Source organism: Bradyrhizobium quebecense, assembly GCF_013373795.3.
GTDB lineage: Bacteria > Pseudomonadota > Alphaproteobacteria > Rhizobiales > Xanthobacteraceae > Bradyrhizobium > Bradyrhizobium quebecense.
This window is the reverse complement of sequence record NZ_CP088022.1, coordinates 8,239,580-8,294,417: the sequence shown is the minus strand read 5'-3', so window position 1 is coordinate 8,294,417 and position 54,838 is coordinate 8,239,580. Positions and strand designations below refer to the sequence as shown.

The following is a 54,838-nucleotide window of genomic DNA, read 5'->3' as shown; positions in this document are numbered from 1 at the left end:
GCAACTTGCCAGGGGCCAGCTGGTCCAGGTGCTCGACGACTGGTGCGTGCCGTTTCCCGGCTATCACCTCTATTACCCGAGCCGCCGGCAGTCCTCGCCGGCGTTCGCGCTGCTGGTCGACGCGCTACGCTATCGAGGATAACAGAGCGAACGCGCCGCCGGGATCCACCACACGGATATTTGCTTTGCGGTTTGGCCGTAGCCTCTGGGAACGAGACCAGCACCGCTTACGTTATTGTGGACGAAATTGTGCGGGCTTGGCGGATCTCGCCACCGCTCGAACCTCACCGCACCATCCGGACCAGCCCATGTTCAGAAACAAATTCGCCATCATCGTCGCCGCCGGCCTGACGCTCGCCCCGGCCCAGCTTCTCGCGCAGAGCACGGGGGGCACGCCGTTGCCACCGAGGCCGGGCGACCGCGCTGCTTCGTCGGACGGCGTTGGCGGCACTGCGCTTCCGGCCCAGAGCGGCCAGCGCTATGCGCCGTCCTCCGGCGGCAACTTCAGTGCGGCGCCGGCCGCTCCCGGCGGTTCGGTGAGCACGACCGGCAATGCCAATAGCGCGCAGGGACACTGAGGCGCGGCGCTAGATGGCGCCGGCGGGCTCCACGGCCGGTTCGTCCGGCTCGGCGTCGGCGGTCACGAATTTGAGCCCGTAGGTCTTGCCGCGACGCCAGACCACTTCGCAAGGGTAGCGCTTGGCGTGATCGGCGAGCAGCGTCAGCGCAAGGCGATCCCTCACGTCGAACTCGACCTCGGTCGTGATCTTGGCGCCGCCCGGCGAGATGTCGACCACGGCGCAGGCGTTCTCGGTCGCGCCGTCATCGACCGTGATCCACGCCGCACGGTTGTTGAGCTGGCGCCGCGGCTCGCGACTGACCTTGATCCGTGCTCCATTGCTCGCCATCGTCTCGTCCTTGAAGACAATCGTCCTTGAAGACATTGGGGACCGCGCAGGTCGATCGACGCGCCCGGCACATAACCGCACGGGCCACAATGCCGCCGCCCCGTAAAGCCCGGCTTAGCGCGATCGCTTGAACTTTACCGGAATCTTGCCCCGGCTTTTAGCAAACGAGGATTCCGCAACTCCATCAGCGGGATACCGGCCGCATGGGCAGTCGTCGGCTTGACACGGGGACCGCATAGTTGGTGAAGTGGCGGCCGTGGCGCTGGCCACATCCCTGCAACAAGAGCGCTTCAAGCCGCCTCTGTCTTCCGGAAACGCCCCATGCTGATCCCCCTCGCCGACGTGCCGCGCTGGTATGCCGAACGCAAGCCCGCAGACGCGATCGCCGTCAGTCATGGCGCGGATGCGCTGACCTGGCTTGAGCTCGAGCGCCGCGCCAATGCACGGGCGCGCGCCTTTGCCGCCAAGGGCGTCAAGCCCGGCGACTTCGTCGCGATCGGGCTGCCTAACAGCAACGCATTCTTCGAGACCTCGTTTGCGGTGTGGAAATGCGGCGCGACGCCGACCTCGCTGTCATGGCGGCTGCCGCGCGGCGAGGCCGCCGCGGTGCTCGAGATCCTGAAACCGTCGCTGGTGGTCGGCGGCGAGGCCGACTGGAATGCGCCGAATTCGCTGCCGGTGGATTTCGTGCCGGAAGGATTTTCCGGGGAGCCGCTCGATGCACCGGTCGCGCGCTACTGGAAGGCGATGACGAGCGGCGGCTCGACCGGGCGGCCGAAGGTGATCCTCGATCACAACCCCGCCGTGATCGAAACCACGACACCGCTGCTGCTCGGCATGCCACATGAGGCCTCGGTGCTCAACCCGGGTCCGCTCTATCACAACGCGCCGTTCATCCTGTCGCACTCCGCGCTGTTCGGCGGCGGACGGCTGACCGGCATGGTGAAGTTCGACGCCGAGGAGACGCTGCGGCTGATCGCGCGCGAGCGCGTGCAATGGGTCAACTTCGTGCCGACCATGATGCACCGGATCTGGGCGCTGCCCGAAGAGGTGCGCAACCGCTACGACGTCTCCAGCCTGCAAATCGTGTTTCACATGGCTGCTCCGATGCCGCCCTGGCTGAAGGAGAAGTGGATCGAATGGCTCGGGCCGGAGCGGGTCTGGGAGCTCTACGGCGGCACCGAGCGGCAGGGCGCCTGCGTGATCTCGGGCGTCGAGTGGATGGCGCACAAGGGCTCGGTCGGCAAGATCGGCGAGACCGCGCGCTTGCGCATTATCGGCGAGGACGGCAACGACGTCGCGCCCGGCGAGACCGGCGAGATCTACTTCCTGCCCAATGACGGTGCCGGCTCGACCTATCACTATCTCGGCGCATCGCCGAAGCGGCGGCCGGACGGTTGGGAATCGCTCGGCGATATCGGCCGGCTCGACGAGGAAGGCTATCTCTTTCTCGGCGACCGGCTCGCCGATATGGTGCTGCGCGGCGGCGCCAACATCTATCCGGCCGAGGTCGAGGCCGCGGTGAGCGAGCATCCCGAGGTGCGCTCCTGCGTCGTGGTCGGATTGCCCGATCCGGAATTCGGCCAGCGCGTGCATGCGATCCTCGAACTCGCCGAGACTGCGGATGCGCAGAAGATCGCCGACGGCATGGGCGACTTCCTGAAGGACCGGCTCAGCCGCTACAAGCATCCGGAAAGTTTCGAGCGCGTCGGTACGGCGCCCCGCGATGATTCCGGAAAGGTTCGCCGCACCATGCTGCGCGACGAGCGCGCCGCCTGGATCAAACAGGACCGCGCTTTCCGCATCATGCCGGCGCGTGCGGCAGCAAAAACCGATTAGGTTCAGTTCATCTTGCGAGGGGCAGCTCTGCACGCCAGATGAGCTGTGCAGGCCGCCGCGCAAGGTATATCATTCCATCTTCCCTGCCGGCAGAACCTCGGACTACCATGAGGTTCCAGCGCCCTGCACGCCAGGAGATCCTTGATGCCCTCCACCACCGAATGGAAAGTGCCGGCGGCCTTTCAACCCCGCCCCGAAGATTACCGCTACGACCTCGATCGTGCGCTGGCGAGCGTGATCGGGCTGCATTCGATCATTCCGCCTGACGCCTTCAGCGCCGAGACGCTCGGCACCGAGCGCGCCGGCAACGGCGTCTTGATCGACGACGGGCTGGTGCTGACGATCGGCTATCTGATCACCGAAGCCGCCACGGTGTGGCTGCATCTCGGCGACGGCCGCGCGGTCGAGGGCCACGCACTCGGCTTCGATTTCGAATCCGGCTTCGGCCTAGTGCAGGCGCTGGGACGGCTCGACATCAAGCCGCTGCCGATCGGCTCGTCGGCGGCGACGCAGGTCGGCGACAATGTCGTGCTCGGCGGCGCCGGCGGCCGCACGCGCTCGGTCGCGAGCCAGATCGCGGCGAAGCAGGAGTTCGCGGGCTACTGGGAATATCTGCTCGACGAGGCGATCTTTACCTATCCGTCGCATCCGAACTGGGGCGGCACCGGACTGATCAACAATGCCGGCGAGCTGATCGGCATCGGCTCGCTGCAGCTCGAACGCGAACGCTCGGGCCGCGCCGAGCATGTCAACATGATCGTTCCGATCGACCTGCTTAAGCCGGTGCTGAGCGACCTGCGCAAGTTCGGCCGTGTCGACCGGCCGGCGCGGCCGTGGCTCGGCATGTACACGACCGAGATCGACAACCGCCTCGTGGTGGTCGGCGTCGCCAACAAAGGACCGGCGGCGCGCGCCGAGCTGAAGACCGGCGACGTGATCCTCGCGGTCGACGGCGACAAGGTGACGAGCCAGACCGGCTTCTACCGCAAGCTCTGGTCGCTCGGCGCAGCCGGCGTCGACGTGCCGCTGACCATCTACCATGAGGGCGTCACCTTCGACGTGACCCTGACCTCGATCGACCGCATGAAGCTGTTGAAGGCGCCGCGGCTGCATTAAGAGAAAGAAAAGATGAGCGAGGCCGTGGTTGACGACATCGTGGCCGTGCTGCCGCCGCTGTTGCAGACGCTGGAATCGCTGTCCTTTGTCGCGCGCAACCTCAATCCGCCGGACTTCGATCGCGTGATGCAGATCGCGGGCGAGCCTGAGGAGGCCCTGCAGGCGGTGCGGCCGCGGCTTGCCGATTGGCCGGAGAAATTCGCGCACATCAAGACCGCACTGGAGGCTGCGATCGAACCGGCACTGGCCGGTTATGCCGGCCTGCGCGCGGTGCAGAATGGCGAGGGCGATCTGGTCAGCGTATTCCGCGCGCTGCGCTATCTGCCGCGCGCACAGGAGGCGCTCTATCCGCTGACCGAGCTGCCGCCGGTCAGCGGCTTCTTCATCGCGCCCGACTTGCGCGAGGACGCCGACCTGCAGGCCAAGCTCGCGGCCACGCCGAACTCCGACACCGGCATCTTCCACGAGCGCAACGAACCGGGCAGCCGCGGCGGCTTCTCGATGTATGTGCCTGAGTATTACACGCCTGATCGCAGCTGGCCGCTGGTGATGGCGCTGCACGGCGGCAGCGGCAACGGCCGCGGCTTCCTGTGGAGCTGGCTGCGCGATGCGCGCAGCCGCGGCGCCATCCTGGTGGCGCCGACCGCAACCGGGCAGACCTGGGCGCTGATGGGCGACGACACCGACACGCCGAATCTCGACCGCATCATCGATCAGGTGCGCGCGCGCTGGCGCATCGACGAGAGGCGCATGCTGCTGACCGGGATGAGCGACGGCGGCACGTTCAGCTATGTGAGCGGGCTCGACGGCGCCTCGCGCTTCACGCATCTGGCTCCGGTTGCCGCGACCTTCCATCCGCTGATGGCCGAAATGGCCGATGCCGAGCGGCTGCGCGGCTTGCCGATCTTCATCACTCATGGCCGGCTCGACTGGATGTTCCCGGTGCAGACCGCGCGGCAGACCCAGGGCTTGCTGTCGGCCGCCGGCGCCAAGGTGATCTATCGCGAGATCGACGATCTCAGCCACACCTATCCGCGCGAGATCAATGCGGAGATTTTTCGGTGGCTGAACGGCGAGTGAGCCGACGGCGCGTGATGCGCCGCCGGCTTGTAGCTGCGTTGCGTAGCCCTATTCCCGTCACCCTGAGGAGCGCGAAGCGCGTCTCGAAGGGTCGACGGCCCAGCTGAGGCCACGCGACTGCATCGGGGCCGTGCACCCTTCGAGGCTCGCTCCGCTCGCACCTCCAGCGACAAAGGCGAAGCCTTTGCGCGGGAATGACGGGGATGGATAGTGCGCGTGGCACTATCCTCATCGTTGACGCGGACAGAGCGCCGAGCTACTTGTTTACCCGCGGCTTGAGCAGATCTGAGAAGCCGACCCGGTGCAGCATCTCGTTGCGGACGCGGTCGATCACGCCGAAGGCGACCTCGGCACCGTCCCGGGTCGGATCGATGTGAACGCGGAATGGCCGCTTGCCGAACGGCATGTCGACGACCTCAACGATCGCATCCGCCACCAGCGACGCGTCGGCATCCTCGGGCACGATCGCCGAAAACGCCTTCATGATCTCGTCGCCGAAGCCGGCATAGGGACCGGCTTCATATTCGGCGACGCGCGCCTGATCGGCAGGACGGCCGGAATGCGCGAAATGGTTGGTGCCGCCGGTGAACGCACCCGGCACGATGATCGAGGTCTCGATGCCCCAGCGTGACAACTCGCGGGCATAGATCACGGCCATCGCATCCATGCCGGCCTTCGCCGCGAAATATGGCGCGAGATAGGGCGGCGTGCCGCCGGCCGAGCTGCTGCTCGATACCCAGACCACGAGTCCCCTGCCCTGCTTGCGCAGCTGCGGCAGCGCTGCGCGATTGACGCGCTGGGTCGAGAGCACGTTGACGTCGTAGAGCTCGGCGAGCTGCTCGGGCGTGAAGGCCTCGGCTGGACCGAACACCATGTGGCCGGCATTGTGCATGATGACGTCGAGCCGGCCCTCCTCGGCGACAATCTGCGCAATCGCCTTATCGACCGACGTCTGCGAGCCGACATCGAGCTCGAGCGCGCGCAGATCGACCTTGTTGTCCCGGGCGAACTCCTCGATATCGGCGACCGCGGCGGCATTGCGCCCGGTGGTATGGCGCATCGAGGCGTAGACAGTATGGCCGGCCTTGGCGAGCGCGTTGGCGGTGAGGCGGCCGAAGCCGCTCGAAGCGCCGGTGATGACGATGACCTGTTTCATGACACGTATCCTCGTGATGTCGGATTGAACGAGAGTTGGGTTGAAGTGTGGGGACGTCAGACCAGGCCGCCATTGGCGCGCAGGGTCTGGCCGTTGATCCAGGAGCCGTCGGGACCGGCGAGGAACGATACGGCAGAGGCGATGTCGTCGGGCGTGCCGAGCCGCTCCAGCGGGACCATCCTGGCGAAGCGGTCGATCAGCTCCTCCGACTTGCCGTTGAGGAACAGATCGGTCGCGGTCGGGCCAGGCGCGACCGCATTCACCGTGATGCCGCGGCCGCGCAGTTCCTTGGACAAGATCGCGGTCAGTGACTCGATCGCAGCCTTGGTCGCGACGTAGATGCCGTAGGTCTCGAGCCTCATGCCGACGACGCTGGTCGAGAAGTTGACGATGCGTCCGCCATTGCGCAGCCGGCGTGCCGCCTCCCGCATGGTGTTGAAGCTGCCTTTCAGGTTGACCGCGACCTGCTGGTCGAAGGCCGCATCGTCGCTGTCGGCAATCTTGCCGAGCTTCATGATGCCGGCATTGTTGACCAGCACATCGACGCCGCCGAACGCCGCTTCCGCCGCGTCGAACAGGCCGCGCACGGCGTTGGCGTCGCTGACATCGGCCTTCGCCGTCAGCGCCCGGCCGCCGGCGGCCTCGATCCGGTCGGCGACTGCTTGGGCGGGCCTGGCGTCGCCGGAGTAGTTGATGACAACGGTGAAGCCGTCCCTGGCGAGGCGCTCGGCAACCGCCGCGCCGATCCCGCGCGAGGCACCCGTCACCAGAGCTACCTTGTTGGCTTGGTTGGTCATTTTCAGTCTCCCATCAGGTTGGCGGCGAAGGCCGCGTTCGATGGGAGGACACTACGACTTGGAATTCCTCGGATAATCATGCATCTTTCGGCATCACTATTCGCAATTTTCGGATAATAAATGGACCGCTTCGACGCGATGCGCGTGTTCACCCGGGTGGTCGAGCGCCGCAGCTTCTCACTCGCCGCCGACGATCTCGCCCTGCCGCGCTCGACGGTGACGGACGCGGTCAAGGGGCTGGAAGCGCGGCTCGGCGTGCGGCTGCTCGAGCGCACCACGCGCACGGTGCGCCCGACGCTCGACGGCGAGGCGCACTACCGCCGCTGCCTGTCACTGATCGCAGACCTCGAAGACGCCGAGGGCGCGTTCGGCGGCGCGCGGCCGAAGGGCCTGCTGCGGCTCGAAGTGCAAGGCACTTTGGCGCGGCACTTCCTGCTGCCGAACCTGCCGGGCTTCCACACTGAGTATCCCGACATCGAAATCAACATGAGCGAGAGCGACCGCTGGGTCGATCTGATCCGCGAAGGCGTCGACTGCGTGCTGCGCTTCGGCCGATTGCCCGACAGCGACATGATCGCGCGGCAGGTCACGATGCTGGAGCGATTGACCTGCGCCACGCCGGACTACCTTGCGCACTTCGGCATGCCGACCGATCCGCTCGCGCTCGACGGCCATCGCATGATCGGGATTCGCTCGCTGACGACGGGCCGCTTGCGCCCGATGGAGTTCGTGATCGACGGCGCGCTCAAACAATTTCCGCTACCCGCGCCGATGTCGGTGACCGGCCCCGAGAGTTATCTGGCGAGCGCAAGGCTCGGCCTCGGCCTCGTGCAGGTGCCGCGCTTCCATGCCGAAACCGATCTCGCGAACGGCACGCTGGTCCCGGTGCTGCAGCAATGCCCGCCGCCGTCGGTGCCGGTATCGCTGCTCTATCCGCGCAACCGCCAGCTGTCGCCGCGCGTGCGCGTGTTCATCGATTATGTGATGCGGGTGTTCGCGCGCAGTTGATCGATCGCCGGAACCACAGCGAACCCCACGACGTTATCCCGCCGACACCGGAGGGATTATGCGATGCGGACGTTTTTCGGCATGATTTTGGGCGCGCTGCTGCTGGTTTGCGGCGTCTACGTCTACGATTCGATGCGGACGTCGAGCGTCGCCAATGGCGAAGTGGCGCAGGATACCCGCACCATCGTGAATTGGGATGTTGCAGCCCATGACTGGAACCTGCTGAAAACGCGCACCCGCGAGCAGTGGGACAAGATCGCGTCGAAATAACCGCTCACGTCACAGCCCGCTCGTAGACGCCGCCAAGGCCGCACCGAAGCCGGCACCTAACGCGGCCCATTCCCTCGCCGTGACGGCCATCGTCACGAGTGCGACCAACGTTCCGACGAGACCTGCCAGCCCGCCGGACAGGCAACCACTAACAATGAATGCGATGAACAGATTGCCGGGCGCGAGCCGGAGAAACCGGGCGGCGATGCCGTCGTCGCGCATCGACGCCGCGAGGACGTATCCACCGGCGCGCATGGCATAGCATGTCAGCCCAAGGATGAAGATCACGCCGAGAACGTCCAGGTCACGCATCGGTCCGCTCCATCATGCTGACGAGCGTGCCGCATCCGCCCCCGATCAGCATGGACCAGCTGGGATCCACGAATCGGCTGACCAGGAGCGCGACGACCGCCGAGGTCAGCCACGGCCACGGAGATGTCGCGTTCTTCCACTGGCTGGGAAGCAGGGTCGCAATGAACATCGTCGGCAGCAGTGCGGCGGCGAGCCTCAGCGGTCCATTCGTTGCGAGCGGGGCGGCATAGGCGAGCGCGGTGCCGCCGACCCAGCCGATCGCCATCGGGATGCTCGCCCCCAGCAGATAGCCGGCGTCGGGTCCGTTGCGGTCTGCATCCGAACTCGTCATCAGCCACGACGCATCCGCGAGCAGAAACAGGCTGAGCAGGATCTTCCGGGGGGCTAGTCCGCCAAACAGCTGGCGCAGATGGGCGCCCATCAGTAAGTATCGTGAATTGGTGGCGATGCAGGCAACGACCATGGCGGCAACCGGCAGTGGGCTCGCCCACATGCTCAGCGTGATCGCCTGGGCCGTGGCAGAGTAGACGAGCAGGCTGAACAGAATCGCTTGCGGCGCCCCCAGCCCAAGCCCCTTGTAGGTCAGTCCCATCACGAGGCCAGCGGCGCCATTGCTGAGCAGGAATGGCAAGGCCGCGACCAAGCCCCGCCTGAATCCGGCGGCCGTCATCGTTGGGGCGCGTCGAGGCGGTTGGGTACTTGTAATGGTCATGACCGTTAGATTAAACTCGGTGAGAGGCCGTGATGTCAAGGGATCCCGCGCGGGCAGCGACGCAGTTCTTCGGTGGACGGGTCTGCCTCGACTTCGCGAACACGCTCGACTGGCGGACGTCGAACGATCCGCAGGAGCTGATCCCGGATTACGCTGCGCTATTGTCCTGGAGCGAGCGACGCGGGACCTTGCCGCTCGTAGCGATCAGGAAGCTGAAAGCGCATTCGGCGAGCAGCGTTGCCGTGGCCGCGATGCAGAAGGCGCATGATTTGCGTCGCGACATCTGGGCGATTTCCGACGCGCTCCGCGGTGGCCGCAGCGTGGACCTCCGTCTCGTCAATCAGATGCTATCGGCGGCTCCGCGGCAGCCCGACCTTGTGCGGCAGCATCGAGGCTATCGCCATGCGCTGGCGGGGACCGACGTGACGGAGCCATTGTGGCCGGTGCTGTGGTCGCTGACGGCCCTGCTGGCGTCCGATGACGCCAGCCGCATCGGATGCTGCGAGGCTGACGGCTGCGGGTGGTTCTTCGTCGACGAGAGCCCGAACCGGACTCGCAGATGGTGCTCGAGCGAAGTGTGCGGCAATCGCGAGCGCGCGCGGCGCGCCTATGCCAAGCGGAAAGGCTCTACGTAAACGCGCTCCGTGTTGGTCCCGACGGAAGCCACGTCAAACCGGTGCGATCGCGGCTGGAGCCGTTTCCGTTCCGATGAAATCGGAACGGGCTCTGGATGTTTTGACGCGTTTTCTTTACGCGAACTGGTAGCCACTTCGCTCGAAAACACTTTAGTTCTGCTCGGTCTTGCGCCCCATATTGGCCTTGCGGGCGTCCGCGATCACCTGCTCGAATTGATCGATGCTGAGCACGCCCGGCACGCGATACTTGCCGACGATGAATGACGGCGTGCCGTTGAAGCCGAATGCCTGCGCCTGCTCGTTGTTGCGCGCCAAAACTGCGTCGATCGCCTTGGCGTTGGCGTCGAGATCCTTCTTCAGGCGGTCCATGTCGAGGCCGGCGCCCGACAGCAGCTCGGCAATGCGCGGCTCGGTGATGCGCGAATTGACCGAGATCATCGCCTCATGCGCGGCTTCGAACTTGTCTTGGTACTTCGCCGCCAGCGCCATCCGCGCCGCGACCTTCGACACCGGCCCGAGGATCGGCCAATCCTTCAGCACCAGGCGAACCTTGCCGTCGTCCTGCACCACCTGGCGGAGCTCCGGCGCGAGCTTGCGGCAATACGGGCAGTTGTAGTCGAACCATTCGACGATCGTGATGTCGCCCTTGGGATTGCCGATCACCGGAATATCCGGATCGCGCAGCACCTGTTCCTCGGTCAGGACATTGTCGTCCTCGGCGCGCGCGCCTCCCGCGGCCAGCAGCGCAATGCCGGCACCGATGAGACCGAGCGCGCCGCGCCGGGTGGCGCCGGCGTTGTCGAGGGGTGATTTCGTCAGATGGTTCATAGCTCGCTTCCGGAAGGGCTCCTCGCCCTTCTACGTTCAGGACACATTGATGTTACGCAGCAGCATATAGATCGCCACGACGATAATCACAGTCGCAAACACGATATTGAGGGCGCCGCGCCGTTCCGACAGGTGCCGGGCGCTCCGTGTACCCAGCAGGCCGCCCGCGATGCCGCCGGCGACGAATAGCCCCGCCAAGCCCCACGACACCAGCCCGGACCACGCATAGCTCAAGGCCGTGGTCACGCCGAAGGCGGTAACCGCCACCAGCGACGAACTGACCGCGTTCATGATCGGCATCCCGGTCGCCAGCATCAAGGCCGGCACGATCAGGAAGCCGCCGCCGATGCCGAAGAAGCCGGACATGGTTCCCGTCACAAGCCCGAGACCTACGATCGCGGGCGTGTTGGCCATCGAGATCTTGACGTCGGTCAGCCCGACCCGCGCGCGGGTCTTCAGCATCAGACCCGCGATCACCAGCATCACGATCGAGAACAGCGCCAGCAGCTTCTGCCCGTCCAGCATCTTGCCGAGGATCGAGCCGCCGAAAGCGCCGAACATGCCTGACAGCGCGAACACCAGTGCGCAGGACCAGACCACGGTGCCGCCGCGGGCGTGGTTGGAGAGGTTGATCGCGGCGTTGGCGGCGACCGCGATCGCCGAGGTGCCGATCGCGACATGCGGCTGGGGGACCCCGACCACATAGACCATCAGCGGCACGGCAAGGATCGACCCGCCGCCGCCGACCAGGCCCAGCGAAAAGCCGACCAGCATGCCCGATGCCAGCCCAAGCACGCTCTGAGTTGCGGAGAAGACCAAGGGGAACAGACTCGCGTTTGAGGCCACAACCCTAGAAGGATTTGCTGCACAACGCCATACCAATAGCACAAAACTGCCCTGCAACCGGGTTCCTCTATTTGAGCATGATCTTTTCGGAAAACCGGTCTCCACTTTTCCGGATCATGCTCAGCGCAGCAGATATGTCACGGCCAGCGGCACCAGCAGCGAGGTGACCAGCGCGTTCAGGCTCATCGCGATCCCGGCAAAGACTCCGGCGACCTCGTCGACCTGGAAGGCGCGCGCGGTACCGATGCCATGGGCGGCGATGCCGGCGGCAAAGCCGCGGCCACGGAAGTCGGTGACGCCGGCGAAGTTCATCAAGGGCGTGACGATGATCGCCCCCATGATGCCGGTGAGGATCACGGAGACCGCCGTCAGCGAGGGATCGGCATGCAGGGATTCGCTGATGCCCATGGCAACGCCGGCCGTCACCGATTTCGGCGCCAGCGACAGGATGATGTCACGCGGCAGACCGAAGGCCCGCGCCAATAGCACCACCGAGACGATCGCGGTGAGCGAGCCGACCGCCAGCGCGACCAGCATCGGCAGGACCGCGGCCGCAACCCGCCTGCGGTTCTCGTAGAGCGGCACTGCGAGGGCGACCGTCGCCGGCCCGAGCAGGAAGTGCACGAACTGCGCGCCGGCAAAATAGGTGGTGTAGGAGGTCCCGGTCAGCAGCAGGAACGCACCGATGATCCACAGCGAATGCAGCACGGGATTGGCGAGCGGGTGCCGCCGGGTCTTCAGCGACACCGCATCGGTCGCCGCATAGGTCAGCAGCGTCACCGTCAGCCAGAGCAGCGGCGACTGCGAGAGATAGACCCAGAGCGAGAACGGATTTTCGCTCACGGGTTCTCCTCCTCGCGCGAAAGCAGGCTGCTCGCTGCGACGAAGGTCGCGACCGTCGCCAGCAGCGTGACGATGACCGAAACCGCGAGGATCGCCAGGATCGCGATGCCGTGCTCGGCGAGCAGATCGAGCTTCTGCACCACGCCGACGCCGGCCGGAATGAACAGCAGCGAAAGATTGGCGAGCATGCCGCGGCTCGCGCTCTCGACCCCGTCATTGCCGAGCGGCCCGCGCGCGAGCACCGGAAAGCGGTCGCGCGCCAACAGCAGCAACAGCAGCAGCACCAGCCCGACCACCGGTCCCGGCACCGGCACGGCCAGCGCCCGCACGGCAACCTCGCCGACCAACTGACAGAGCAGGATCAGACTGAGGCTGGCGATCATGACAAGGCGCTCACGCGAAGCATGCGCGTATCAGGTCGTCGCGGTGAAAGGTTGTCAATGCGCTCGCCTCGGTCAGATGCGCAAATGCTGGGCACGCCGATCTCTCAGGTCCGTCGCGACTCTCAGACCCGTCATCCTGAGGAGCGCGTAGCGCGTCTCGAAGGATCGACGGCCACCGGCCGGGCCGTGCATGCTTCGAGACGCCGCTGCGCGCTCCTCAGCATGACGGGGATAGATTAGCGCGGCTACCCTTCCCGCCGTGCCAGCGCCATCAGCGTCCCGCTCATGGTCGCGACCAGCGTCTCGATGCCGTCCTGCACGGCATAGGCGCGGCCGTCGCAGACCGTCAGCGTGCGGCCTGGCTTGACCACGACGCCGCGGAACACGAACCGCTCGCCGCGGGCCGGCGCCAGGAGATTGGTCTTGAACTCCACCGTGAGGATGTCGGAGCCTTCGGGCATCAGCGTGAAGGCGGCGATCCCGCAGGCGTTGTCGAGCCCCGCGGTGATGATCCCGGCATGCACGAATCCGTTCTGCTGGCAGAACTCCGGCGCGTAGGGCATCGCGAGATCGACCTCGCCCGGCTCCATGCGTGCGATCGAGATACCAAGCGTCTGCATTGCGCGCTGGCGCGCGAATGTGGCGGTGGCAACTGCGCGGAAGTCGGGATTCTTCGGCTCGAAACGGGGCATGGCGGTCACGCAGTCACCGGCTCTGACGGCACGAGGTGCGGCATCGCGGCGTAGCGGATCGCCGGCGCGAACGGCGCCGATTTGCGCGCGGCGCGATCGATGTGCACGGCCGCGATCTCGCAGGTCGCAGCGATGTCGCCGGTCTCCGCGTTGCGCATCTCATGCAGGATGCGGACCGACTTGTCGCGGAACTCGACCAGCCGGCTCTTGACCTCGACGAGGTCGCCGGCAAGCAGTTCGCGCTGGTAGGAGATGTTCTGCTGCACGGCGGCCATGCCGCGGCCGGACTCGCGCAGATAGCTCGGCGTCAGCCCGAGCCGCGCGAACATGTTCCAGCTCGCCTCGTCGAACTTGCCGACATACCACATGACGTTCATGTGGCCGATGTGGTCGCAATGCCAGGGATAGACCGTGCCGCGATAGGTCGCCTCGCCCTCCATCGTCCCCTCCTTCGATTTTTGATACGGTAGCGTATCAAGCACGAAGCGGGCTAGCAATACGGCACCGTATCGGGACCGCTCCGCGGAGATCACATGACTGAAAGCAAGGGCGACGTCTGGGTCGCGGCCGGCTTTGCCGAGCTCGCGCATACCGGCGTCGACGGCGTGCGGGTCGAGGTGCTGGCGAAGAATCTGGGCGTCACCAAGGGCGGCTTCTACCGCCGCTTCAGGGATCGCGCCGCGCTGCTCGAGGCCATGCTGACGCGCTGGCGCGACGGCCGCATCGCCGCGATCGAGAAGCAGACCGCGCTCGACGGCGCCAGCGCGCGCGAACGGCTGAAGGCGATCATCACGCTCTATTCGGAGCGCATGAACACCGAGGCGATGGCGGTCGAGCTCGCGATCCGGCAATGGGCGCGCACCGACGAAGCCGCGGCCTCCGCCGCCGCGAGCGTCGATGCCGCGCGGCTGAAGAATGTCGGCCAGCTCTATCGCGCCACCGGGCTACCGGCCGAGGAAGCAGATGCGCAGGCGTTCCTGTTCTACTGCTTCATCTTCGGTCAGAGCCTCTTGTTTCTCGAACGCGGCCCGCGCAAGCGCACGCAACTGCTGGCACAATCGGCGGACAAGCTGCTCACGGAAAGCCAATAGCGCTTCAGCCGAAAGAAAAGCGGCCGGCTTACGCCGGCCGCCCGTCAAACGCGCTTCAGCTGGCTCAGGCGCCCTTCAGGTGCTTGTTGCATTCGCTCCAGTAACCGCCGCCCTTCTGGATCCACTTCAGGCCGCCATTGCCGCCCGTGGCCTTGTTGGCCTTGTACTGGTCATCGCAGGTCTTGAAGCGCTGCTTGCCCGGAGTCTCCTGGGCGTATTTGGGATCGACCGCGTTCGGAAACACGGCGGGCCCTGCCGGTGCGGCGGGTGCCGCGGCGGGAGCGGCTTCCCGCTTGGCTTCCTTCGGCGCGGCCGGAGCAGGCGCGGCGGCAGCGGGCGGCGGAGCGGCGGGCGCCGCGGCCGGGGTCGCGTCGGCGCCGCATTGCGCCTTGCGGAAATCATTCCACTTCTGGCCGTTGAGGGTACCGGCCGTCTTGGCCGCCTGGTACTTGGCGCTGCATTCCTGCGCGGTCAGGGCCTGCGCCGGCGCGCTCGCCGCAAAGGCTGCAAAGCCCGACACCGCAATCACACACAACAATCTGGTCTGAATGGTCATCCCTGGTCTCCCGTCATCCCTGGTTTCCCGTGAGGTTTCCCCTGGGGGCATTGGCGTAAGACCATTATCCTAGCGCAACCCCGACTTGCGACAACGTGCGGACGCCCTTGGCTGTTAAAATATTGTGGCGGCCGGACCACCGCATATTCATCGACGGTTCATCATCGCCGCGCAACGTTTCGGCTCCTTCCCTCACGAGGTGCCCCATGAAGAAGATTTCCACGCTGGCGACTGCAACTGCCCTTGCCTCCCTGCTGCTGATGGGCGGAGCCTTCGCGCAAACCGCCGCGCCCGCCGCCAAGGAGGCCGCTCCGAAGGCCGACGCCAAGATGGCCAAGGAAGCCAAGCCGCGCACCGCCGAGTCGCTGGAGTGCTCGAAGCAAGCCGATGCCAAGGGCTTGCACGGCAAGGAGCGCAAGAAATTCCGCTCCGAGTGCAAGAAGGCGGGCGGCGCTGCCGCCGCGCCGGCCGCGAAGTAACGCGTAGACGTATTCTGACGTCCTTCACCCTCCCCGCCGGGGAGGGTGAAAATCTGTGCGCCGGGCGAGCCGAGGCGCAATGCTGCAATCGCGAGATGCAATTGTCCCGTGGTTGCGAATTTGCCATAAGGCGGCGTGACCCTGATCCGCGCTTCGATGGCGACCGCCATTCCCGACCGCAGCAAAGTTCTGAACGGGCTCGAGACACTCGTCATCGGCGCCGCCGGCGGCTTGCTGTTTTTATGGGCGGGATTGCCGGGCGGGCTGATCTCGGGTGCGATGTGTGCGGTTGGGATCGCAGCATTGGCCGGACGGCCGCTCGCGGTGCCGCCGGTGCTGACGCAATCGGTGCTGCTGCTGCTCGGCATCTCGCTGGGCTCGCTGATGTCGCAGCAATTGCTGCAGCACATGAGCTCTTACCCGCTCACCATTGCCCTGCTGGCGCTGGCGACGTTCTGCTCGACCTTCGGCTCGAGCGTCTATCTGCAACGCATTCATGGCTGGGACCAGACCTCGGCCTTCCTCGCCGGCAGCCCCGGCGCGCTCTCGCAGATCACGATCCTCGCCGCGGAAAAAGGCGCCGACGTCGCGGCGATCGCCGTGGTGCAGACCATGCGCGTCATCATCCTGACCGCGGCGCTGCCGCTGGTGCTGGCGTTGACCGGGGTGACGCACGCGGCGCCGCCGCCATTGCCGACGACGGTCGCCTCGCCGTTCGGCCTTGTCGCCCTGGTCGCCGGGTCGATCGGCGTCTCGCTGCTGCTGCGCTGGATCAAATTCCCCGCCAGCTGGATGTTCGGCGCGATGCTCGCCTCCAGCCTGCTGCATGGCTCGGGCCTGGTCGATGGCGGCCTGCCGCCCTGGCTGCGCAACGTCGCGCTGGTCGGCATCGGCGCGCTGATCGGGACCCGGTTTGCACGCATGAAGACCTCGACCCTGCTGAGCCACGTCAATGCCGGGCTCGGCTCATTCGCAATCGCGATCGCAATCTCGGCCGTGTTCGTCGCGGTGATCGGCCTCACCACCCATGTGCGGCTCGCCGACGTCGTGGTCGCCTTCGCGCCCGGCGCAATGGACGCGATGCTGGCGCTGGCGCTGACGCTGCACATCGACCCGATCTTCGTCGGCGCGCATCATCTGTCGCGCTTCCTGTTCGTCACCATCTCGACGCCGGGCATCATCCACCTGTTCGGACGGCCGCAGGACGACGTCGACGATTAGGCCGAGGCTCACCTGTTAATTCCGTCATCCTGAGGTGCGAGCGGAGCGAGCCTCGAAGGATGAACGGCCCGGCTGGTGGCCGTGCATGCTTCGAGACGGCCGCAAGCGCGGCCTCCTCAGCATGACGGATTGAGAGGCGGACACGGGCCTTAACCGTGGAAGCGTGGTGGGTTTCCGGGCCGCGCTTTGCGCGGACCCGTTGGCTCTACCTACCCTGCAGCTCCAATCCCGATCATGCCTCGGCCGTCGACTGGCCCGGCTGATCGCGGAACGATCGCGCCAACGCTGTCAGTTCCCCGGGATCGAACCATAGCTCCTCGTCCCGGTCCATTTGCAGTTTCGCGACGGCTGCAGCGTGCCACAACGGCTCGGTGATCCGGGCATAGACCGAATCGGGCTGTGCTTCGCTCCATTCCTCGAGCCGCTCTCTGGCGACTGCGCGCCAAAGCGCAGTCAGCCGGCTGCTCGCACCATGGATCTCGGAGATCGTATATCTCGGGCGCTGCTCGCTCATCAGCGTGGCGACGAGATTGCGTCGGCTCTTGAGGCGCAACAACGTCTCATTGGCCAACAGCAACAACTCGACGGGGACGCGGTGCACGATGATCAGCATGGGCTCGTCTGTCGCGCATGATCGGGAACGGTGGCGGCGGGATAGCCTCCACCTTGAAACACCTGACACGCGCGTCAGGGCCTTCGCACAGGGGATCCTCTACCTTGGCTTCCGGAAATCGATGCTGCGCAGGATGATCCGGGGCGGCGCCCCCTCGAACTCCTTCGCCTGGTACTTGCCATCGGCGCAGGCCTCGATGCGCTCGCGCAGCCGCATGAACTGAGTCTCGCGGTGGCCCGCGCGCCCGAGCGCCCCGCCTTCCAATTCATCCATGGCGGAGGTCGAGATCGCGCAATGGATCTCCTTCTCGTCGTCATGCATCGAAAACAGCACGACCATCCGGTCGTATTCGTAGCTGATGAAGCGACCTTGGGTAAGCGTCATGTGACCAGCTCCTTCAAAGCCGCGAAGTGGTTCTGGTTCATCGCGGCTCGGTGAGGCGCACAAAATCCTCGAGAATTGCCGTGACCAGATCGCGATGCCTTGTATCCTCCGGCGGCAGGCTCGCGGCGTACAGATTCAGAACGTAGCGCGCCTTGGCGGCCACCTCCGGCCACGACGTCGCAGGTACCGCCAGCAGTCCGGTTTCGAGCGAGGCCTGCCGTTCGCGCAGATCCCTCGCATGGGTCTCGATTTCCGCCAGCGCACGGCGAATATCGGTGGCTTTCTGGGCTGCCATGCCGCGGCGGCGATCGAGCTCGAGCGGTTCGTCAGTCATTAGATGCGCTCGCGTTGGATGCGCTCGCGTCGATACGCTGGGCGTCCGCCAGATCGACCGAGCCGATCGACACCATCTCCGTCGTCAATCCGCGCGAGCCTTGTGCCGGGACGATGATCATCGTGGCGACACGGCGGAACACCGCGAACGAGAGCCCTTCGATCGCCTCTTCGTCGGTGATGACCTCATAGGCGCCTGCGGGCAATTCACGATCGATGCCTCTGATCCGGAATGGATGCTGGAAGGTGACGACTTCACGTCGGGAGCGCATGGTCATGGGCCAACCTTTTTGCGAAACGCCCTGCGCCGGTGCGCGGCCCCATTGGCAGCATGCGCCGCTTCGGCGGCAATAGCCAATGCTTTCTTGTTGGTTTTCCTGGTGTTCCTGGCTTTCTCGCCGAACGAGGGGCAAAGACCGCTCCTCATACCATCCTGCGTGTTGTTGCCGCAGCGCGCCGCAAACCGCTTTGGCGCTCGCTATTCGGGTGCGATCGGCCTACGGTCGATCACCATCACTTCCGGCAAAGCAAATCCACGTCGACGTTCGGGACTGCTCCGGAGGCAGGCTCTGACCGAGTCGATGATCTCGATAAACCAGAGGGAGACCGACATGTCCAAAGGCGAGCGACACGGCAACCGCGAGGTCAAGAAGCCCAAGAAGGAGAAGATCAAGGTGATCGCCGCGGCTCCCAGCCTGAAGGGCGGACAGCCGAGCTTCACGCCGGGGAAGAAGAAATAGATCGATTGAGACAAGGCCTGTAAATCAGGCCACTCAGTCAGACCTTGGCCGCCCTCGCCACGCCCCAGCCGGCGACCGCAGCCATCAAGAGCGAGATCAGCACGTTGTAGCCGGCAAGCGAGATGCCGAGGAAGCGCCACTGCACTTCGTCGCAGCGGACCACCTTGACCTTGTCGAGCTGATCCAGCAGCGAGCCGGCCTTGCCGAAATCCACCATCGGGCCGGTGCAGTCGGTCGGTCCCTGCCAAAACCCCCATTCGACCCCGGCGTGATAGGCGCCGAGCCCGGCATTGGCCAGCGCGGCGAGGCCGAGGATCACAAGGCCCGCGAGCAGCACCGGGCGCGCCGCGCCACGGGCGGCCGCGAGCGCCACCACGGCGCCGAGCGGGACCGCGAGGTAATAGGCATAGCGCTGCTCGAGGCAGAGCGGACAGGGCATGATCTCCAGCACCAGTTGGAAGAACCAGGCGCCGGCCAGCGTCGCCGCCGCGATCACGGCAATCGCCAGGGCCGAGGTCAGCGCCGGATTGCCGGTGGCGGAAGCATCCGACGGATGGGCGGTGGCGAGCGTCACGGCAATCCTCCTGCGAGCACCGTCCGGCAGGGTCATGACCCGTGCTCCATGCTCAATCCGGGTCGTATCGCGTGAAAATACCGCTGTCGAGGCGCGGGACAATCACATCCGCGCGGGTTGACCGTGACGGGCCGCCCGCTATAGTCCGCCGCGCTTCGCGACCCCGGCCCTGTCTCGGCCTGGATCACCGCGAATGCCCCTGTGGCGGAACTGGTAGACGCGCTCGACTCAAAATCGAGTTCCGCAAGGAGTGCTGGTTCGATTCCGGCCAGGGGCACCAACCAGGCTGTTCAGGCCCGTTCGAAAGCGTCCGCAACCGTCCGCGCAGCGCTCGCAAACCCTTGAAAAATAGGCACTTCCGCGTACATTCTTGTTCGTCACCGTTTGTTCTCCTCCGATCCCAGCCGCCCGATTTGCTGGTATTTTTGCTGGTATCCTGCTGGTATCGTGAGAACAAAGGTTCACGGCGACTTTCGCTTTTCCGAATAAAGGAATTGAGCAGATGGCCGGCAAGAACGGCGGCGCGTGCGCCAATCCCAAGCAGATCAGGACCGACGTCGACTGCCGCGCCGCCCGACCGAAATTCGTCAAGGGCGCGTGGAGTCCCGCCAAGATTTCCGACGTGACCGGCGGCTGGCTCTATCTCTTTGTCACGCCGGACGTGAGCAGGCCTGGCAACGCTGGCTCGAAGCTCTGGCGGATGGACTACCGCTTCCATGGCCGCCAGAAAACCTACTCCATCGGCCCCTACGGCAACGGCAAGGATGGGACTTTCTCGCTCGCCGACGCCCGTCGCGAGCGCGACAAAGCCAAAGATCTGCTCAAGGAAGGCAAAGACCCAAGCATCGAGAAGCAACTCGACAAGCACAGGCAGGCCGCCGCCCGGCCTCTCGGGCAATGGGCCGACGAGTGGCTCGCAAAGAAGAAGGTCGAAAAGGTCAAGCGCGGCAGGATCGTCGCGGTGCGCGACCCCAAGACCATCGAGGTGCTTGAATTGCGCGTCGGCTACCTCAAGAATCGCTTCGGCAAGCTGTGCAGGCAGGACATCAAGCGTCCGGACGTGCTCGCTTTCATGCGTTCATACGAAGCCGAAGGAAAGCTGGAAACCCGCGACCGCGTGCGCAGCATCGGTGAGCAAGTGTGCGACTATGCCGACGTCGAAGGTGACGGCTACAATCCATTCCGCAACCTGAATGGGCAGATGATTGCCAACATTTCGACGCCACGTCCCGGCGTCACCGAACCACGCGACGTGACGCGCGTTTTCAAGCTCATCAGCGCGCCGTGGACGAGAGCGAGGTTTGGTGACGTTGTCGGCCTTGCCTTGCGCTTCGATGCGCTGACCATTCCCCGCCCCGGCATGGTCAATGAAATGGAGTGGAGCGAGGTCGATTGGGATGCCAAACGCTGGACCGTTCCAGCCACCAAAATGAAGACGGGCTGGGATCATGTTGTGCCTCTGTCACGGCAAGCACTCGCGATCCTGCGCAGCGTTCAAAAGCTGACTGGCCATCGCAGGTACGCGTTTTCCTGCTCGAAGGACGCGCCGCTATCAAACAACACTCTCAACAAGCGCTTACGGCTGCTGGGCATTGACACCAAGACCGATCATTGTGCCCACGGATTCCGGACCACCTTCTCGACGCTGTCTCACCACGAAGAGATCAAGGACGCCAAGGCGTGGGATGGCGATGTCGTCGAGCTGCAGCTTGCGCATCTCGATAACTCTACGGTGGAAGGTCTGTACAAGAAGCACGGACCGCTCGCATTGATAGGCTCACGCACGAAGCTGATGCAGCATTGGGCCGATCGGATCGACCACTGGCACGATCCAAAGAAGGTGATGCCGATCAAGGGCGGCGCTGCTTGAGTCACCTAAGAGGCGCCCCTTCCGGATCGCCTGCGCCGACATCGCAAGTATCGGTGGTTGCGGGGACCTGCAACCATCTCAAATTGCGAAAGAGTCCTCAGCTTCTCTCGAACCTGGCAGTGGGGGCTCTGGCGTTGAAGAGCGGCCTCTTTCGTGTAGCGGCCTAAACATGCTTTCGGGCCAAGATCATCGATCGCAGGAAGTCCTGCCGGCGCAGAACCGTTGCCCTCCGAAGGCACGTGTCAAGCCAGTTCTTGCAAAAGCGGGAGCGGAAAGAGGATTGGAATACAAGGACTTGCGAGACTGACGTTCGTCGCTTCACTCTCGCAAGAATTTCGCGTAAGCACTGCGCAAGCAGTAGGCACCCGTAGCTCAGCTGGATAGAGCGTCGCCCTCCGAAGGCGAAGGCCACACGTTCGAATCGTGTCGGGTGCGCCATGCTGCGAAATTTACAACATTCTCAGACGGCGGTCGCTTCCCTGGTTCGGGAGCGCAATGTCGCGCAATATTTGACGTTACCGCAGAGTGGGTCTGCGAGCATTCCTCGGTGAGGCCAAATGAGCTCAGGTCCGGCACCCAAGTTTTCCAAGGACAATCAGCATTTCGTTCCGCGGTTCTGGATAAAGCGATTTGCCGGATCCAACGGACGCATTTTAGGTCGAAAGCGCGGCGAGGCCCGAGCATTCCAGGTCGCAGCCGGCGATGTCATGACTGGCGACTGGACGTATACCCTGTTCGACGGTTGGTGGCGTCCGGCCGACAAGTTGGAGGATGCTCTGTCAGTGTTCGAGGGCGAAGCAGCGACCGTGATGGTTGCGGTTGACGACGTCTCGTCAACGTTGTCGCCTCTGCTGAAAGAGAAATTAAGCGAAGTGATTGCGGTATCGGGATGTCGTCTCCCATGGGTGATGAGGCGCGGCCATCAACGCATGAAAGAATTGGCGGCAGCCTTTGCAAGTATCGTGAAGTACAAAGACGATCGTGAATTTATTCAGGATATCAGAACCCGATTTGGGGTTGATCTGTTGGAAGCAGATTGCTCGAGTCTCCGATCTCGGCCCGACGGAGCTCTCGAGGTGACTGCGCGCGCTCTGAACGAAATTAGCCCTCAGAATCCGGTCTTCGCTGAGCAGGAAGTGCTGCAAGGCGCTGGACCGATCGCTACAATATTGCGGACGATGGATTTCACGTTGCTCGACGCGCCGGCGGAAAGCCTCGTTTTGAGTGACACACCGATGCCAGACTTCGAAATTGCGACAGGCTTTCTCCTACCACTCTCGCATCGGTTGATGTTGAGCGCTCAGCCAGCCGCCGGGCCATCAGCGATTTTTGGTCGGCGTGCTGCGACCTCCGCTGAAGTGGAGGAGAGTAATCGATTTCAGTTTGATAGTCTCCTTGATATCGTAGTTGGACCTGACAAGGACATCCTGGAACGCCTTTGAACGGACCGGGGCACGAAAGCGAAGCGGATGAGCGGCGGAGAGTTCGGGCAATCTCATGACAGATATTACGTCGTTGATACCCGGCGTTGGATCGCAGCTTGCCGATTTTTCGATCGGTTTTGCAAAGCTGAGCACCATTGCGGGCCGAGAACATGTGCACCCAGCGCGCTCAGGCGCATTGGTGTCTGTAGGATCGATTCACGGAATATTGACGGCCGCCCACGTGTTGGAGGAGCTCCCGGACAGCGGGGAAGTTGGCCTAATTCGGTTCATAAGGGAACCGAAGATTCAGGCACAGACAATCGATATGTCCCTGACGGAGAGGCTAACTATACGTGGGTCAGGGGAAGCAGCTGACGGGCCCGATATTGGGTTTTTGCGACTCGCCTCAACGCAAGTGGCAACACTCAACGCGACGACGAACATCTTCTTTAACCTAAGCAGGCGGCAGGACTCTGTCTTGGAGAATAGGCATCCATCTACGGAATATTTTGAAGGCATTTCTGGAATTATTGCTGAATGGACAATCAATCGTGGCGGGGCGGAAGCTGGATTTCGGCACCTCCTAGGATTTCGTGGCTTGTTTGGTGTCGGCTGTGTGGCTGGAGTTCATGATCACGACGGCTACGACCTCGTTAGTTTCGAGACGGATCGTAACGAAAACCAGAATGCGCCGACTGATTACGGAGGCTGGAGCGGAGGTGCGCTATGGCGTGTCTACATCACCCAAGGCACGGACGGTCAGCCGACCGTAATAGAACGAAGAATATTTGGAGTGGCCTTTCATCAATCCGCGCTTGTTGAAGGCAAACGCACCATAACATGTCATGGCCCGAAGAGCGTCTATAAAAATCTATTAGCCGAGATAGCGCGCAAGTGGCCATCCACCTAAATTGTGGTCGACTCACAATTATTGATGGTTTGGAACCTGAAAATGCAAATCGGATTCAGTCCAGGTTGCGATCTAACCGGCGGTTGTTCACGCCCGACGTCGAGCGGCTTGAGCTTGTGCGTCATGTTTTTCAACGCGAGAGCCGTCCTCCGAACCCACGTTGCGAAGCTACTGTTTGCGCGGTGACTATAGGTGACATTGCGAAACTAGCCGCAACAGGTATTGCGCACGATATTGAATGCTTTGCGGTCACTTCCAGCTGGCGGATACGATAGCGAAGCAGTGCGACGGAGAGAGTGTCAGTCAATGCACGTTGAAAGACAAAGCATTTTCGAACTTACTAGATCAAAACCCACGGTTTAAGCTACGGCCCGAGAATGAGTCAAAGCGTCGGCAGCCCACCGGATCCTAGAGGCTCGATCGGTCAAATCGCGGAGGCGCAACTACCGATACCGACATTCGGTTCAAGTTGCGATCTGATCGAGGGCGCCCACTGCGCCTCGAACGCAGTGACCGTCTTCTTAGTTATTGATTTTAGTGATGGCGACAGGCGTTTCTGTCACGCTTTGTTCAGGTCGTTTCACGTTGGGCGGGATGGCGCCTGCCTCCCCAGTCGAAAAAGACTTCGGTGTGCTGTGAGGTTAGATCCCGTTGTCCAGAGCCCAGTTCGAGATCGCACGACGCGTCCACCTGCACGAACCGCGGCCGCTGCTTCACGAGGTAGAGTCGAGGATGGGCGCGGTAGCTTGGGGCCAATGGCCACGCCCCGTTTCCCATGCCGCTCATCAAACCGGGCGCCGATTTTCGGCACCCGGCCTTCCAACTGGCTTCACCGCGAGGCACACGGAGACAAACTAACCGCACGCGGCTTTGGCACGGTGAGCAACTCCCCTTCGCCGCTCGACACAGCAATCTCCGGCGGCTCCTGTCCTTGTTGGTGTTTGCAGGCTCATCGCCAATCGCCACGACCTCGCCATCTTCGAAAGCACGCCAGAAGTCGGGGCCCTTTGCTCTGCCAGCATTACCCGGCATCAACGCTCCTATTGCCCCGTCCGACTCCCGCCGTGACCACCGCTAATGCGATGTTGAGGCCTCTGCCCTCTTCCTCGACGGGTCTCCCCTGTAACTGCGAACCACCCTTCCGACGTCCCGTGCCACTACCCCGGCGGATCGCGTGGGGGCGCGCGTCGATTGCTTCCCAACACGTGCGGCTTTCCCCAAATGACCGGAGGGTCGGCATCCGCATTAGAACTTTCGAGGCCTGCTCGGACTTCACTTTGTTACGGCCAATCGGATCGTTCAGCAGTCAAGGCCGCCTTCGTCGCAGGGTTCCAACCCAGCTAGTTACCCAGCCGAGCCGCCTGCCAGCTTCCGGACCAATCGACAATTTTCCGGGTGAGATCCTCCCTCACTGATAACGGTCAATGGCGCCCGTAACCGGAACACAGCGGCGGGGACAGACCTGATGGCGAAACCGAACTAGGCGTAGAGCCGCCGCACGACTTTGTGCGGCACCGGTGACCACACACGCCTCCTGCAAAAGAGCTGACGAGCGCTAGGAGCAATTGGCCGTAAGCGCTGTTCAGCGGCCACCTTCCGGATGACGGGGTGATCTGCGAGTCTGCGGTTCGGTTTGGACCGTTAGGCTTAGAATGGACACAGAGCATAGTGCTATCACGGAGCCGGTGCGGCGGCTTGAAGTCTTCACCGGAGCCGGCCGTCGGCGGAAGTGGAGCGATGGGGACAAGGCGCGGATCGTTGCGGAGATCGTGGCGAGCGGCGACTCGGTCTGTTCGGTAGCCCGACGGCATGGATTGTCACCGCAGCAGTTGTTTGGCTGGCGACGTCAGTTGCGAGAAGCAGCAGGCGGTCATTCCGCAATAGAAGAAGTACAGTTTGTGCCGGCGGTGGTGGATGCCGCGGTGCCGGCGCCCGCTGTTGACCGGGAGCGCAAAGCGGTGCGCTGCAAGGCCAAAGCGGATACCCGGGCTCGCCGTTGCGATGCCGGGATTATCGAGATCGAAGTCGACGGCATCATGATCCGGGCCGGTCGTGGTGCGGATACGACGATGGTTGCGTCGATTGTCCAGGCGCTGAAGGCGAGCCGGTGATCGGTCCGTCGGGTGCGGTCCGGGTGATGGTGGCGACCAAGCCGGTGGACTTCCGTAAGGGGATGGAAGGGCTCGCGACCCTGGTGCGCGAGAGCATGCGGGCAGATCCATTCTCGGGAGCTGTCTATGTGTTCCGGGCCAAGCGGGCGGATCGGATCAAGCTGGTGTTCTGGGACGGAACGGGTCTGTGCCTGTTCGCCAAGAGGCTCGAGGATGGGATCTTCCGCTGGCCGAAGATCGAGGACGGCGTGATGCGCCTGTCGGCGGCGCAATTGTCGGCGCTGCTGGAAGGGCTCGACTGGCGGCTTGTGCATGAGGCGCGGGAGACGTCGACGCCAACGCAGGCCGGATAGCTGTTGGCAGCGCTGCGGCGAAATGAATCAGGAGCGTCGGACGCGTCGCCAGATGGCGGCGAATATGCTCTGAATTGGGTGTGAGCGACGCCCTGCCTGACGATCCCGAGACGCTGAAAGCGATGCTGCTTGCCGAACGATGCGAGAGCGAACGGCTGCGTCAGATCATCAAGGAATTGCAGCGGCATCGGTTTGGCCGGCGGGCAGAGACGCTGCCTGAAGATCAGATGCTGCTGGGCTTGGAAGACGTCGAGCAGGTTGCCGCATACAACGAGACGGCACAGGACGTGAGCGCACCTGAAGGCCGTGAGGCGCGGGCTCGCACGCGCCGCGGCAACCGTGGCGCCTTGCCGATGCACCTGCCGCGGATCGAGGTCGTCGTCGACATCGAGGGCAAGACCTGTCCCTGTTGCCAGGGCGAGTTGCACCGGATCGGCGAGGATAGAAGCGAGCGGCTGGACCTGGTCCCGGCGCAGTTCCGGATCCTCGTGACCCGGCGTCCCAAATACGCCTGCCGGGCTTGCGAGGACGGGGTCATGCAGGCGCCGGCCCCGATTAGGCTGATCGAGGGCGGATTGCCGACCGAGGCCACCGTCGCCCACGTCCTGGTCTCCAAATATGCCGATCACCTGCCGCTCTACCGGCAGGCGCAGATTTACGCCCGCCAGGGCATTGAGCTCGATCGTTCGACGCTGGCGGACTGGGTAGGACAAGCTGCCTTCCACCTGCGTCCGCTGCATGACCGTCTGCTCGGCAAGCTCAGGCAACGGCCAAAGCTGTTCGCCGACGAGACGACGATGCCGGTGCTCGATCCCGGCCGCGGACGCACCAAGACCGGTCAGCTCTGGGCCTATGCAGCGGACGACCGGCCGTGGGGCGGTGCCGATCCGCCGGGCGTTGCCTATGTCTATGCCCCCGATCGCAAAGCCGATCGGCCGATCGCCCATCTCGCAGGCTTCGAAGGGATCCTGCAGGTCGATGGCTATGCCGGCTATGGCAAGCTCGCCGAGCGTGGCGATGTCCAACTTGCATTCTGCTGGTCGCACATGCGACGTAACTTCTACGAACTTGCCACACCCGGTCCCGCGCCCATTGCCAGCGAGGCGCTCAAGCATATCGCCGAGTTCTACGCCATCGAAAGGGACATCCGTGGTCGCGGCGCCGAGGAGCGCCGTCTCGTTCGGCAGCAGAAAATCCGGCCGCTGGCGGAAGCCTTCGAGCGATGGCTCCGCGCAAAGCTCGCGTTGATCAGCCAAAAGGGCAAGTTGGCCGACGCCATTCGCTATGCGCTCTCACGCTGGGAGGGCCTGACGCGCTTCATCAATGACGGCCGCATCGAGCTCGACAACAACGTCGTCGAGCGCTCGATCCGTCCGATCACGCTGAACCGGAAAAATGCGCTGTTCGCAGGCTCCGACGGCGGCGCCGAGCACTGGGCCACCATCGCCTCCCTGGTCGAAACCTGTAAGCTGAACGACGTCGATCCGCTCGCTTACCTGACCGACGCCCTCACCAGGATCGTCAACGGCCATCCAAACAGCGACATCGATCAGCTGCTTCCGTGGGCCTATTGTCGTCAAGACCTCAAAGCTGTGGCCTGAGTGTCAATCGGCGTTCGACTGGGACCCCCTATCGGCATCCAAAAGGGACCCCTTTGATCGGCGTGCTCTGCTGGTAGCGCTCGGGTCGTCGGAGCTGGTCGGGGTTGCGGAGACGGCGCGAGCGCGGGTTGTTTGAACATCGTCGCGGCTTTTGAATCGCCAGCTGTCGTTGCCGGTCTCGACGATGTCGCAGTGATGGGTCAATCGGTCGAGTAGCGCGGTGGTCATTTTGGCATCACCGAACACACTGGGCCATTCGCCGAACGCAAGATTGGTGGTGACAATGATGGAGGTGCGCTCGTAGAGCCGGCTGATGAGATGGAACAGGAGCTGACCGCCGGATTGCGCGAACGGCAGATAGCCCAGCTCGTCGAGAACGATGAAGTCCATGCGGGTCAGATGCTCGGCGAGCCGTCCCTGCCGACCGTTGCGGGTCTCGGTCTCGAGCCGGTTGACGAGGTCGACTACGTTGTAGAAGCGTCCTCTGGCGCCATCGCGGATGCAACTTCTGGCGATGGCAATGGCCAGGTGGGTTTTGCCTGTACCGGTGCCGCCAACCAGCACGACGTTGCGTTGTTGGGCGATGAAGCCGCCGCCAGCGAGATCATTGACGAGAGTCTGATTGATCGGCGTGCCGTCGAACTGGAAGTCGGCGATGTCCTTGGCGAGCGGCAGCTTTGCAATGGTGAGCTGGTATTTGATCGACCTGGCTTGCTTCTCGTTGATCTCGGCGTTGAGCAGGTCGCCGACAATGCGTTGAGGCTCGTGCTGGCGCTTGACGGCAGTTGCCATGATCTCGTCGAAGGCAGCCTTCATGCCGTAGAGCTTAAGTTCGCCCATGAGGTCGAAGATTTGGGTTCGTTCCATCAGATGGTCCTCCGGAGGTTGTCGTAGCGGGCACAATCGGCGATCGGTGCATGACGGAGCGTCAGTGCGGCCGGCGTCATGATGTTGGCCGGTGGGGCGGGTTCACGTTGACGGGCCAGGATATTGAGAACGACATCGGCGGAATGGACGCTGTGACTGAGCGCTTCGGCACAAGCCGCTTCCACCGCGGACAGACCGTCAGTCAGCACCGCGGTGAGGATGTCGACCATCTGCCGATTGCCATCGTCGGTGCTGGCCAGCTTGCGCCGGATCCGCTCGATCGCGGCCGGCAGCACCCAGTCTTTGAAGGGAGCACCGTTGCGCAAGGCGCCGGGTTTGCGGGCGAGCACCGGCACATAATGCCAGGGGTCGTAGACGGTATCGCCGCGGCCAAAGGATCGCGGGTGCTCGGCAACGATACGTCCATCCTGACGGATCACGATGCGATCGGCATAGGCTTGAACCTCGACCGGTCGTCCGACTGCACTGGCTGCGACCGAGTACTTGTTGTTGTCGAAGCGCACCAGGCAGGTCTTCGAGACCGATGCTGTCACCGCATGGAAGCCGTCGAAGCGGCCGGCATAGGGAACGAGTTTGGGGCGTTCGGCTTCGAACACGTCCCAGATCGTCTGATCGACCAGCTCCGGATGGCGATGAGCCTTGGCGTAGGCGATGCACTTGTCGAGCAGCCAGGCGTTTAACTCGTCGAGGTTTTTGAACCGCAGCCGCGGCGTGAAGAAGCGCTCCCGGACCAGCCCGACCTGGTTCTCGACCTGCCCCTTCTCCCAGCCCGACGCTGGCGTACAGGCGACCGGATCGACCAGATAGTGGCTGCACATCTGCAGGAAGCGGCGATTGTAGAGACGGCCTTTACCGACAAAGATCGTCTCCACCGCGGTCTTCATGTTGTCGTAGATGCCGCGGGTGCAGGTGCCTTTGAACAGGGCGAATGCCCGGTCGTGGGCGTCGAACACCATCTCCTGCGTCTCCCGCGGATAGGCCCGCACGAACAGCATGCGACTGTGACAGAGCCGAACATGAGCAGCCTTCACCATCACCGTGGTGCCGCTCAGCAGGACCACCTCGTGGCTCCAGTCGAACTGGTAGGCTTCGCCTGGTGCAAAGCTCAGCGGCACATAAGCCGACGCTGTCGAGGTGCCGCGTTCCTTGGTCCACCGTCGGGCGTATCGACGAACCGCATCATAGCCGCCGGCATAACCCAGGCCGCGGAGTTCCTCGAATAGCCGGATCAGCGTCAGCCGTTCCCGCGCCGCCTTGCTCTCATTCCCTGCCAGCAACCGATCAAGCTCGGCACTCCAGGCACCCATCTTCGGGAGCGGCTGCGTCTCGCGCTCGTACCGGAACTCCGTCGCTTGAGAACGAATGACCTTGCGAACCACCTTCCGCGATACGCCAAGTTCTCGGCAGATCGCCTTGATCGGACGACCATCAACAAAGTAGGCGCGACGGATCTTACCAATCGTCTCCACCACCAGCATCCCAACCTCGGCTTCCATGACTCGATGGAAGCCACTGTGGACCCTTATCCCGGGGTCCCGATTGGATGCCGATCACCCCGAAACGGGGGTCCTTATTCCATGCCGAAACACATCGATACCGCTTCAAGAAACTGAACCACTTCGTCGGCGCTGAGAACGACCGGCAGCTTGCGCGGTTCTCGCGCATAGGGAATGCGCTCTGGGATGAGCGCCTCGCCGAGCGTGACGCCGTAGAAAAACCGTAGCGCACAGACGATCTGGTTCAGCGCCGGCCATGAGATGCCGGTCGAGACCAAATGCACCTGGAAGGCGCGGACGTCTTCCAGCTCTAACCGGTCAGGCGATCGGCCAAAATAGCGGCTGAACTTCGAAACCGCGCTGATGTAGGATCTTTGCGTCGCCGGCGACAGATTGCGGACGGTCATGTCTTCGATCATGCGGCGGCGAAGAGGGCTCAAATCGGCCATCTCGATACTCCTGTCTGAGGGGGTGGGCTCCAACACCCACATCCTCTCAGCCAGGAGGCGATCTATGCCACCTTGCCCCCTACGCCGCGGCAGCGGCTTAGTTCAATCCCTTCCGATTCCGCCAGGTCAGAAAATGCTCTAGAACGTACGAAGGTGCGGACCTTGGTGGAAAACGCCAATACGCTTGGATTTATCGACAAGGCAATTGAGTAGCCACGCCAAGTTGCTTGACCTTGCGGTGCCGGTCATGCGGCAAGCCGCTGTTCGACGTCTTTCGCGATGTCCTCATCGCCTGCAGCCTTTTGGGGGAAGCGGGCCAGCGCCGCCTTGCGCGAGTCGCGGTCGAGGGCATAGGCGGTCTGTTTGAACTCGATCCCGTCGAGCAGTCCTTGAATATACCCCGAGATCGTGTCCGCAAATGCCATGTAGTCCGATGGTGTAGCGACGCGAGCGGCCCGCAGCCCGATACTGGATGACGTAGCTTCGCTTGCCTGACGCGAAGATGCGGACTCCGAAGCCCGGCAATTCTTCGTCCCAAATGACGTAGTCCTTCTTTCGGACCTCTGCGGCGTCGACGACCCTCTTCGTGACCTTAGCCATGCGCTTGCTCCGTCCGTGGCCGGATCTCTCGCGTAAGCACTGCGTAAGCGGGCGGGCAGAAATCGCGTCGAACTCGGATAGGTACGTCGCTTGCGCCGTTGAAAATATCTAGTTATTACAGACGGATGGCGTACCATGGCGCGCCCTAGGCAATATTCGGATGGGCAGGTTAAATTGCTCCGAAGGCAAAGGTTACACGTTCGAATCGTGTCGGGGTGCGCCAGTATTTTCAAGGACTTGCTCAAATCAGCGCGTTTTCGCCCAGCGCGCGGCTAAGCAATGGGTAAGCGTCAGCGCGGACGATCTTATGAAACGGAACGCTGAGGCTTTAAACGTATGCCCTCTCTGCATCGGCAACCAAGTCTTCTCACAGTTCGTCGTGACGCATGGCGCGCCTGGCAAGTGCGGCTTCAATCGGAGTCATGGAAAGAAGAAGACCGTCGTATCGGTGGAAGCATTTGCAGAATACGTCGATGACTGGTTTCGAGAAAATTACGGCCGCGGAGAAGAGTATCCAGTCTTCGAGGGCGATTCCGACAGCCCAACGTATGAGACGCGTGGCGAACCCTATAAGTACATCCTCGCCGACGAACTCGAGTGCGACGATGCCGTAGTAGAGGCGATTTCAGAGAACCTGCCCGACGCTGATTGGCATGACATTAGTCAAGGCGATCAAGCTTTCTACGACGATACAGCGAATTACGAATCGTTCGCGGCTGCCCAAGCGCGCTCCACGGCGGACGATTACTGGTATGAAAGCCAGTTTACATACCAGTGGGACGACTTCTGCAGAGCAGTTCAATACGAACGCCGCTTCTTTAGGATTAAGGAGCAGCTTGATGAGCTTTTCGGAAAGCCCGAGGAATATAGCGCCGGGCAAACGACGCCAGTTTACATCTTACGGAAAGGCGCCGTCCTTTATCGCGGACGGATATTGGACGACCGCTTTACCGAAGATCAATTGAGCGCCGCACCAGCAATTTCGTTGGGGGCGCCTCCGCCAGACAGAGCGACTCCGGGGAGAATGAACGTCGAGTTCATTCCTGCCTTTTACGGCGCCTTCAGTCGAGATACAGCAATTGCTGAAATCCGACCGAGCATCGGCGATCGCATCGCGATTGGCCGCTTTGCGCTTCACCGCAACATAAAGGTCTTTGATTTTACCGCATTTAGCCGCCCCGACCGAGCTGCTGACCCTACGATCATCGAGCACACTCGGTACGATTTTGTTTCGCAAATGGAGGAGGAGATCAGCAAACCCATCCTCCCGTACGAGAAGCAACGTGAGTATGTCGCTACACAGATTGTGGCAGAGTACTTGCGAGAGTGCTTCAAGTGTGACGCGGTTATCTACAGATCCTCTATGCACACCGGGCCTGAGATCGAGAACCGCAATATCGTGATATTTGGTGCCCAAGCTGATTTCCTGGGAGGGGGCAGCCGCCAATTGTTAGACTTGCTCGACCATGAGATCCGAAGAGTGAACAATGTCACCTTTGGCACTGAGAATGATGCAAGTGGATTCCTATCGAGGTTCTGATCACCCACCTAACCGAAAATAGAGAATTGTTCTCTGGTTTAGATCTCCGTGCACTTTCGTGCGATCGTTGTTCGCCAGTGCGGGGCGCCTCGCCCGAGCCCGTCTTTCTCCCGCACGGCCCATTGAGTCTTCTGCTTCATGACGCACCCTTAACGAACAGGGCGGAAGTCTCGCTAGGATGAAATTTCTCGTCACCTTTGGCTAGGCTCCGAGCCGATCGCTTCTAGCTGTTTCATTTCAAGGCCAAGCCTCCGAGGCTTTGGCCCGGGCCCCTCCAAACGCGAACAAACAGAGAATCTGACATATCGATGTGACGTTGCCAGTTGAAAGCCTCCTGCGAAGTGCACGAAGGGGATTTCAAGTTGTACTCGCGCGGCTATTCTAGCGATTTCCGCTAGGGGGCGTGGGGCCGGGTGGACTTAAAGACGTTGCCTTCAATTTTCGATCTGGAGCCACTTGAACACGGCGGGGCAATCGCGCGTGCTGGCTTTCTTTACCAAGATCATATCGCCGCGAAGTACTTCATCGAGATGCTCGGTGAACCTACGCTTGAGCAGGTTTGGTGCGAGACGCTTGATGACATCACGCTGATCCGCCGGCAAAACAACGGAACGCTTCTCGTCGAATTTGTGCAGGTGAAAGCAGCAGAACTATCGCAGATGTGGACGATCTCGCTGATCTGCGAAGAGAAACACCAATCGCTCGTCGGTCGCTCTCTGGCGCAACATAGGTGCGAAGAGCCTTGCAGGTTTCGGATCGTCAGCCGCACAGCGGTGCACGCCGAGCTAAGGATTCTGACATATGACCCGCTTGCAGATGAGCGGTGCATCGGCAATTCGTCGACTTGTGCCTTACATCGCCAAGTGGGCCATCGACTTGATGGCGTGCACTCGTTGGCAGGATGGTCGCCATCCAATTGGCTTGCCCACACTTCCTGGGACGTAGTCGGTTCTGAGGAGGCGGTGCAGCACGCGAACCTCCTATACCTTGAACGGTGGCTCGAGACCATTGGAGAACCCCTCTTCAGCGACCAGAGATCTGAACTTTACAGTCGGATTTTGAGTCGGATCGTGAGGCTATCTGCTCTGCCTCCCCATCAGCGTGAACAGCGGAAGCAGAGTCGTACTGAACTCCGAAGTTGGGTATTAAATGAAGTCCAGCGTGTGCGCGGCCAAATGCCAACGAAGGCTGGCGCCAATCTCAGGCAGAAATTGGAGTTAGCTGGGATACCGGCGTCTACGATCGAAAATGCATTGCGGCTACGCATTGGATTCCGCCAACGGATGCTAGACCCAAAGTATCAGCAATCGAGGGAATACGATTCAGCAGAGCTAGAGCTAACCGCGGTACTAAATCAGCTCGTGGCGCGACTAGATGCTGGATTCATCACGCAAAGCGGGCTGAAATTCCACGCAACTTGCCTGGATGCCGTGCTGGAGCTTCGAAACAAGTATGGCGAGATTGAGCTCAACGTCTTACAGGGCTGCATGTACACGATGACGGATCGATGCCGCCATCGATATTTGCCGACGGCCGTCCTATGAAAACCCTGAGGAACCTTGCTGGACGCCCCGCCGCCGCGCCGTTAGCGGCCGACGACGTATTAGAGTTTCACGCCGGGCGAATGTTGCTGCTCTTGGGCGTTTGTGGCGGCACCGCAGGCGCCATTAGCGGCCTGACCAAAATGGCAAAGCTCGACTTCTTTGTGCGGTATCCTGAATTTTTCAGTGCGGTCGCGTCGCGAGGGAAGTCGCCACGGCAAGAGGAGGCCGTGGAGGCTGCGATGGTACGCCATCACTATGGGCCCTGGGACAAGCGTTACTACCATCTGCTTGCGTATTTAGAAGCGCGACAGCTGATAACCGTTAGCCTTACGGGGGGCGCATATCGGATAGCTCTTACGGCTGCCGGCAAGATGGCTGCAAAGCAGCTCGCCGGCAGCGATGCCTTTGCCGATCTCCTGAAGCACATGCGACAAGTGAACGATAGATTTGGACGAAGTACCGGCAACCAACTGAAAACTCTAATCTATGAGACTTTTGGTGAAGAGGTGGCTGAGCAGGCATTAGGAACGGTCATCTCGGGGGGCCAGAGATGAGCAAGCGTCTTATCATCGAACAGATCGCGCGGACCAAGGTGGACGGGACGATCGAGAAGCTCGAATTCACCGATGGCGTCAACGCGATCGTCGGACCACAGAACACCGGGAAGAGTACCTGGCTCCGGATGTTTGATTTCTTGATGGCCGATGATGGAACCCCAATGGGGACATTCGATGAGGGATTGGTTGAGAAGTACAACGCGATTTCATCGCTTTTGCGGTTCGGTAGTTCGGTGGTCGAACTTGAGCGCCGGTGGAACGGACAAGGCACCCGCTCACAAATATTTTTAAATGGGGACCATATCCGGACCGAAGATGCTCAAACGCTTTTGCTAGAAGCTCTCGATATCCCGGTACTGCGATATCCTCAAGGCAACATATACGCCTCGGATCGAACATGGCCCACGCTCGGCTGGAGAAGCCTATTTCGGCACATTTACAGGCGGCAAGATTTTTGGAGCGATCTTGTCCCGCGGCAGCCTGAAAGCGAGCAACACGCCTGTTTGTTGCAGTTCCTTGGCCTCGCACAGCATCTGTTCTCCCCCGATCTGTCGTTACTTACCGACAAGAAAAAGAAGCTAACTCAGCTTGAGGTGCGGCGTGAGCAATTCAAGGAGTTGCTCCGCAAGCTCATGCCTGAAGTGATGGACCAGGCGGACGCAGACCTGGCCCGCGACGTCACACCTGGCTCAATAGCTGAAGCATCAGCGAGGATTGGGGTCGAGATCGACGGCCTAATTTCCGAACGTGCCGCCTTAGTCAAGCTTGTCCGAGAGCAGTCGCAACCCCAGGCAAGTAGACTAGACACAATCCTCGTAGAGAGGGTTGCAGCCCAAGACAAGCGCGATACGCTGCGCAGAGACTTGAATGCCGTACAGATGCGGATTGCAGAACTAGACCGCTACAGGAACGGTCTTGACAGAGAGGTTGTCCGTCTCGATCGGGCGGATGCTGCGGCACGCATCCTTGAAAACCTGAGAGTGACCCATTGTCCAGCCTGCGACCAATCGGTCGAAGGGCGGGACCACCACAGCCACAGTTGCTTCCTGTGTGGCCAGCCCAAAGAGAGAACAGAGGCGAATGCAGAAGCAGCGGTGCGGCGGCTGAAGTTCGAGCGCGACCAAATAGCGGCGGAGCGCACCGAAGCAGGCGAGCTTCTGATCGTAGCCGAACAAGAATTGCGTCAGAAATGTCTGGCGATCAACGATCTTGAGGCACGCCTAAATGAACTTGAGCAAACCTTACGGCCCTTCCAGGCATCCGCGTCCGCGGTAGTACCCGAAGAGCTTGCGCTCATAGACCAGCGCATTGGTGAATTGAACGCGAGACGCCAGACTATTGAAGCATTTCATAGTCCACTTGAGATGAGCGAGCGATTGACGGACGAAATCGCTCAGCTCCAATCTGAAATCAGAGGGTTGGAGCTCCGTGTCACAAAGAACGAGAACAAGATAGATTTTGACGAAGCTGGAGATCGTTTGAGCAGAGGATTCAACACATATTTGGACGCCATACGCGGTCGTGACCCCAATACCTGGACCGCAACAGGCGAAGTCTCCGCATTGATTAGCGACCGCCGAACCCAACTCAATATTGGCAGTAGGCCGGCACGATCAAAACTTGGCGGGACATTGACGATCTATTTTCTTTTCGCCTACCACTACGCTTTGCTGACTCTGAGCCGCTTTGCCAACTGCCACTATCCAGGGCTGACGATTCTTGATTTCATTCCAGACATCGCCGAAGAAGCGGCATTGGGATCACGATTGCACCTTGTACTCTCACCGTTCGTTGAGCTTTCCCACGACAAAGAGGTCGCACCTATACAGGTGATCGCGACCAGTCGCGCCCTCCCCAAGACGCCCGACATTAATTACATTGAGCTGACGGAAGTTTGGCGCTGAGCCAATTGGTTGATTTGGCGCAAGTGTCCCACCGTCCCAAACCCTAGGGGCCCGGACAGTGGGACCATTTGCTCAGGTCCGGCTCGCGGTCCGCTCCTCCTTCTTCAGGCGCTTGCACTTCCGTAGCAGCCGATGGACCGTTGGCTTGGGCATCTTGAGCTCTGCGGCGCTTTCGCCGCAGCACACTCGATCGAAGGGCTTGGGGCGTAGGCGCACGTCGCAATGCATGTCATTCGGATCGTGACCGCTCGCGCTCAATCGGCATTATAAAGAGCGACGGAGGAAAGTGGCTCAAGTTGAACTGCCGGCTCGTCTTTGTAGATGTCTTCCGAGTTCGTGGGCCTTACCGAATAGGCAACTCGTCTGAACGAGCAGCCGCATCGATTTCGCACCAGAAACGACCCAACCGAAGCGCAACGACGCGATCGGACTGAAACAAAAGACAGCAACATCAACGAAGCCGATCGCAATCCCGCCGCTCATAACGGTCCTGGTTGCAGGTTCGAATCCTGCCGCACATATGGGGAAATCGCCCGCGCTAGTTCTTGTGTAATGTCCTTCAATCTGCGGCTCTGCAGGCGCCATTGCTTCGTGCGCCTGAACGCCACGTGATAGCCGCGATTAGGTGGGCTTCGTTTCTGCCCAGTCTTCTAGGATGTTCTTCTAGCCAACCGCCAACTGCGGCTGCCCGGCTGAAGTCGTAATGAGCGCGCAAGAAACATTGCGACAACAGCAGCGAGAACGCAGACAATTTGCAACAACGTTCTGGTCGCCTTCTAGCGCTGGTGACCGAGCCGGACTCCGAGCTTGAGCGCCTTTTGGCGGAGTGAGCCTTCGGAGCGCTTTGTGAGCTTCGCAATTTTTGCAACCGGAGTCTTCGCTTTCGAGTGAGCGCGCAGCTCCTTCACGTCAGCCTTTGTGTATTCACGACGCACAGGTTTCTTCTTCGTAGCCTTCTTCTTTGCTTTCTTCGCCACTTTTAGCTCCTCGATTCGAGAGTGGGCGTACTAGCACAGCCGCATTGAGGCGCAACTCTCTATGAGTTGACTCAATATGCTGGCGCGACTGCTCTCGGAACGGCTGTCGGTTTCACCAGAGGAGGCAAGCGCCCTCATCGGGATCGGGCTGACCTCCATTCGCGAGGCGATCAGCACCAGTGACCTCAAGGCCAAGAAGCACGGGAGGCGTACGATCATCCTGCCGGACGATTTGAGAGTATGGCTTAAGACGCCGCCGGACGCCCGCAAGTCGATTGAAGTAAGCCCCGCTTAACGTCTTCCGAATGACTTACTGGCGCGTTGGCGAACTTATTCCCGCGCGCCAGCCCATCTCCCAAAAGTCTGCCTCGAGTCGGGTGGCTTCCTTGAATATCGCAATCAGCTCCGCCTCGCGGGCCGGCGTGGCGTAGAGATCGGCGAGAAGTTCCATGTGCGCCCGCGCTTTTGTCGCGACCTCTTGGTACGGTACGCCAGCGTACTCGGCGATCCAAACACGATAGGAGTTCGTCGCAGCATCCGCATCGGGTCGCGAGGCGAGCCGCGTTGCGATCTCCGCGTACCCGATCACGCAGGGGGCAAGCGCGACTTTGAGTGCCAGCAGATCGCCGCGCATACCTGCGTCGAGCACGTAGCGTGTATAGGCCAGCATCTCGACCGCCGGACGGGTTTGTTCAAGATCGCTCAGGGATAGACCCCAACCGGCACAGAGCTTCACATGCAAGTTCATCTCGACATCAAGGATGGCCGAAAGGCCGGCCGCTGCTTCACGCATGTCGGCAAGTTTGGGCGACTTGTAGACCGCGAGCGCGTAGGCGCGAGCAGACTCGATGAGGAACAGGTAGTCCTGAACGAGGTAGTGACGAAACGCCGCTTCGGGGAGCGAGCCGTCTGCCATTCCGTTCGTGAAGGGATGCTCGGTGTAAGCCCGCCACTCAGCGGATGCTTCTGTCTTTAAACGCTCGAAAAAACTCACGATCTTTTTCGCCTGGCTTGCTCTTAACCGTCTTTGACTCGCTACCAATAGCGCATTGCGAACCGGGTGACCTTGACATGCCGCCGCGATCAGCCGGTACGACGGCGTAGCAAGTTCGCTTGCCGTCGATCGCCGGGACTGTCGGGACTGACTTGCGTTCCCACGTTATCCCACCGCGAATCTCGCGAGGGCTGGGGAGCAATTTCATCAGGTTGAGCTTGTCGCAAACAGTACTCGAACCTGTGACCCTGCCATTACGAACGACTGTTTTTAGAACCAGAAAGCGTTCCGCCGCCGCGGTAGCTATATGGTAGCTAGCGGTTGTTAGAGCCCTGCGAAGGCCAGAGTAAGCTATTGATTTCGCTGGTACAGTTGGGTGGGCTCGAACCACCGACCTCCTGTTCCACAGACAGGCGCTCTAACCAACTGAGCTACAACTGCATCCTGACGCACGGCCCCGCAAAAAGGGGGCGGCGATTTTGGCGGAAACTAGGTGCAACGCCCGCCTTTGGCAAGGCCGTAACGCGCTGATTTCCGCTCTTATCTCGGGCCAATCCACGGCCCCGTCCAGCAAAAAGGCCCGGACCGCATCGGCCCGGGCCTTCCGCTATCTCATGCAGGCTGCGATCAGGCGGCCGGCTGCTGGTAGAACTTCGAGGCGCTGGCCTTGATCGGCTCGGCGGTCTCGCTGGCGACCTTCTGGCCGAGCTCGGCCAGTTCCTTGACCTGCGCGGTGTAGGTCTCGAACTGCTTGCGGGCGTGCGAGGTCCACAGCTCGACCGCTTCGGTCGGCGACTTCACGCTGAACAGCTCCTGGGCGAAGTCGAGCGAGGAGGTGGTGTTGGCCTTGAAGAACTCGATCAGCTTGGCCGAATACGCGGTGGCGCCCTTGTTCACCGAGGTGAACACGGCCTCGACCGTCGAGTTGTGAGTCTCGGCAGCGTCCTTGAACTTGGCGTAGCTGTCGCGGGCCTGCAGCACGCCCTTTTCAGCGAACGCGCGCATCTGCTCGGGAACCTCGAACGGGATGATCGAGGCGGAAAACGGATCGGACGGGTTGGTCATACGTGTAATCCTTCGCAACGGGTGAGTAGATGTGACCATTGCGGACGTCCCGGAGACACAAGGGCCGGAACGCTGAAATGGATCACGCTGCCTTGATTCACGGGATTGCCCTTCGTCGGGCGCGCCTAATAAACACCCATATCATGTCAATTTTGTGCAACGCAACGTATGATCGCGTGCAACGCCACATTTTTTATGCGGCGGAATATGGGGTTACCGCGCCCAACCAAGATTGGCCTGCCACAGTCCGTCAGCTCTCCATCAGCTCTTAGCTCTTGGGCTTGACCGCATCCATCGCGGCGCGGCTGACCGCCTGGCCCATTTCGCTGGCCTGCTCGGCGAGCGAGCGCATCTGGCCCTGCACATATTCGCTGTGCAACCGCATGACCTCGGTGAGGTCCTTGGCCTTGAGCAGCGACTGGGCGTAATCCAGCGACGACTGCACGTTCTTCTCGGCGTAGGACAGCGCCTTGGTGGAAAGGTCCTTGGCGCCGGCGCGCATCGTGGCGTTGCGCTCCTCGATCTTGCCGGCGGTGTCCCGCGCGTTGGTCACGAACTGCTCGAAAGCCTTGCGCGCCTGGTCGAAGCTCGCCTCCGCCATCGACCGCATGTCCTTGGGAATTTCGAATTTGGGGATCTCGAAATGGTCACGCCCGTTGTCGCTCATGGTCGCTCTCCCTCGCTTGGTGGTCGGCCCGCCGGTTGGCCTTGCGGGCCCAAGGCAGAATACAAGGTAGAATGGACGGCAGAACATATCGCGGCACTGCAATCGCAGGTATGACGCGGCGCCCTGGCTCCGCAACACGCTGTCGCAGCCGCCTCTCTCTGCCCGACAACGCCAAACGGCAGTGGATCGTTCAGCCAAGTTAACGTTATCCCGGCTTAAGCCGGGGCACCCTGGCCGCGGACATGGACCTGCCGCCCCCCAATTGCGATACTAACCTTCTGTTAAGGCTGTCGTCCTGCGGCCGCCGGCGCTCCGGCAAAGCTAAGGAAGAAGCCAAACCATGCGGTCAAATCTTGCGTGATGAGTGACGCGGAATTCCAGATCCAGGCGCTCGGCGATGTGAGGCTGGCGGACCATGCGTCGGGCGCCCTGCCGGCATGGCTGTGGTCGGCCGACGGCGCACGGATTCTGTGGGCCAATCCGGTCGGCGCGCAGGCATTCGGTGCCGCCAGTGGCGCCGAGCTGGCGAAGCGCGCCTTCGGCCCGGCCGATCCGCATCGCCGCCAGGTCGCGCGGCTCGGCCCCAGCCTCGACGCAGGCGGCGCGGTGCGGCTGGAGCGGCTGCGCGGCTTCGGCGCGGCGCCCGGCATGCTCGCGACCTGCGGCTGCAAGCGGATCGACCTGCCCGACGGCAGCCACGGCATCCTGATGAGCGCGCTCGATGCCTCTGGTCGCATCATGCCGCTCGCCGAGCGCTTGCTGCGGCTGGTGCAGGGGCTGGCGCGTCCGGCGGCCGCCTTCAACGGCGACGGACTTTTGGTCGCAACCAACGAGACGGCGCGTTCGCTGCCCGGCCTGCACGATCTCACTGAAGCCGGCCTCGATGCCGCGCGCGACGAAGCGCTGGCGCAGGGCCGCGCGGCGGCGAGCGTTGCGATCGGCCGCGTCGTGCTGCAGCGGATCGGCCGTGGCGCCGATCGCGCGTTGATCGCGCTGATCAAGCCGGCGGCGCATCTGGCCGCTAAACCGGCGGCACCGATCGTGCCCGAGCCGGTCGCGCCGGTAGCGGCAGCAGCGCCACAAGAGGCCGCAGCCATGGAGCCGCCGCCAGCGCCTGCCGCCGTCGAACCGCCAACAGCGCATGAAGAAGCCCCCGCGCCCACAAGCGAAGCGCCGGCCAGCTTCACGCTGTTCGATGCGCTCGACCCGCAGTTGGAAGAGCGCGTCGCGATCGAGCCGATCGTCAGCGTGACTGAATCCGAACCCGCGGGCATTGCTCCATCTCCCGCGTCGGAAGAGATGCACGTCGAGACCGCGCCCGCCGCGACCGTGGCATTCGACACCACGCCGGACGAAAGTCCCGCCGTCGAGGAGCCATTATCGGAAGCGCTGATCGAGGTGCCCGCTTGGCCGCAGGTCGAAGTGCCTGCGCAGCCTGCTCCACCGCTCGCGTCGGCAGAGCTGACGCATGCAGTGCAAGCACCGGTCGAGACCGCGCCTCTCGACACCGCGCCTGCCGAAACTGCCGCGGTCGAGGAACCGCTATCGGAAGCGCTGATCGAGGTGCCCGCTGCGGCACCGATCGAAGCGCCCAAGCCGGAGCCCACGCTCGATCTCGAAGAGACCGCACACGCACCGGCTCCAGAAATATCGGCGCCACCGGCCGAGCCCGTGCCCTCGCCCTATGTGATCGCGGATGCGCCACTTCCTCCGCCTGCCGCCGAACCGGCGCCTGCGACGCTGGCGCCGATGACGTCGCCATCCTGGCTCGACGAGCCGCCGCCGGTGCGGCGGCATCCGCTGCGCTTCATGTGGCAGATGGACCATGAGGCCCGCTTCTCGCTCGGCTCCGACGAATTCACCCGCCTGATCGGCCTGCACACTGCGGCAGGCTTGGGCCGTCTCTGGAGCGACATCGCCGAGAGCTTTGGCCTCGATCCCGAGGGCCGCGTCCTCAAGGCGGTCGCCAGCCGCGATACCTGGAGCGGCATCACGCTGCACTGGCCGGTCGACGGCGGCGGCCGGCTGCCGGTCGAACTGTCCGGCCTGCCGGTGTTCGATCGTTCCAGGAATTTCGCCGGCTACCGCGGCTTTGGTGTGTGTCGCGACCTCGACGGGCTTGCGCGACTCGCCGCATTGCGCCGCTATGAGTTCTTCAGCGGCTCGATCGCGCCGCGATCGCTGTCGGCCGATGTAGCGCCGGCGCCGCGCACCGCCGCGCCGCCTGGGCCAACCGCGCCGCATGATGTTTCTCCGCCGCCCGACCCGACCGCAGCACCGCCCGAGGAATTGACCGAGCCGACAGCAGCAGAGACTTCACACCAAGCCGATCCGGATCACGCCGTGGAAACGCCCCAAGAAACGACCGGAGAAGCGAACGGAGGAACGCACGACGTGCGTCACGACCCGCCGCAGAACGTGGTGCAGTTCCGCCCCGCCGGCGACAACCGGCCGCCGTCGCTGACGCCGGTCGAGAACAACGCCTTCAACGAGCTCGCCCGCCAATTGTCGGCGCGGCTCGAGAGCGAGGCCGGCCTCACCGCGACGACGAACGAGCGCGCCACCACGGAGGCGGTTGCCGAAGAGCCGCCCGCCAGCGAACCGCCGCAGGAGGCGGATACGCCGCGGCCGCAAGAGACGGTCGCGCAGCTGGAGACGCCGGCCAACCTGCCGAAGGCCGGTTGGCTCGCCGCGACGGAACCTGCACCGCGCGGAGAGTCCCGCCGCGACCGCGCGCTGCTCGATCTCCTGCCGGTGGGCATCCTGATCTACCGGCTTGACCGCCTGCTCTATGCCAACCACGCCTTCCTCGCCCGCATGGGCTATGACAGCCTGCACGCGCTGGAAGCCGGCGGCGGGCTCGACGCGCTCTATGTCGAGCCCGGCGTCTCGCGGGCAAGCAGCACCTCCGGCACCGGCACGCCGGTGACGATCTCCGCGAACCAGAATGACGACAACCCGGCTGGGTCGGTGTCCGCAGAGGCACGGCTGCACACCATCACCTGGGACGACGATTCCGCGCTGGCGTTGATCTTCTCGCGCACACTGGACGAAGACGCCGCGATAGCGGCCGCTCTGTCCGATCCGGAGCCCGATCCCGAGCCCGTGGCTGCCGCCGAGCCGATGCTTGCGCCACTACCGCCGCAGGCCGGCCACGCCGACGCCGAGGAGCTCGGCGCGATCCTCGACACGGCGGCCGAAGGCATCATCATGTTCGATGCCGAGGGTAACATCCATTCCTGCAACCGCAGCGCGGAGGCGCTGTTCGGCTATGACGGCGACGAGTTCGTCACGCATAATCTCGCCGACCTGTTCGCGCCGGAAAGCCAGCACGGCATCTTCGACTATCTCACGAGCGTGAAATCGGCCGGCGTCGCCAGCCTGCTCGATCACGGCCGCGAGACGCTCGGCCGCGTGCGCCAGGGCGGCATCATCCCGCTGTCGGTGACGATGGGCCGCACCCGCGCCGACGGGCCGAATTTCTTCGCCGTGTTCCGCGATCTCTCGCAGACCAAAAAGAGCGAGGGCGAATTGCGCGAGGCGCGGCGGCTCGCCGAACGCGCCGCGAACGCCAAATCCGACATGCTGGCGCGGATCAGCCACGAGCTGCGCACGCCGCTCAACGCCATCATCGGCTTTGCCGAGGTGATGATCGGCGAGCGCTTCGGCGCGCTCGGCAACGAGCGCTATGTCGAATACATGAAGGACATCCGCGCCTCCGGCGAGCGGGTGATCGCGATCGTCAATGACCTGCTCGATCTGTCGCGGATCGAGACCGGCAAGCTCGACCTCGCCTTCACCAGCCAGAATCTCAACGAGATGGTGGAGAGCTGTGTCGCCGTGATGCAGCCGCAGGCCAATCGCGAGCGCATCATCATCCGCACCTCGCTCGCGCACACGCTGCCGCCGGTGGTCGCCGACGCCCGCGCGCTGCGCCAGATTACGCTGAACCTGATCGGCAACTCGATCCATCTCGCCAATGCCGGCGGCCAGGTGATCGTCTCGACCGCGCTGTCGGATTTCGGCGAAGTGATGCTGCGCGTGCGCGACACCGGCCAGAGCCTCAACGACAACGAGGTCGCCGCCGCGCTGGAGCCGTTCCGCGCACCGACGCCGTCCGATCAGGCCGGCTCCGGCGGCGTCAGCCTGTCGCTGACCAAGGCGCTGGTCGAAGCCAACCGCGCCAAATTCCAGATCCGCACCGGCGGCCGCACCGGCACGCTGATCGAAGTGACATTCGCCCACGCCGCAGCAAGGGTGTAAGCGGGCGCGGTGCGGGAATCTGTCGCGGCGGATCGTCGCGACGCGGCATAAATCTTGCTGCAATTCAGCTTGTTTGAATTCATTGCCGTGCGGTCCCGCCCGTTTTCCGGGCATTCGGGTTTTCACCAATGCGCTGTCTCGTCGTCGCCGACCTGCATTATTCATTGCCGCAGTTTGACTGGCTGCTGGCGGCCGCGCCGCAATTCGATCTGGTGATCTTCGCCGGCGATGCGCTCAACCTCGGCTCGGCGGTCGATTTCCGCGCCCAGATCGTCGTCGTCAAGAAATACCTCGCGCGCCTCGCCAGTCTCACGCGCGTGATCTTCTGCTCGGGCAATCATGATCTCGACGAGCGCAACGCGGAGGGCGAGAAGGTTGCGCGATGGGTCGCCGCCGTCAGGGAATTCGGCGTGGCCTGCGACGGCGACAATCTGACCATCGGCGACACGCTGTTCACGGTGTGCCCGTGGTGGGACGGCCCGATGGTCAAGGCGCGGATCGACGAGCAGCTGCGCGAGGCAGCCGCCATCCCGCACCGCCGCTGGGTCTGGGTGCATCACGCCCCGCCGGCGGATTCCCCGATCAGCTGGGGTGGCAAGCGCTTCTTCGGCGACGTCGAGCTGCTGGGCTGGATCGAACGCCACCACCCGGCGATGGTGATCTCGGGCCATGTGCATCAATCGCCGTTCATCCCGAACGGCTCGTGGTTCGACCGGATCGGGACGACCTGGGTGTTCAACACCGGCCTGCAGTCCGGCCGGCCGCCGGTCTACATCGTGCTCGATCTCACCCAGGAGAAGGTTTTCTGGCTCGCCGCCGGCGACGCGCAGATCGTCGATCTCAACGCCCCCATGCATCGGCCGGCAACGCCGCTCGGCGAGGCGCCCGACTGGCTCACATCCTTGGATCGGATTGCCGATCCGAGCCTGGCGCGACCTGCATCGGCGGCAGGTTGATCATGCTCTGCAGCACTTCGCTGACCATCGCCAGATGGGTGCCGTGATCGGCATATTGATGCATCAGATCGGCAAGATAGGTCGTGGCGACATGCAGCCGTTGCGCCAGGAGCTGCGCGATCAGCAGCGCCAGCGCAGGCTGCTCCCGCAGGAACGACGCCGCATCGTCGAACTCGTACAGGACGCAGTCGGACGCCGTGCGCACCTTTGCGCTGTGCGGTCTGTCGAGCAGAACACTCATCTCACCGAACACCGCGCCGGGCTCGTCGATCACCGCGACCAGACTGTCGCCCTTCACGACTTCCACCTTGCCCTCGAGCAGCACGAACAGATGACCTGTCTGGCCGCCCTCCTCGATGAAATCCGTGCCGGCCGGCAGGCTGCGCCTGTTGCCGCCGGTGCAGTGATCAAGGATCGCTCGCATGCCGTTTCGCCTCCGTCTGCAGTCAGGCTAGGCGGAGATGCGGCCAAGGTGAACGGGATTAGCCGGGCGGTATGCCCAAATTGTCGGCAGGCTCGAACGACGGATGACCTTGCCGAGATCACGTGGCCGAAGCTCGACGAGAGCCACACTTCGCGCCTCTCCTCAGTTGGGGTCGCTCCGGCGGAAGGGTTCCCTCCCCCCTTGCGGGGGAGGGTTAGGGAGAGGGGTAGCCATACGGCAAGCTCTCTCCATCTGCAGAACGATACGCAGTGCGATTGCGAAAGCAAAGCTCTCGTCAATCATCTCGCCCGGAGCTCACCCCTCTCCCCACCCTCCCCCGCAAGGAGGGAGGGAGCCTGAAAAGCGTGCTCACCTCACAAAGACACGAGCCTGCACACAAGCACCCGCGACGACGACCTGCCACACTACTGCTTGATCTCCAGCGTCTGGCGCTTGCCGGCGGCGATCGAGAACGGCTTTTCCGCCTTCTGGCCGTCGGCATAGGTGGCGACCGCGACGTAGTCGCCGGCGCTGAGCGCGACGTTGGTGGTCGCCTCATAGCTCACCGAGACGCGCTTGCGCTCGTCATTGATGTCGCGCTCGGCACCGTAGATGTCGATCTCCTGGGCGCCGTCGGCCTTGATCCCGACCACGCCGGCGTTGAGGTTGACATTGATCCGGGTCGGCGCGCCGGACTTCACCTCCGCGCGCGCCGTGCCCTTGGCCTCGCCGACCGTCACCATCACCTCGTAGCTGCCGCCGGGCAGATCGAACTTCGATTCGGCGTCGTATTCCTGCGCGACCTTCTCGCCCTCGTCACCGTCGGCCTCGGCCGGCTGGTGCACGGCAACCACGAGGTCCTTCTCGACCTTGGGGCCGCCCTCGGCATACGTGGTGGTGACGATCAGCTTGCCGACATCGAGGGTAAGCTGGACGTTGCTGGAGTCACCCGCGGCGACTACGAACGGCTTGCTGGTCTTCGACTGCCCTTTGGTCAGGGTCAGCGTATAATTGCCCGCAGCGAGCACGAAGCGCGGCACCGCGTCGTATTCCTGCGCGATCAGTCTGCCGCCCTTGTCGGAGACCTGCCAGACCACGTCGTCGACCTTGCCCGCGCCGCCCGCCACCGAGCCCTCGCTGGTGACGTAGCCGGCATTGAGGATGACGTCGAGCATCGCGGGCTTGCCGTTCTCGACCTTGAGCGGAAACTCGCGCTTGAGCTGCCGGTAGCTCACCTCCACGATGTAATCGCCGGGCGCGACGTTATCGGCGAACGGCGCACCGTAGAAGGTGTTGACGTGCTCGCCCTTCTCGCCTCCGGCGCGATTGTAGATGCCCCAGTTGACGTCCTCGTCGCTGATCGGATCGAGCCCTTCGGCGAGCCGCGCCACGCCGCGAAGGTTCTTGCCGAGATACGGATCGGCGGCCGCCGGCTTTGCCGGCGCCTCGCTTGCGACCTTGGTGCCTTGCGTCGCCGCCACCGCCTTGGTCAGTGCGCCGGTCAGGCTCGCGGCGTTGCCGGCATCGAGATAGACGCCGCCGGTCGCGCGCGCGATGCATTGCAGCTGGCTCTTTGCCGCGGGATCGGCGACGTCGAGGCCGATAACATGGGCGGTGAAGCCGATGCCAGCCTTCTTCAGCTCGGCCGCGGCCGCGCACGGATCCGGCGCGCAGGTCTCGATCCCGTCAGAGACCAGGATCACATTGGCCTTGTTCTCGGTCGAGTGCAGCGCCTCGGCGGCGGCACGGAGCGAATCCGAGATTGGCGTCTTGCCCTTCGGGTTGATGCCGTCGATCGCGGCCTTGATCCTCGCCGGATCGAACTTGCTGACCGGCACCATCAGCTCGATGTCCTTGCAGTCACCCTTCGAGCGGTGGCCATAGACCATCACGCCGAGACGATCGGCGGGATTCCATTTCGACAGGATGGCATCGACCGCCTGTCGTGCAGCGGAGATCTTGCTCTGCCCATCGACCAGACCCCACATCGAGCCGGATGCATCGAGCACGAGAATGGTGTCGGTCCCCTGCGCTTGCGCCTGGGCGCCATGAAGTGACAGCAACGCCAGGCCAAGCGACAGCAGGCCGGCAACGAACGAGCAGCGAAAAACCTTAATCACGGATCGATCCTCGATGATGGAGACAATCGGAGGGCAAAGACGGCTGCGGCGGCGGGCATGTCGTGAGATCATTCGCGCCTTGCCACAGCTACGCCCTCCTTCGATCCGGATTTTGTTTTTTGTTGGCCGGATTGCTGATGCGATACACTTCCGGCGTGCACGCGACGAAACGCCAAAATGTCTTTGATTGGCGTCACTTGCGTCTGAGCATTTGGACTATTGCGACAAGCATTTGGCCTGATGCGACACGCAGATGGCGACTAAATTGCTTCCAGAGTTGCGCGCATCGCGCGCGTCGGGCGTGAGCGTCATCACAGATGACGCTGCTTTGCGCGCTGCCGTGCACTAGATCGCACTACTCCCACATGTCCGGCGCGACGCGCCCGGCGAAGCCGCAATCGATGACCCGATCCTGTCGATCACGGTCGACGATCAGTCGCATCAGGTCCGGGCGCGAGTAGTGGCCGCCGATATCGCATAGCGCCTTGGCGGCGAGAACAACCTCCCGCGATCCGTCAGCGATCAGGATGCTCTCACCTTGCGCCGGCCCCGCGATAATCTCACCGCGTGGATCGATGATCACGCTGTCGCCGCTGTACTCGATCGTCGACAGCTCGCGATAGCGTTCGGGCGTCGCCTCGTGCGACCGCATGCCGCCCACGGCGATGACGTAGCAACCCGCCTGGGACGCGAACGCGCGTGACAGCAGGAGCTGTCGCGGCCACAGCGGCGTGGGTGCCGGCGGTGCCACGGCGGGCTCTCGTCCCGGCCACGCGGCGACGTGGATCTGCGTTCCCTGCGCCGCCAGCGCATAGCCGGGCAACATGGTGTTGTGCTCCCAGCAATTGAGCCCGCTGATCCTGCCATAGGGCCGCTCATGAACCCGCAGGCCGACCGCGTCACCATCGGCCCACACCGAACGCTCGTTGAAGGTCGGCTTGAGCTTGCGATGACGGCCGAGAATCCGCCCCTCGCGGCCAATGAACAGCAGCGTGCAGTAGACCGTGCCCTTCGTTACTGCGTCGCGTTCGGCAACGCCGATCACGACATCGATCCCGGCGCCCTCTGCGGCATCGCAGAGCCGGTCGGTGGCCGGCGATGGAATCTCGACGGCGCTATCGAGATATTCCGCCATGGCGCGAAAGGTGCTCGGACCGGTCGGTGCATGACAGAAGAACGGATAGCCCGGCAGCCAGGTCTCGCCGAACGCGGCGATCGTTGCCCCCATGGCACCGGCCTCGCGGATCAGGCGACAGGCCTTCTCCACCGACGCCTCGCGATCGAACGGTACCGCGGCGGCCTGGATCGCCGCGAGCCTGAAATGCGTGTCCATTGCCATGGCCGGGTGCCGCATCACGCGACGCCCTTGCGGGCGGCATCGAGCGCACCCGCAAGCAGCTCGAGCGCCTTGACGCGCCGTCGCCGTGCAAGGCGTTCTTCGCCGACCTTGCGTTCATGCTCGCCGGCGATGAAGGCCTGGATGTCCGGCAGCAGACGAATGACGCCGCGGCTGCCCCACTGGCCATCCGGTATCTCGGTCGGAAACACCCAGACTTGCGGCGCCACATCCTCGTACGAACCACCGTCAGCGCGTACCACGGCAGCGGTCACGTCCTTCACCAAAGCCGCACGCGAGACTTCGGTGTACTGCCCCTCGGGCACCGTCGGCACGATGCGATAGCGTGGCGACGGCGACGGCTCGCCCGCCACGTAGACGGCGGCCGGCCGATGCAGGAACACGACGGTGACGCCTTGCGCAACCTTGTTGGCCGGGTCGAATCCCTCGTGACCGATCAGGATATCGCCGAGCTCCTTGATGAGCCGCGCTTCCGCTGCCGGCTTCAGGGCTCCTTCGGGAATTGTGACGTCGATCATCGGCATTGAGAGACCTCCTGTTGTTGCCAGCATGAGTCTATGCGCGAGGTGCTTCCGGCAGCAGTGGCAGTATCGCCATTCTCAGGGCAAATTCGGACACGGCGTCGTCAGCCGGCAGGCGCCATGCGCGCGGTGACACGCGCAAATCGGCGCTGGTATTCGCGCGGCGAAAGCCCGGTTTCGCGCTTGAACAGGCGGCGAAAGGTCGACAGATCGTTGTAGCCGACACGCGCACTGACCGCGTCGAGCTTCAGCCGCCGGGATTCGATCAGGCGCTTGGCCACATCGACGCGCAGCGCCTGCAGATATTGCAGCGGGGCCTCGCCGACCGCGAGCTTGAAGCGGCGGTTCAGGGTGCGTTCGCTGACCGAAAGGTCGCGGGCCAGCCTGGCGAGGCTGAAGCCCCGGTGCAGCGACTTCTCCATCAGGCTTTGCGCCTGCGCCACCAGCGCGTCGGAATGCTGGGTGTCGTGCGTGCGGCTGGCATAGGACGCCTGCGAGACGCGATTGCCGTCGATCAGCATCAGCTTGCCGGTCTCGGCGGCCAGATCGGCGCCGGCGAACTTCTCGACCAGCCGAATCGCAAGATTGAGCGAGGTGGTCACCGCGCCCGAGCAGACGATCCGGTTCTGCTCGGTGAGGATCTCGGCGACGCGCAGATCCACCGCCGGGTAACGCATCGCGAAGGTCCGCCCCTTCGCCCAATGGGTGGTCGCGACCCGGCCGTCGAGCAGGCCGGCTTCGGCGAGGATGAAGCTGCCGGTGCAATAGGATGCGAGCAGGGTGCCGCGCTCATGTTGCCGCCGCAGCGCGGCGAGCAACGGCTCGACCGTATCGAGCCGGGCGAAGAAGCGCTCGATGTCGCCGACGAACGGTCCGGGGATCACCACCGCATCCGCCGCAGACCGCGCGCTGATCGGTCCATCGACGCCGATGATTTGGCCGGACGCGGTCTGCACCGGCCGGCCATCGAGTGACTCGACGCGCCACCGCAGCTGGGACAGCTTGCCGTTGTGGCGCTGCGGTCGCTTCGCCGCCACCGAATTGGCGGCAGTGAACACGTCGACAATACCCGCGACGCCCGAAGCGAGGATTCCATCATAGACCCAAATCCGGATGAGTGGCATATCTGTGGCCGATCTTGCACAAGATGAGGCAATTCTGCCATCGCGCGCGCGAGCCGGCAAGCGACGGGCGCCGCGCCTTGACGCGGATGTATGACTCATCGGCCAAGCAACACACTGGGTGTCGTCCCGGCGAAGGCCGGGACCCATGACCACCGATGCGAATTGTTATGCGCGATCGCAACGACGAGTCCCGCCTTTAACATCCGCCGCGGCGTATGGGTCCCTTGGGTTCACGACACAAGTGCAACACCTGCTAGGGTGTTGTGGCGATGGGACAATGTTATGGCCAGCTCAGCCTTGAAGAGCGCGTTGAGATTTACCACCTGCATGCAGGCGGTAAATCTCAAAACGATATTGCGTCTGCGCTTGACCGCGCGACGTCGACGATAAGTCGGGAGCTGAAGCGCAACTCGCGGCCTACCAAGGTCTGGAAGGGCGGTTACGAACCGGTCCGGGCTCAACAATTGGCCGAACGTCGGCGACGGCAGGATGGCCGCTTCAAGCTGGCGCGCCAGCCGGCCCTGCGGGACTGCGTCGGCAAAAGCCTTGCGATGGGACATTCGCCGGAGCAGATCGCTGGTCGACTGGCGCGAGAACATGGTCGCGTCATGATCAGCCACGAGTCAATCTATCGTTTCATCTATCATTGTACGGCCCAGAAGGATTACTGGCACCGCCTGCTGCCGCGCCATAAACTCAGGCGAGGGCGCCGGCGACGCCCAGGCGGCAGCCCTGCCAGCTTCATTAAACAACGGCGCTCGATCGATGAACGACCCTCCGAGGTCGAAGGCCGCGGGACGCCGGGTCATTGGGAAGCCGACTTCATGCTGTTCGCGCGATATGGCCAAGGATTGCTGGTTCTCCACGAGCGACAAACCCGCTTCAGCATCGTGCTGCACCCACGCGATGGGAAAGCTGTCCTCACCGCTCGGACCATCGCCCGTCAACTCGGCAAGCTTCCACAGGCGATCCGTAAAACCATCAGCTTCGACAACGGAACCGAGTTCGCCGAGCATCACAGGCTTCACAACGCCCTCGGCGTCCAAACCTTCTTCTGCGATCCCCATAGTCCCTGGCAAAAAGGCGGCGTGGAAAACTCCATCGGGCGCTTACGACGCTCTCTGCCACGCAAAACTGACCTCAGGTTCATCACGGCAGCCGCCCTCAGGCGCCTCGCTCAGCGCCTCAACGATACCCCACGCAAATGCCTCGACTTCAAGACACCCGCCGAGGCATTCTCCAAACTCAAATCAATCGTTGCACTTCAAACGTGACTCCATCTCCCGGCTTTCGCCGGGACGACAGATGCATATGCGGCACCGTTCGCCGGGCCCCCCTCAGATCCCCCGCGCAAATCGGCGAAAGCCCGGCGCGCCGGTCAGAGCTTCGAACGCCGCGTCGCGCTTCTCCTCGGCGAAGGCAAAGCCGGCCATGGTGTAGCAGCGCTCGGCCGCCTCGTTGCCGATCACGAACGAGATCGATGCCCGCGAATAGCCGGCGGCCTTGCCGTCGGCGAGCGCGCGGCCGATCAGGGCCTGCACCAGGCCGCCGCCGCGATGCGACGCTTCGGCTGCGACGTGCTCGATCAGCCAGTCGCCCTCGCCGCCCTGGACCCAGCAATTGCGGGCATAGCCGCCGCGCGCGACGATGCCGTCAGCATCGGCACCGGTCTCGGCCGCGACCTCCTCGATCGCGGCGCGTGCAGCGACGACCGTTCCGGATGCAGGCATGGCGCACAGCGCGGCAGCCGGCACACCGTCGACCTCAGCGATCAGGAAATGGGCGACATGGTACCATGACCGCACCCGCGCCACGGCGAGCCGCGCCATGAAAGCGAGGCATTCCCCCTCCGGCCGGTCGAGCGCGATGTCGAACCAGCCGCGCGGCAACGGGCCGCGCTGCGCGGCCAGCACGATGCGGGCGATGAAGCCGGCGTCGTCGGATCGTGCGGGACGGATCGTGGATCGTCCCGCGCCGGTCATCTCAGGTGTTCGTCAGCGCGACGCGGAATTCCGCCTCGGTCTTGGCCTTGACCTCGTCGAGCGTGACGCCGTCGGCGAGCTCGATGAGCGCCATGCCGCCCTTACCGTGCTTGTCGATGGTGAACACCGCAAGGTCGGTCACGACCATGTCGACCACGCGCTCGCCGGTCAGCGGCAGGTTGCATTGCTTGAGCAGCTTCGCGCCGTCCTTGGCGGAATGCTCCATCACGACCACGACGCGCTTGACGCCGGCGACGAGGTCCATGGCGCCGCCCATGCCCTTCACCATCTTGCCGGGGATCATCCAGTTGGCGAGATCGCCGTTCTGCGCCACCTGCATGGCGCCGAGGATCGATAGATCGATATGACCGCCGCGCACCATGCCGAAGGAATCGGCCGACGAGAAATAGCTGGTCGACGGCAATTCGCTCACGGTCTGCTTGCCGGCATTGATGAGGTCGGCGTCCACCTCGTCCTCATAAGGGAACGGTCCCATGCCGAGCATGCCGTTCTCGCTCTGCAGGTTCACGTCGACGCCGTCGGGGATGTAGTTCGAGACCAGCGTCGGGATGCCGATGCCGAGATTGACGTAATAGCCGTCGCGCAACTCCTTGGCGGCGCGGGCGGCCATCTGTTCACGGGTCCAGGCCATGAGGCTCTCCTGAAGAGTTATGTCTTAGTTGCGCATGATCTTGCCGGAAAACCGGTGCCCGGTTTTCCGGATCATGCGTTAGGCGGCGGGCCGCGGGCGGGTGTTGCGGAACTCGATCCGCTTCTTGCCGGTCCCGACCTCGATGATGCGTTTGACGAAAATGCCGGGGGTGTGGATGTGGTCCGGGTCGATCTCGCCGGCCGGCACCAGATGCTCGACCTCGGCGACAGTGACCTTCGCGGCGGTCGCCATCATCGGGTTAAAGTTGCGCGCGGTCTTGCGGTAGACGAGGTTGCCGGCGGTGTCGCCCTTCCAGGCATGCACGATGGCGACGTCGGCGAACAGGCCGCGTTCCATGATGTACTTCTCGCCGTCGAATTCCTTCACTTCCTTGCCTTCTGCGATCAGCGTGCCGACGCCGGTCTTGGTGTAGAAGGCCGGGATTCCGGCGCCGCCGGCGCGGATGCGCTCGGCCAGCGTGCCCTGCGGGTTGAACTCGAGTTCGAGCTCGCCGGCGAGATATTGCTGGGCGAACAGCTTGTTCTCGCCGACATAGGACGAGATCATCTTCTTGATCTGGCGCGTCTCCAGCAGCCGGCTGAGGCCGATGCCGTCGACGCCGGCATTGTTGGAGACGACCGTCAGGCCCTTGACGCCGGAATCGCGGATCGCATCCGACAGGGTCTCGGCGATGCCGCAGAGGCCGAAGCCGCCCGACATGATCATCATGCCGTCCTTGAGGAGACCATCGAGTGCCGATTTGGCGTCGGGATAAACCTTGTTCATGCAATGAATACCTGATGGAGGGCGCGGAACGGCTCTGTCCAGCGGATTATTAGGCGAAATCTTCGCGATGCGTCAATCACGGCCCCGTGCGGCGACGGGCGGCGGCCTGCGACATCAACATGGCCTTGAAAGCGACAAGAAAACCCTTCAAGTTGCGTGGGTTGGCACCGGCTTCCATTGCGCAGCCGGCAGTGTTCGACGACGACCCGACAAAACTCAACCCGACCGGATATGTCATTGACGATTGCCCAAGGAATTAAGCGCCTGGGGATGCCGATCGCGGCGCT

59 protein-coding genes, 3 tRNA genes and 2 pseudogenes (2 of these 64 cut by a window edge) are annotated in these 54,838 nt (G+C 63.1%); 29 read left to right on the top strand and 35 right to left on the bottom strand.

Going from position 1 to position 54,838, the window contains the following annotated elements; genetic code table 11:
- Positions 1-142 carry the 3' end of a LysR family transcriptional regulator gene (locus HU230_RS39390; RefSeq protein WP_176533619.1) on the top strand. The gene continues 752 nt to the left of window position 1, outside the view, so 142 of the gene's 894 nt are visible here — the last part of the coding sequence; its start codon lies off the left edge, out of view; the stop codon is at positions 140-142.
- A gap of 166 nt (positions 143-308) precedes the next feature.
- Positions 309-578: a hypothetical protein gene (locus tag HU230_RS39385; RefSeq protein WP_176533620.1), complete on the top strand. Its 270-nt coding sequence runs from the start codon at positions 309-311 to the stop codon at positions 576-578.
- A 9-nt stretch (positions 579-587) separates the two neighbouring features.
- Here the strand turns inward: HU230_RS39385 and HU230_RS39380 are convergent, their stop codons facing one another.
- Positions 588-908, bottom strand: a complete 321-nt coding sequence (locus HU230_RS39380; RefSeq protein ID WP_176533621.1) for a PilZ domain-containing protein — start codon at positions 906-908, stop codon at positions 588-590.
- A 321-nt stretch (positions 909-1,229) separates the two neighbouring features.
- On the opposite strand from HU230_RS39380, the gene HU230_RS39375 reads away from it, so the two are divergent.
- The 3 genes from HU230_RS39375 to HU230_RS39365 all read left to right on the top strand — a co-directional run bounded on the left by HU230_RS39375 (position 1,230) and on the right by HU230_RS39365 (position 4,943).
- Positions 1,230-2,747: an AMP-binding protein gene (locus HU230_RS39375; RefSeq protein WP_176533622.1), complete on the top strand. Its 1,518-nt coding sequence runs from the start codon at positions 1,230-1,232 to the stop codon at positions 2,745-2,747.
- 144 nt (positions 2,748-2,891) lie between these two features.
- Complete coding sequence (locus HU230_RS39370; protein ID WP_176533623.1) at positions 2,892-3,863, top strand: S1C family serine protease; 972 nt, start codon at positions 2,892-2,894, stop codon at positions 3,861-3,863.
- Between the two features lie 12 nt (positions 3,864-3,875).
- Positions 3,876-4,943, top strand: coding sequence for a carboxylesterase family protein (locus HU230_RS39365; RefSeq protein ID WP_176533624.1), 1,068 nt, complete (start codon positions 3,876-3,878; stop codon positions 4,941-4,943).
- Between the two features lie 256 nt (positions 4,944-5,199).
- On the opposite strand, the gene HU230_RS39360 is transcribed toward HU230_RS39365, so the two are convergent.
- Positions 5,200-6,099: an SDR family oxidoreductase gene (locus HU230_RS39360; protein WP_176533625.1), complete on the bottom strand. Its 900-nt coding sequence runs from the start codon at positions 6,097-6,099 to the stop codon at positions 5,200-5,202.
- Positions 6,100-6,155: 56 nt separating this feature from the next.
- Entirely contained in the window at positions 6,156-6,896 is a 741-nt protein-coding gene (locus HU230_RS39355) for an SDR family oxidoreductase (RefSeq protein WP_176533626.1), read from the bottom strand.
- Between the two features lie 120 nt (positions 6,897-7,016).
- Between HU230_RS39355 and HU230_RS39350 the strand changes: the two genes are divergently transcribed.
- The gene (locus HU230_RS39350; RefSeq protein ID WP_176533627.1) at positions 7,017-7,904 is read left to right on the top strand and encodes a LysR family transcriptional regulator; all 888 of its coding nucleotides are present in this window, start codon (positions 7,017-7,019) and stop codon (positions 7,902-7,904) included.
- Positions 7,905-7,967: 63 nt separating this feature from the next.
- Positions 7,968-8,174: a hypothetical protein gene (locus HU230_RS39345; RefSeq protein WP_176533628.1), complete on the top strand. Its 207-nt coding sequence runs from the start codon at positions 7,968-7,970 to the stop codon at positions 8,172-8,174.
- Positions 8,175-8,183: 9 nt separating this feature from the next.
- Here the strand turns inward: HU230_RS39345 and HU230_RS39340 are convergent, their stop codons facing one another.
- Positions 8,184-8,486: an AzlD domain-containing protein gene (locus HU230_RS39340; protein ID WP_176533629.1), complete on the bottom strand. Its 303-nt coding sequence runs from the start codon at positions 8,484-8,486 to the stop codon at positions 8,184-8,186.
- Entirely contained in the window at positions 8,479-9,156 is a 678-nt protein-coding gene (locus tag HU230_RS39335; RefSeq protein ID WP_176533630.1) for an AzlC family ABC transporter permease, read from the bottom strand. Before HU230_RS39335 ends, HU230_RS39340 begins: the two co-directional genes overlap by 8 nt.
- Before the next feature lie 74 nt (positions 9,157-9,230).
- On the opposite strand from HU230_RS39335, the gene HU230_RS39330 reads away from it, so the two are divergent.
- Positions 9,231-9,833: a CGNR zinc finger domain-containing protein gene (locus tag HU230_RS39330; RefSeq protein WP_176533631.1), complete on the top strand. Its 603-nt coding sequence runs from the start codon at positions 9,231-9,233 to the stop codon at positions 9,831-9,833.
- A 150-nt stretch (positions 9,834-9,983) separates the two neighbouring features.
- Here HU230_RS39330 and HU230_RS39325 read toward each other — a convergent pair whose 3' ends face one another.
- The 6 genes from HU230_RS39325 to HU230_RS39300 all read right to left on the bottom strand — a co-directional run bounded on the left by HU230_RS39325 (position 9,984) and on the right by HU230_RS39300 (position 13,865).
- The gene (locus HU230_RS39325) at positions 9,984-10,661 is read right to left on the bottom strand and encodes a DsbA family protein (RefSeq protein WP_176533632.1); all 678 of its coding nucleotides are present in this window, start codon (positions 10,659-10,661) and stop codon (positions 9,984-9,986) included.
- 36 nt (positions 10,662-10,697) lie between these two features.
- Positions 10,698-11,435: a sulfite exporter TauE/SafE family protein gene (locus HU230_RS39320; protein ID WP_176535216.1), complete on the bottom strand. Its 738-nt coding sequence runs from the start codon at positions 11,433-11,435 to the stop codon at positions 10,698-10,700.
- Between the two features lie 192 nt (positions 11,436-11,627).
- On the bottom strand, positions 11,628-12,350 hold the full coding sequence (locus HU230_RS39315) for an LrgB family protein (protein WP_176533633.1): 723 nt from the start codon (positions 12,348-12,350) through the stop codon (positions 11,628-11,630).
- Positions 12,347-12,733, bottom strand: a complete 387-nt coding sequence (locus HU230_RS39310) for a CidA/LrgA family protein (RefSeq protein ID WP_176533634.1) — start codon at positions 12,731-12,733, stop codon at positions 12,347-12,349. The genes HU230_RS39315 and HU230_RS39310 overlap by 4 nt, the downstream gene beginning before the upstream one ends.
- A 245-nt stretch (positions 12,734-12,978) precedes the next feature.
- Positions 12,979-13,425 carry a PaaI family thioesterase gene (locus HU230_RS39305; RefSeq protein ID WP_176533635.1) on the bottom strand — a complete coding sequence of 149 codons (447 nt, stop codon included), beginning with the start codon at positions 13,423-13,425 and terminating at the stop codon, positions 12,979-12,981.
- A 5-nt stretch (positions 13,426-13,430) separates the two neighbouring features.
- Positions 13,431-13,865, bottom strand: a complete 435-nt coding sequence (locus HU230_RS39300; RefSeq protein ID WP_176533636.1) for an acyl-CoA thioesterase — start codon at positions 13,863-13,865, stop codon at positions 13,431-13,433.
- A gap of 93 nt (positions 13,866-13,958) precedes the next feature.
- On the opposite strand from HU230_RS39300, the gene HU230_RS39295 reads away from it, so the two are divergent.
- Positions 13,959-14,516 (top strand): TetR/AcrR family transcriptional regulator, encoded by a 558-nt coding sequence (locus HU230_RS39295; protein ID WP_176533637.1) that lies wholly within the window; start codon positions 13,959-13,961, stop codon positions 14,514-14,516.
- Positions 14,517-14,580: 64 nt separating this feature from the next.
- Here HU230_RS39295 and HU230_RS39290 read toward each other — a convergent pair whose 3' ends face one another.
- On the bottom strand, positions 14,581-15,072 hold the full coding sequence (locus HU230_RS39290; RefSeq protein ID WP_176533638.1) for a hypothetical protein: 492 nt from the start codon (positions 15,070-15,072) through the stop codon (positions 14,581-14,583).
- A gap of 206 nt (positions 15,073-15,278) precedes the next feature.
- On the opposite strand from HU230_RS39290, the gene HU230_RS39285 reads away from it, so the two are divergent.
- A complete protein-coding gene (locus tag HU230_RS39285) occupies positions 15,279-15,551 on the top strand; it encodes a PsiF family protein (protein ID WP_173638811.1) in 273 nt (90 codons plus the stop codon).
- Positions 15,552-15,686: 135 nt separating this feature from the next.
- Positions 15,687-16,772: an AbrB family transcriptional regulator gene (locus HU230_RS39280; protein WP_420840823.1), complete on the top strand. Its 1,086-nt coding sequence runs from the start codon at positions 15,687-15,689 to the stop codon at positions 16,770-16,772.
- Between the two features lie 232 nt (positions 16,773-17,004).
- On the opposite strand, the gene HU230_RS39275 is transcribed toward HU230_RS39280, so the two are convergent.
- The 4 genes from HU230_RS39275 to HU230_RS39260 all read right to left on the bottom strand — a co-directional run bounded on the left by HU230_RS39275 (position 17,005) and on the right by HU230_RS39260 (position 18,380).
- Positions 17,005-17,385, bottom strand: a complete 381-nt coding sequence (locus HU230_RS39275; RefSeq protein WP_176533639.1) for a hypothetical protein — start codon at positions 17,383-17,385, stop codon at positions 17,005-17,007.
- A 99-nt stretch (positions 17,386-17,484) separates the two neighbouring features.
- Entirely contained in the window at positions 17,485-17,769 is a 285-nt protein-coding gene (locus HU230_RS39270) for a DUF1488 family protein (RefSeq protein WP_092123564.1), read from the bottom strand.
- Positions 17,770-17,806: 37 nt separating this feature from the next.
- Complete coding sequence (locus HU230_RS39265; RefSeq protein WP_092123562.1) at positions 17,807-18,103, bottom strand: hypothetical protein; 297 nt, start codon at positions 18,101-18,103, stop codon at positions 17,807-17,809.
- Positions 18,096-18,380 carry a hypothetical protein gene (locus HU230_RS39260; RefSeq protein WP_092126667.1) on the bottom strand — a complete coding sequence of 95 codons (285 nt, stop codon included), beginning with the start codon at positions 18,378-18,380 and terminating at the stop codon, positions 18,096-18,098. The genes HU230_RS39265 and HU230_RS39260 overlap by 8 nt, the downstream gene beginning before the upstream one ends.
- Before the next feature lie 333 nt (positions 18,381-18,713).
- On the opposite strand from HU230_RS39260, the gene HU230_RS43745 reads away from it, so the two are divergent.
- A complete protein-coding gene (locus HU230_RS43745) occupies positions 18,714-18,842 on the top strand; it encodes a hypothetical protein (protein ID WP_275948968.1) in 129 nt (42 codons plus the stop codon).
- 37 nt (positions 18,843-18,879) lie between these two features.
- On the opposite strand, the gene HU230_RS39255 is transcribed toward HU230_RS43745, so the two are convergent.
- The gene (locus HU230_RS39255; protein WP_224944036.1) at positions 18,880-19,452 is read right to left on the bottom strand and encodes a disulfide bond formation protein B; all 573 of its coding nucleotides are present in this window, start codon (positions 19,450-19,452) and stop codon (positions 18,880-18,882) included.
- A 159-nt stretch (positions 19,453-19,611) separates the two neighbouring features.
- On the opposite strand from HU230_RS39255, the gene HU230_RS39250 reads away from it, so the two are divergent.
- The 8 genes from HU230_RS39250 (at position 19,612) to tnpC (ending at position 27,685) form a co-directional block, all read left to right on the top strand.
- Positions 19,612-19,696, top strand: a tRNA-Leu gene (locus HU230_RS39250).
- A 222-nt stretch (positions 19,697-19,918) separates the two neighbouring features.
- Positions 19,919-21,286: a tyrosine-type recombinase/integrase gene (locus tag HU230_RS39245; RefSeq protein ID WP_176533640.1), complete on the top strand. Its 1,368-nt coding sequence runs from the start codon at positions 19,919-19,921 to the stop codon at positions 21,284-21,286.
- 361 nt (positions 21,287-21,647) lie between these two features.
- A tRNA-Arg gene (locus HU230_RS39240) sits at positions 21,648-21,724 on the top strand.
- A gap of 119 nt (positions 21,725-21,843) precedes the next feature.
- Entirely contained in the window at positions 21,844-22,728 is an 885-nt protein-coding gene (locus HU230_RS39235; protein ID WP_176533641.1) for a DUF4238 domain-containing protein, read from the top strand.
- 55 nt (positions 22,729-22,783) lie between these two features.
- Positions 22,784-23,620 (top strand): hypothetical protein, encoded by an 837-nt coding sequence (locus HU230_RS39230; RefSeq protein WP_176533642.1) that lies wholly within the window; start codon positions 22,784-22,786, stop codon positions 23,618-23,620.
- Between the two features lie 1,685 nt (positions 23,621-25,305).
- Entirely contained in the window at positions 25,306-25,731 is a 426-nt protein-coding gene (tnpA, locus tag HU230_RS39225) for an IS66-like element accessory protein TnpA (protein WP_224924222.1), read from the top strand.
- Positions 25,728-26,084, top strand: a complete 357-nt coding sequence (tnpB, locus tag HU230_RS39220) for an IS66 family insertion sequence element accessory protein TnpB (RefSeq protein ID WP_176529066.1) — start codon at positions 25,728-25,730, stop codon at positions 26,082-26,084. The genes tnpA and tnpB overlap by 4 nt, the downstream gene beginning before the upstream one ends.
- A gap of 122 nt (positions 26,085-26,206) precedes the next feature.
- Positions 26,207-27,685: an IS66 family transposase gene (gene tnpC, locus HU230_RS39215; RefSeq protein ID WP_176534836.1), complete on the top strand. Its 1,479-nt coding sequence runs from the start codon at positions 26,207-26,209 to the stop codon at positions 27,683-27,685.
- Between the two features lie 3 nt (positions 27,686-27,688).
- On the opposite strand, the gene istB is transcribed toward tnpC, so the two are convergent.
- The 5 genes and pseudogenes from istB to HU230_RS39190 form a co-directional block, all read right to left on the bottom strand.
- A complete protein-coding gene (gene istB / locus HU230_RS39210; RefSeq protein WP_166107168.1) occupies positions 27,689-28,552 on the bottom strand; it encodes an IS21-like element helper ATPase IstB in 864 nt (287 codons plus the stop codon).
- Positions 28,552-30,051 carry an IS21 family transposase gene (gene istA / locus HU230_RS39205; RefSeq protein WP_166309211.1) on the bottom strand — a complete coding sequence of 500 codons (1,500 nt, stop codon included), beginning with the start codon at positions 30,049-30,051 and terminating at the stop codon, positions 28,552-28,554. Before istA ends, istB begins: the two co-directional genes overlap by 1 nt.
- Positions 30,052-30,167: 116 nt before the next feature.
- Positions 30,168-30,518 (bottom strand): annotated as a pseudogene (locus HU230_RS39200) (phage integrase N-terminal SAM-like domain-containing protein); the annotation flags it as partial.
- 245 nt (positions 30,519-30,763) lie between these two features.
- Entirely contained in the window at positions 30,764-30,943 is a 180-nt protein-coding gene (locus HU230_RS39195) for a hypothetical protein (protein WP_176533643.1), read from the bottom strand.
- Positions 30,936-31,118, bottom strand: a pseudogene (locus tag HU230_RS39190) (Arm DNA-binding domain-containing protein); the annotation flags it as partial. The gene HU230_RS39195 and the pseudogene HU230_RS39190, both read right to left, overlap by 8 nt.
- A 307-nt stretch (positions 31,119-31,425) precedes the next feature.
- On the opposite strand from HU230_RS39190, the gene HU230_RS39185 reads away from it, so the two are divergent.
- The 4 genes from HU230_RS39185 (at position 31,426) to HU230_RS39170 (ending at position 36,663) form a co-directional block, all read left to right on the top strand.
- Entirely contained in the window at positions 31,426-32,658 is a 1,233-nt protein-coding gene (locus HU230_RS39185) for an RES family NAD+ phosphorylase (protein ID WP_176533644.1), read from the top strand.
- Positions 32,659-33,071: 413 nt separating this feature from the next.
- The gene (locus HU230_RS39180; RefSeq protein WP_176533645.1) at positions 33,072-34,202 is read left to right on the top strand and encodes a dsDNA nuclease domain-containing protein; all 1,131 of its coding nucleotides are present in this window, start codon (positions 33,072-33,074) and stop codon (positions 34,200-34,202) included.
- Positions 34,199-34,756, top strand: coding sequence for a hypothetical protein (locus tag HU230_RS39175; protein ID WP_176533646.1), 558 nt, complete (start codon positions 34,199-34,201; stop codon positions 34,754-34,756). The genes HU230_RS39180 and HU230_RS39175 overlap by 4 nt, the downstream gene beginning before the upstream one ends.
- Entirely contained in the window at positions 34,753-36,663 is a 1,911-nt protein-coding gene (locus HU230_RS39170; protein ID WP_176533647.1) for a coiled-coil domain-containing protein, read from the top strand. Before HU230_RS39175 ends, HU230_RS39170 begins: the two co-directional genes overlap by 4 nt.
- A gap of 776 nt (positions 36,664-37,439) precedes the next feature.
- Here the strand turns inward: HU230_RS39170 and HU230_RS39165 are convergent.
- Positions 37,440-37,640: a hypothetical protein gene (locus HU230_RS39165; protein ID WP_176533648.1), complete on the bottom strand. Its 201-nt coding sequence runs from the start codon at positions 37,638-37,640 to the stop codon at positions 37,440-37,442.
- Positions 37,641-37,716: 76 nt separating this feature from the next.
- Between HU230_RS39165 and HU230_RS39160 the strand changes: the two genes are divergently transcribed.
- Entirely contained in the window at positions 37,717-37,935 is a 219-nt protein-coding gene (locus HU230_RS39160) for a helix-turn-helix domain-containing protein (RefSeq protein ID WP_176533649.1), read from the top strand.
- Positions 37,936-37,950: 15 nt separating this feature from the next.
- Here HU230_RS39160 and tenA read toward each other — a convergent pair whose 3' ends face one another.
- From tenA to HU230_RS39140, 4 genes are all read right to left on the bottom strand, one after another.
- Complete coding sequence (gene tenA / locus HU230_RS39155) at positions 37,951-38,634, bottom strand: thiaminase II (protein WP_176533650.1); 684 nt, start codon at positions 38,632-38,634, stop codon at positions 37,951-37,953.
- 364 nt (positions 38,635-38,998) lie between these two features.
- Positions 38,999-39,075: transfer RNA gene (locus tag HU230_RS39150), tRNA-His, on the bottom strand.
- 186 nt (positions 39,076-39,261) lie between these two features.
- Positions 39,262-39,699, bottom strand: coding sequence for a phasin (locus HU230_RS39145; RefSeq protein WP_176533651.1), 438 nt, complete (start codon positions 39,697-39,699; stop codon positions 39,262-39,264).
- A gap of 268 nt (positions 39,700-39,967) precedes the next feature.
- A complete protein-coding gene (locus HU230_RS39140; RefSeq protein WP_163151782.1) occupies positions 39,968-40,366 on the bottom strand; it encodes a phasin family protein in 399 nt (132 codons plus the stop codon).
- A gap of 360 nt (positions 40,367-40,726) precedes the next feature.
- On the opposite strand from HU230_RS39140, the gene HU230_RS39135 reads away from it, so the two are divergent.
- Together HU230_RS39135 and HU230_RS39130 are read left to right on the top strand one after the other, a co-directional pair.
- On the top strand, positions 40,727-44,629 hold the full coding sequence (locus HU230_RS39135; RefSeq protein ID WP_176533652.1) for a histidine kinase dimerization/phospho-acceptor domain-containing protein: 3,903 nt from the start codon (positions 40,727-40,729) through the stop codon (positions 44,627-44,629).
- Between the two features lie 128 nt (positions 44,630-44,757).
- Entirely contained in the window at positions 44,758-45,585 is an 828-nt protein-coding gene (locus HU230_RS39130) for a metallophosphoesterase family protein (protein ID WP_176533653.1), read from the top strand.
- On the opposite strand, the gene HU230_RS39125 is transcribed toward HU230_RS39130, so the two are convergent.
- The 5 genes from HU230_RS39125 to HU230_RS39105 all read right to left on the bottom strand — a co-directional run bounded on the left by HU230_RS39125 (position 45,524) and on the right by HU230_RS39105 (position 51,131).
- On the bottom strand, positions 45,524-46,009 hold the full coding sequence (locus HU230_RS39125) for a cyclic nucleotide-binding domain-containing protein (protein ID WP_176533654.1): 486 nt from the start codon (positions 46,007-46,009) through the stop codon (positions 45,524-45,526). The two genes, HU230_RS39130 and HU230_RS39125, sit on opposite strands and share 62 nt — an antisense overlap.
- Before the next feature lie 425 nt (positions 46,010-46,434).
- On the bottom strand, positions 46,435-48,129 hold the full coding sequence (locus HU230_RS39120) for a vWA domain-containing protein (RefSeq protein ID WP_176533655.1): 1,695 nt from the start codon (positions 48,127-48,129) through the stop codon (positions 46,435-46,437).
- 355 nt (positions 48,130-48,484) lie between these two features.
- Positions 48,485-49,483 (bottom strand): carbon-nitrogen hydrolase family protein, encoded by a 999-nt coding sequence (locus HU230_RS39115; protein WP_224944034.1) that lies wholly within the window; start codon positions 49,481-49,483, stop codon positions 48,485-48,487.
- The gene (locus HU230_RS39110; protein ID WP_176533657.1) at positions 49,483-50,010 is read right to left on the bottom strand and encodes a Tautomerase enzyme; all 528 of its coding nucleotides are present in this window, start codon (positions 50,008-50,010) and stop codon (positions 49,483-49,485) included. Before HU230_RS39110 ends, HU230_RS39115 begins: the two co-directional genes overlap by 1 nt.
- A 101-nt stretch (positions 50,011-50,111) precedes the next feature.
- Positions 50,112-51,131: a GlxA family transcriptional regulator gene (locus HU230_RS39105; protein ID WP_176533658.1), complete on the bottom strand. Its 1,020-nt coding sequence runs from the start codon at positions 51,129-51,131 to the stop codon at positions 50,112-50,114.
- A gap of 269 nt (positions 51,132-51,400) precedes the next feature.
- Here HU230_RS39105 and HU230_RS39100 point away from each other — a divergent pair, with 269 nt between their 5' ends.
- On the top strand, positions 51,401-52,405 hold the full coding sequence (locus HU230_RS39100) for an IS30 family transposase (RefSeq protein ID WP_176533659.1): 1,005 nt from the start codon (positions 51,401-51,403) through the stop codon (positions 52,403-52,405).
- A 63-nt stretch (positions 52,406-52,468) separates the two neighbouring features.
- Here the strand turns inward: HU230_RS39100 and HU230_RS39095 are convergent, their stop codons facing one another.
- From HU230_RS39095 to HU230_RS39085, 3 genes are all read right to left on the bottom strand, one after another.
- The gene (locus HU230_RS39095; protein WP_176533660.1) at positions 52,469-53,113 is read right to left on the bottom strand and encodes a GNAT family N-acetyltransferase; all 645 of its coding nucleotides are present in this window, start codon (positions 53,111-53,113) and stop codon (positions 52,469-52,471) included.
- A 1-nt stretch (position 53,114) separates the two neighbouring features.
- Positions 53,115-53,765, bottom strand: coding sequence for a 3-oxoacid CoA-transferase subunit B (locus HU230_RS39090; RefSeq protein ID WP_176533661.1), 651 nt, complete (start codon positions 53,763-53,765; stop codon positions 53,115-53,117).
- 78 nt (positions 53,766-53,843) lie between these two features.
- Positions 53,844-54,551, bottom strand: coding sequence for a CoA transferase subunit A (locus tag HU230_RS39085; RefSeq protein WP_092123538.1), 708 nt, complete (start codon positions 54,549-54,551; stop codon positions 53,844-53,846).
- A gap of 231 nt (positions 54,552-54,782) precedes the next feature.
- Here HU230_RS39085 and HU230_RS39080 point away from each other — a divergent pair, with 231 nt between their 5' ends.
- Positions 54,783-54,838, top strand: the 5' portion of a protein-coding gene (locus HU230_RS39080) for an AsmA family protein (RefSeq protein WP_176533662.1). The gene runs 1,921 nt beyond the window's last position; the window shows 56 of its 1,977 coding nt (coding positions 1-56); it begins with the start codon at positions 54,783-54,785; the stop codon falls past the right edge of the window.

What these genes read in the sequence shown, in the direction of transcription:
- HU230_RS39385 (WP_176533620.1), top strand. Translation starts at nt 309, where the DNA reads ATGTTCAGAAACAAATTCGCCATCATCGTCGCCGCCGGCCTGACGCTC.
- HU230_RS39380 (WP_176533621.1), bottom strand. Translation starts at nt 908, where the DNA reads ATGGCGAGCAATGGAGCACGGATCAAGGTCAGTCGCGAGCCGCGGCGC.
- HU230_RS39375 (WP_176533622.1), top strand. Translation starts at nt 1,230, where the DNA reads ATGCTGATCCCCCTCGCCGACGTGCCGCGCTGGTATGCCGAACGCAAG.
- HU230_RS39370 (WP_176533623.1), top strand. Translation starts at nt 2,892, where the DNA reads ATGCCCTCCACCACCGAATGGAAAGTGCCGGCGGCCTTTCAACCCCGC.
- HU230_RS39365 (WP_176533624.1), top strand. Translation starts at nt 3,876, where the DNA reads ATGAGCGAGGCCGTGGTTGACGACATCGTGGCCGTGCTGCCGCCGCTG.
- HU230_RS39360 (WP_176533625.1), bottom strand. Translation starts at nt 6,099, where the DNA reads ATGAAACAGGTCATCGTCATCACCGGCGCTTCGAGCGGCTTCGGCCGC.
- HU230_RS39355 (WP_176533626.1), bottom strand. Translation starts at nt 6,896, where the DNA reads ATGACCAACCAAGCCAACAAGGTAGCTCTGGTGACGGGTGCCTCGCGC.
- HU230_RS39350 (WP_176533627.1), top strand. Translation starts at nt 7,017, where the DNA reads ATGGACCGCTTCGACGCGATGCGCGTGTTCACCCGGGTGGTCGAGCGC.
- HU230_RS39345 (WP_176533628.1), top strand. Translation starts at nt 7,968, where the DNA reads ATGCGGACGTTTTTCGGCATGATTTTGGGCGCGCTGCTGCTGGTTTGC.
- HU230_RS39340 (WP_176533629.1), bottom strand. Translation starts at nt 8,486, where the DNA reads ATGCGTGACCTGGACGTTCTCGGCGTGATCTTCATCCTTGGGCTGACA.
- HU230_RS39335 (WP_176533630.1), bottom strand. Translation starts at nt 9,156, where the DNA reads ATGACGGCCGCCGGATTCAGGCGGGGCTTGGTCGCGGCCTTGCCATTC.
- HU230_RS39330 (WP_176533631.1), top strand. Translation starts at nt 9,231, where the DNA reads ATGTCAAGGGATCCCGCGCGGGCAGCGACGCAGTTCTTCGGTGGACGG.
- HU230_RS39325 (WP_176533632.1), bottom strand. Translation starts at nt 10,661, where the DNA reads ATGAACCATCTGACGAAATCACCCCTCGACAACGCCGGCGCCACCCGG.
- HU230_RS39320 (WP_176535216.1), bottom strand. Translation starts at nt 11,435, where the DNA reads ATGCTGGTCGGCTTTTCGCTGGGCCTGGTCGGCGGCGGCGGGTCGATC.
- HU230_RS39310 (WP_176533634.1), bottom strand. Translation starts at nt 12,733, where the DNA reads ATGATCGCCAGCCTCAGTCTGATCCTGCTCTGTCAGTTGGTCGGCGAG.
- HU230_RS39305 (WP_176533635.1), bottom strand. Translation starts at nt 13,425, where the DNA reads ATGCCCCGTTTCGAGCCGAAGAATCCCGACTTCCGCGCAGTTGCCACC.
- HU230_RS39300 (WP_176533636.1), bottom strand. Translation starts at nt 13,865, where the DNA reads ATGGAGGGCGAGGCGACCTATCGCGGCACGGTCTATCCCTGGCATTGC.
- HU230_RS39295 (WP_176533637.1), top strand. Translation starts at nt 13,959, where the DNA reads ATGACTGAAAGCAAGGGCGACGTCTGGGTCGCGGCCGGCTTTGCCGAG.
- HU230_RS39290 (WP_176533638.1), bottom strand. Translation starts at nt 15,072, where the DNA reads ATGACCATTCAGACCAGATTGTTGTGTGTGATTGCGGTGTCGGGCTTT.
- HU230_RS39285 (WP_173638811.1), top strand. Translation starts at nt 15,279, where the DNA reads ATGAAGAAGATTTCCACGCTGGCGACTGCAACTGCCCTTGCCTCCCTG.
- HU230_RS39275 (WP_176533639.1), bottom strand. Translation starts at nt 17,385, where the DNA reads ATGCTGATCATCGTGCACCGCGTCCCCGTCGAGTTGTTGCTGTTGGCC.
- HU230_RS39270 (WP_092123564.1), bottom strand. Translation starts at nt 17,769, where the DNA reads ATGACGCTTACCCAAGGTCGCTTCATCAGCTACGAATACGACCGGATG.
- HU230_RS39265 (WP_092123562.1), bottom strand. Translation starts at nt 18,103, where the DNA reads ATGACTGACGAACCGCTCGAGCTCGATCGCCGCCGCGGCATGGCAGCC.
- HU230_RS39260 (WP_092126667.1), bottom strand. Translation starts at nt 18,380, where the DNA reads ATGACCATGCGCTCCCGACGTGAAGTCGTCACCTTCCAGCATCCATTC.
- HU230_RS43745 (WP_275948968.1), top strand. Translation starts at nt 18,714, where the DNA reads ATGTCCAAAGGCGAGCGACACGGCAACCGCGAGGTCAAGAAGCCCAAG.
- HU230_RS39255 (WP_224944036.1), bottom strand. Translation starts at nt 19,452, where the DNA reads ATGACCCTGCCGGACGGTGCTCGCAGGAGGATTGCCGTGACGCTCGCC.
- HU230_RS39245 (WP_176533640.1), top strand. Translation starts at nt 19,919, where the DNA reads ATGGCCGGCAAGAACGGCGGCGCGTGCGCCAATCCCAAGCAGATCAGG.
- HU230_RS39235 (WP_176533641.1), top strand. Translation starts at nt 21,844, where the DNA reads ATGAGCTCAGGTCCGGCACCCAAGTTTTCCAAGGACAATCAGCATTTC.
- HU230_RS39230 (WP_176533642.1), top strand. Translation starts at nt 22,784, where the DNA reads ATGACAGATATTACGTCGTTGATACCCGGCGTTGGATCGCAGCTTGCC.
- tnpC (WP_176534836.1), top strand. Translation starts at nt 26,207, where the DNA reads ATGCTGCTTGCCGAACGATGCGAGAGCGAACGGCTGCGTCAGATCATC.
- istB (WP_166107168.1), bottom strand. Translation starts at nt 28,552, where the DNA reads ATGGAACGAACCCAAATCTTCGACCTCATGGGCGAACTTAAGCTCTAC.
- istA (WP_166309211.1), bottom strand. Translation starts at nt 30,051, where the DNA reads ATGCTGGTGGTGGAGACGATTGGTAAGATCCGTCGCGCCTACTTTGTT.
- HU230_RS39195 (WP_176533643.1), bottom strand. Translation starts at nt 30,943, where the DNA reads ATGGCATTTGCGGACACGATCTCGGGGTATATTCAAGGACTGCTCGAC.
- HU230_RS39185 (WP_176533644.1), top strand. Translation starts at nt 31,426, where the DNA reads ATGAAACGGAACGCTGAGGCTTTAAACGTATGCCCTCTCTGCATCGGC.
- HU230_RS39175 (WP_176533646.1), top strand. Translation starts at nt 34,199, where the DNA reads ATGAAAACCCTGAGGAACCTTGCTGGACGCCCCGCCGCCGCGCCGTTA.
- HU230_RS39170 (WP_176533647.1), top strand. Translation starts at nt 34,753, where the DNA reads ATGAGCAAGCGTCTTATCATCGAACAGATCGCGCGGACCAAGGTGGAC.
- HU230_RS39160 (WP_176533649.1), top strand. Translation starts at nt 37,717, where the DNA reads ATGCTGGCGCGACTGCTCTCGGAACGGCTGTCGGTTTCACCAGAGGAG.
- HU230_RS39145 (WP_176533651.1), bottom strand. Translation starts at nt 39,699, where the DNA reads ATGACCAACCCGTCCGATCCGTTTTCCGCCTCGATCATCCCGTTCGAG.
- HU230_RS39140 (WP_163151782.1), bottom strand. Translation starts at nt 40,366, where the DNA reads ATGAGCGACAACGGGCGTGACCATTTCGAGATCCCCAAATTCGAAATT.
- HU230_RS39135 (WP_176533652.1), top strand. Translation starts at nt 40,727, where the DNA reads ATGAGTGACGCGGAATTCCAGATCCAGGCGCTCGGCGATGTGAGGCTG.
- HU230_RS39130 (WP_176533653.1), top strand. Translation starts at nt 44,758, where the DNA reads ATGCGCTGTCTCGTCGTCGCCGACCTGCATTATTCATTGCCGCAGTTT.
- HU230_RS39125 (WP_176533654.1), bottom strand. Translation starts at nt 46,009, where the DNA reads ATGCGAGCGATCCTTGATCACTGCACCGGCGGCAACAGGCGCAGCCTG.
- HU230_RS39115 (WP_224944034.1), bottom strand. Translation starts at nt 49,483, where the DNA reads ATGCGGCACCCGGCCATGGCAATGGACACGCATTTCAGGCTCGCGGCG.
- HU230_RS39110 (WP_176533657.1), bottom strand. Translation starts at nt 50,010, where the DNA reads ATGCCGATGATCGACGTCACAATTCCCGAAGGAGCCCTGAAGCCGGCA.
- HU230_RS39105 (WP_176533658.1), bottom strand. Translation starts at nt 51,131, where the DNA reads ATGCCACTCATCCGGATTTGGGTCTATGATGGAATCCTCGCTTCGGGC.
- HU230_RS39100 (WP_176533659.1), top strand. Translation starts at nt 51,401, where the DNA reads ATGGGACAATGTTATGGCCAGCTCAGCCTTGAAGAGCGCGTTGAGATT.
- HU230_RS39095 (WP_176533660.1), bottom strand. Translation starts at nt 53,113, where the DNA reads ATGACCGGCGCGGGACGATCCACGATCCGTCCCGCACGATCCGACGAC.
- HU230_RS39090 (WP_176533661.1), bottom strand. Translation starts at nt 53,765, where the DNA reads ATGGCCTGGACCCGTGAACAGATGGCCGCCCGCGCCGCCAAGGAGTTG.
- HU230_RS39085 (WP_092123538.1), bottom strand. Translation starts at nt 54,551, where the DNA reads ATGAACAAGGTTTATCCCGACGCCAAATCGGCACTCGATGGTCTCCTC.